Annotated in this window: 61 protein-coding genes (2 of these 61 only partly in view); 31 read left to right on the forward strand and 30 right to left on the reverse strand. The window is 71.3% G+C overall.

Annotated features, from left to right (window positions below):
* Positions 1–495, reverse strand: the 5' portion of a protein-coding gene (locus tag O7629_RS23860; protein ID WP_278171912.1) for a CPBP family intramembrane glutamic endopeptidase. The gene continues 192 nt to the left of window position 1, outside the view; 495 of the gene's 687 nt are visible here — the first part of the coding sequence; it begins with the start codon at positions 493–495; its stop codon lies beyond the left edge, outside the window.
* A 132-nt stretch (positions 496–627) separates the two neighbouring features.
* Between O7629_RS23860 and O7629_RS23865 the strand changes: the two genes are divergently transcribed.
* From O7629_RS23865 to O7629_RS23880, 4 genes are all read left to right on the forward strand, one after another.
* Positions 628–1,263, forward strand: a complete 636-nt coding sequence (locus O7629_RS23865) for a DUF2975 domain-containing protein (protein WP_278171914.1) — start codon at positions 628–630, stop codon at positions 1,261–1,263.
* Positions 1,263–1,550, forward strand: coding sequence for a helix-turn-helix transcriptional regulator (locus O7629_RS23870; protein WP_278171916.1), 288 nt, complete (start codon positions 1,263–1,265; stop codon positions 1,548–1,550). Before O7629_RS23865 ends, O7629_RS23870 begins: the two co-directional genes overlap by 1 nt.
* Positions 1,551–1,642: 92 nt before the next feature.
* A complete protein-coding gene (locus tag O7629_RS23875) occupies positions 1,643–2,182 on the forward strand; it encodes an alpha/beta fold hydrolase (RefSeq protein ID WP_278171917.1) in 540 nt (179 codons plus the stop codon).
* Positions 2,183–2,325: 143 nt separating this feature from the next.
* Positions 2,326–3,786 carry an alkaline phosphatase PhoX gene (locus tag O7629_RS23880; protein ID WP_278171918.1) on the forward strand — a complete coding sequence of 487 codons (1,461 nt, stop codon included), beginning with the start codon at positions 2,326–2,328 and terminating at the stop codon, positions 3,784–3,786.
* Positions 3,787–3,866: 80 nt separating this feature from the next.
* Here O7629_RS23880 and O7629_RS23885 read toward each other — a convergent pair whose 3' ends face one another.
* Positions 3,867–4,154: a HigA family addiction module antitoxin gene (locus tag O7629_RS23885; protein ID WP_278171919.1), complete on the reverse strand. Its 288-nt coding sequence runs from the start codon at positions 4,152–4,154 to the stop codon at positions 3,867–3,869.
* A 431-nt stretch (positions 4,155–4,585) separates the two neighbouring features.
* Between O7629_RS23885 and O7629_RS23890 the strand changes: the two genes are divergently transcribed.
* Positions 4,586–5,701, forward strand: coding sequence for a hypothetical protein (locus O7629_RS23890; RefSeq protein WP_278171920.1), 1,116 nt, complete (start codon positions 4,586–4,588; stop codon positions 5,699–5,701).
* Positions 5,702–5,783: 82 nt separating this feature from the next.
* Here O7629_RS23890 and O7629_RS23895 read toward each other — a convergent pair whose 3' ends face one another.
* Genes O7629_RS23895 through O7629_RS23905 form a run of 3 tightly spaced genes read right to left on the reverse strand, consistent with a single transcriptional unit; the run spans position 5,784 to position 10,235 of the window.
* Positions 5,784–7,466 carry a fumarate hydratase gene (locus O7629_RS23895; protein WP_278171921.1) on the reverse strand — a complete coding sequence of 561 codons (1,683 nt, stop codon included), beginning with the start codon at positions 7,464–7,466 and terminating at the stop codon, positions 5,784–5,786.
* A gap of 51 nt (positions 7,467–7,517) precedes the next feature.
* Positions 7,518–8,936, reverse strand: coding sequence for a hypothetical protein (locus tag O7629_RS23900; RefSeq protein WP_278171922.1), 1,419 nt, complete (start codon positions 8,934–8,936; stop codon positions 7,518–7,520).
* A 57-nt stretch (positions 8,937–8,993) separates the two neighbouring features.
* Positions 8,994–10,235 (reverse strand): MFS transporter, encoded by a 1,242-nt coding sequence (locus O7629_RS23905; RefSeq protein WP_278171924.1) that lies wholly within the window; start codon positions 10,233–10,235, stop codon positions 8,994–8,996.
* Positions 10,236–10,318: 83 nt separating this feature from the next.
* On the opposite strand from O7629_RS23905, the gene O7629_RS23910 reads away from it, so the two are divergent.
* A complete protein-coding gene (locus O7629_RS23910) occupies positions 10,319–11,302 on the forward strand; it encodes a DUF5937 family protein (RefSeq protein ID WP_278171927.1) in 984 nt (327 codons plus the stop codon).
* Here the strand turns inward: O7629_RS23910 and O7629_RS23915 are convergent.
* Positions 11,286–11,786: an Lrp/AsnC family transcriptional regulator gene (locus O7629_RS23915; RefSeq protein WP_278171929.1), complete on the reverse strand. Its 501-nt coding sequence runs from the start codon at positions 11,784–11,786 to the stop codon at positions 11,286–11,288. The genes O7629_RS23910 and O7629_RS23915 overlap by 17 nt on opposite strands.
* A gap of 153 nt (positions 11,787–11,939) precedes the next feature.
* Here O7629_RS23915 and hppD point away from each other — a divergent pair, with 153 nt between their 5' ends.
* The 6 genes from hppD (at position 11,940) to O7629_RS23945 (ending at position 17,614) form a co-directional block, all read left to right on the forward strand.
* Positions 11,940–13,127 (forward strand): 4-hydroxyphenylpyruvate dioxygenase, encoded by a 1,188-nt coding sequence (gene hppD / locus O7629_RS23920; RefSeq protein WP_278171931.1) that lies wholly within the window; start codon positions 11,940–11,942, stop codon positions 13,125–13,127.
* A 165-nt stretch (positions 13,128–13,292) separates the two neighbouring features.
* Complete coding sequence (locus tag O7629_RS23925; protein WP_278171932.1) at positions 13,293–14,306, forward strand: RDD family protein; 1,014 nt, start codon at positions 13,293–13,295, stop codon at positions 14,304–14,306.
* Positions 14,307–14,320: 14 nt separating this feature from the next.
* Positions 14,321–15,406: a histidinol-phosphate transaminase gene (gene hisC, locus O7629_RS23930; RefSeq protein ID WP_278171933.1), complete on the forward strand. Its 1,086-nt coding sequence runs from the start codon at positions 14,321–14,323 to the stop codon at positions 15,404–15,406.
* Positions 15,407–15,476: 70 nt separating this feature from the next.
* Positions 15,477–16,046 carry a hypothetical protein gene (locus tag O7629_RS23935; RefSeq protein ID WP_278171934.1) on the forward strand — a complete coding sequence of 190 codons (570 nt, stop codon included), beginning with the start codon at positions 15,477–15,479 and terminating at the stop codon, positions 16,044–16,046.
* A gap of 58 nt (positions 16,047–16,104) precedes the next feature.
* On the forward strand, positions 16,105–16,644 hold the full coding sequence (locus tag O7629_RS23940) for a hypothetical protein (protein WP_278171935.1): 540 nt from the start codon (positions 16,105–16,107) through the stop codon (positions 16,642–16,644).
* Positions 16,637–17,614 carry a hypothetical protein gene (locus tag O7629_RS23945; RefSeq protein WP_278171937.1) on the forward strand — a complete coding sequence of 326 codons (978 nt, stop codon included), beginning with the start codon at positions 16,637–16,639 and terminating at the stop codon, positions 17,612–17,614. The genes O7629_RS23940 and O7629_RS23945 overlap by 8 nt, the downstream gene beginning before the upstream one ends.
* Positions 17,615–17,659: 45 nt before the next feature.
* Here O7629_RS23945 and O7629_RS23950 read toward each other — a convergent pair whose 3' ends face one another.
* The 6 genes from O7629_RS23950 to O7629_RS23975 all read right to left on the reverse strand — a co-directional run bounded on the left by O7629_RS23950 (position 17,660) and on the right by O7629_RS23975 (position 23,763).
* On the reverse strand, positions 17,660–19,099 hold the full coding sequence (locus O7629_RS23950; protein WP_278171938.1) for a PQQ-binding-like beta-propeller repeat protein: 1,440 nt from the start codon (positions 19,097–19,099) through the stop codon (positions 17,660–17,662).
* Positions 19,100–19,170: 71 nt separating this feature from the next.
* Entirely contained in the window at positions 19,171–19,977 is an 807-nt protein-coding gene (locus tag O7629_RS23955; protein ID WP_278171940.1) for a DUF4143 domain-containing protein, read from the reverse strand.
* A complete protein-coding gene (locus tag O7629_RS23960; RefSeq protein ID WP_278171942.1) occupies positions 19,974–20,444 on the reverse strand; it encodes an AAA family ATPase in 471 nt (156 codons plus the stop codon). Before O7629_RS23960 ends, O7629_RS23955 begins: the two co-directional genes overlap by 4 nt.
* A 108-nt stretch (positions 20,445–20,552) precedes the next feature.
* Positions 20,553–21,797 carry an ABC transporter permease gene (locus O7629_RS23965; protein ID WP_278171944.1) on the reverse strand — a complete coding sequence of 415 codons (1,245 nt, stop codon included), beginning with the start codon at positions 21,795–21,797 and terminating at the stop codon, positions 20,553–20,555.
* Positions 21,794–22,489 (reverse strand): ABC transporter ATP-binding protein, encoded by a 696-nt coding sequence (locus tag O7629_RS23970; protein ID WP_278171945.1) that lies wholly within the window; start codon positions 22,487–22,489, stop codon positions 21,794–21,796. Before O7629_RS23970 ends, O7629_RS23965 begins: the two co-directional genes overlap by 4 nt.
* Entirely contained in the window at positions 22,486–23,763 is a 1,278-nt protein-coding gene (locus O7629_RS23975; protein WP_278171947.1) for a peptidoglycan-binding protein, read from the reverse strand. The genes O7629_RS23970 and O7629_RS23975 overlap by 4 nt, the downstream gene beginning before the upstream one ends.
* 99 nt (positions 23,764–23,862) lie before the next feature.
* On the opposite strand from O7629_RS23975, the gene O7629_RS23980 reads away from it, so the two are divergent.
* The 4 genes from O7629_RS23980 to O7629_RS23995 all read left to right on the forward strand — a co-directional run bounded on the left by O7629_RS23980 (position 23,863) and on the right by O7629_RS23995 (position 27,316).
* Positions 23,863–24,558 (forward strand): response regulator transcription factor, encoded by a 696-nt coding sequence (locus O7629_RS23980; RefSeq protein WP_278171949.1) that lies wholly within the window; start codon positions 23,863–23,865, stop codon positions 24,556–24,558.
* Positions 24,551–26,542 (forward strand): HAMP domain-containing sensor histidine kinase, encoded by a 1,992-nt coding sequence (locus O7629_RS23985; protein ID WP_278171950.1) that lies wholly within the window; start codon positions 24,551–24,553, stop codon positions 26,540–26,542. Before O7629_RS23980 ends, O7629_RS23985 begins: the two co-directional genes overlap by 8 nt.
* Before the next feature lie 62 nt (positions 26,543–26,604).
* Positions 26,605–26,985 carry a type II toxin-antitoxin system RelE/ParE family toxin gene (locus tag O7629_RS23990; RefSeq protein ID WP_278171951.1) on the forward strand — a complete coding sequence of 127 codons (381 nt, stop codon included), beginning with the start codon at positions 26,605–26,607 and terminating at the stop codon, positions 26,983–26,985.
* Positions 26,978–27,316, forward strand: coding sequence for an XRE family transcriptional regulator (locus O7629_RS23995; protein ID WP_278171952.1), 339 nt, complete (start codon positions 26,978–26,980; stop codon positions 27,314–27,316). Before O7629_RS23990 ends, O7629_RS23995 begins: the two co-directional genes overlap by 8 nt.
* 24 nt (positions 27,317–27,340) lie before the next feature.
* On the opposite strand, the gene O7629_RS24000 is transcribed toward O7629_RS23995, so the two are convergent.
* Positions 27,341–28,570: a transposase gene (locus O7629_RS24000; RefSeq protein ID WP_278171954.1), complete on the reverse strand. Its 1,230-nt coding sequence runs from the start codon at positions 28,568–28,570 to the stop codon at positions 27,341–27,343.
* Positions 28,571–28,595: 25 nt separating this feature from the next.
* Here O7629_RS24000 and tnpA point away from each other — a divergent pair, with 25 nt between their 5' ends.
* Positions 28,596–28,922, forward strand: a complete 327-nt coding sequence (tnpA, locus tag O7629_RS24005; protein ID WP_278171955.1) for an IS200/IS605 family transposase — start codon at positions 28,596–28,598, stop codon at positions 28,920–28,922.
* 267 nt (positions 28,923–29,189) lie between these two features.
* Here the strand turns inward: tnpA and O7629_RS24010 are convergent, their stop codons facing one another.
* Positions 29,190–29,828, reverse strand: a complete 639-nt coding sequence (locus O7629_RS24010; RefSeq protein ID WP_278171957.1) for a hypothetical protein — start codon at positions 29,826–29,828, stop codon at positions 29,190–29,192.
* A 55-nt stretch (positions 29,829–29,883) separates the two neighbouring features.
* A complete protein-coding gene (locus O7629_RS24015; RefSeq protein ID WP_278171958.1) occupies positions 29,884–30,795 on the reverse strand; it encodes an oxidoreductase in 912 nt (303 codons plus the stop codon).
* Positions 30,796–30,857: 62 nt separating this feature from the next.
* Here O7629_RS24015 and O7629_RS24020 point away from each other — a divergent pair, with 62 nt between their 5' ends.
* Positions 30,858–31,442 (forward strand): TetR/AcrR family transcriptional regulator, encoded by a 585-nt coding sequence (locus tag O7629_RS24020; RefSeq protein ID WP_278171960.1) that lies wholly within the window; start codon positions 30,858–30,860, stop codon positions 31,440–31,442.
* Between the two features lie 3 nt (positions 31,443–31,445).
* Here the strand turns inward: O7629_RS24020 and O7629_RS24025 are convergent, their stop codons facing one another.
* The gene (locus O7629_RS24025) at positions 31,446–32,408 is read right to left on the reverse strand and encodes an aldo/keto reductase (RefSeq protein ID WP_278171961.1); all 963 of its coding nucleotides are present in this window, start codon (positions 32,406–32,408) and stop codon (positions 31,446–31,448) included.
* 55 nt (positions 32,409–32,463) lie between these two features.
* On the opposite strand from O7629_RS24025, the gene O7629_RS24030 reads away from it, so the two are divergent.
* The 6 genes from O7629_RS24030 to O7629_RS24055 all read left to right on the forward strand — a co-directional run bounded on the left by O7629_RS24030 (position 32,464) and on the right by O7629_RS24055 (position 36,379).
* Positions 32,464–32,844: a MerR family transcriptional regulator gene (locus O7629_RS24030; RefSeq protein ID WP_278171964.1), complete on the forward strand. Its 381-nt coding sequence runs from the start codon at positions 32,464–32,466 to the stop codon at positions 32,842–32,844.
* A 70-nt stretch (positions 32,845–32,914) separates the two neighbouring features.
* Complete coding sequence (locus tag O7629_RS24035) at positions 32,915–33,448, forward strand: DUF6244 family protein (protein ID WP_278171965.1); 534 nt, start codon at positions 32,915–32,917, stop codon at positions 33,446–33,448.
* Positions 33,449–33,623: 175 nt separating this feature from the next.
* Positions 33,624–34,844 carry a hypothetical protein gene (locus tag O7629_RS24040; RefSeq protein ID WP_278171967.1) on the forward strand — a complete coding sequence of 407 codons (1,221 nt, stop codon included), beginning with the start codon at positions 33,624–33,626 and terminating at the stop codon, positions 34,842–34,844.
* Positions 34,841–35,536 carry a hypothetical protein gene (locus tag O7629_RS24045; protein WP_278171969.1) on the forward strand — a complete coding sequence of 232 codons (696 nt, stop codon included), beginning with the start codon at positions 34,841–34,843 and terminating at the stop codon, positions 35,534–35,536. Before O7629_RS24040 ends, O7629_RS24045 begins: the two co-directional genes overlap by 4 nt.
* A gap of 64 nt (positions 35,537–35,600) precedes the next feature.
* Positions 35,601–35,876 (forward strand): type II toxin-antitoxin system Phd/YefM family antitoxin, encoded by a 276-nt coding sequence (locus tag O7629_RS24050; protein WP_278171971.1) that lies wholly within the window; start codon positions 35,601–35,603, stop codon positions 35,874–35,876.
* A gap of 107 nt (positions 35,877–35,983) precedes the next feature.
* Positions 35,984–36,379 carry a DUF805 domain-containing protein gene (locus O7629_RS24055; protein WP_278171972.1) on the forward strand — a complete coding sequence of 132 codons (396 nt, stop codon included), beginning with the start codon at positions 35,984–35,986 and terminating at the stop codon, positions 36,377–36,379.
* Between the two features lie 99 nt (positions 36,380–36,478).
* Here O7629_RS24055 and O7629_RS24060 read toward each other — a convergent pair whose 3' ends face one another.
* The 3 genes from O7629_RS24060 to O7629_RS24070 form a co-directional block, all read right to left on the reverse strand.
* Positions 36,479–36,739, reverse strand: coding sequence for a DUF397 domain-containing protein (locus O7629_RS24060; RefSeq protein WP_278171974.1), 261 nt, complete (start codon positions 36,737–36,739; stop codon positions 36,479–36,481).
* Positions 36,736–37,608 carry a helix-turn-helix transcriptional regulator gene (locus tag O7629_RS24065; protein WP_278171976.1) on the reverse strand — a complete coding sequence of 291 codons (873 nt, stop codon included), beginning with the start codon at positions 37,606–37,608 and terminating at the stop codon, positions 36,736–36,738. Before O7629_RS24065 ends, O7629_RS24060 begins: the two co-directional genes overlap by 4 nt.
* Before the next feature lie 255 nt (positions 37,609–37,863).
* The gene (locus tag O7629_RS24070; RefSeq protein WP_278171978.1) at positions 37,864–38,022 is read right to left on the reverse strand and encodes a hypothetical protein; all 159 of its coding nucleotides are present in this window, start codon (positions 38,020–38,022) and stop codon (positions 37,864–37,866) included.
* 218 nt (positions 38,023–38,240) lie between these two features.
* Between O7629_RS24070 and O7629_RS24075 the strand changes: the two genes are divergently transcribed.
* Positions 38,241–38,711: a hypothetical protein gene (locus tag O7629_RS24075; protein ID WP_278171980.1), complete on the forward strand. Its 471-nt coding sequence runs from the start codon at positions 38,241–38,243 to the stop codon at positions 38,709–38,711.
* Between the two features lie 279 nt (positions 38,712–38,990).
* Here O7629_RS24075 and fahA read toward each other — a convergent pair whose 3' ends face one another.
* Together fahA and O7629_RS24085 are read right to left on the reverse strand one after the other, a co-directional pair.
* Positions 38,991–40,262 (reverse strand): fumarylacetoacetase, encoded by a 1,272-nt coding sequence (gene fahA, locus O7629_RS24080; protein WP_278171983.1) that lies wholly within the window; start codon positions 40,260–40,262, stop codon positions 38,991–38,993.
* On the reverse strand, positions 40,259–41,116 hold the full coding sequence (locus tag O7629_RS24085) for a hypothetical protein (protein WP_278171985.1): 858 nt from the start codon (positions 41,114–41,116) through the stop codon (positions 40,259–40,261). Before O7629_RS24085 ends, fahA begins: the two co-directional genes overlap by 4 nt.
* Positions 41,117–41,210: 94 nt before the next feature.
* On the opposite strand from O7629_RS24085, the gene O7629_RS24090 reads away from it, so the two are divergent.
* Complete coding sequence (locus tag O7629_RS24090) at positions 41,211–42,380, forward strand: homogentisate 1,2-dioxygenase domain-containing protein (protein WP_278171986.1); 1,170 nt, start codon at positions 41,211–41,213, stop codon at positions 42,378–42,380.
* Positions 42,381–42,422: 42 nt separating this feature from the next.
* Here O7629_RS24090 and O7629_RS24095 read toward each other — a convergent pair whose 3' ends face one another.
* From O7629_RS24095 to O7629_RS24110, 4 genes are read right to left on the reverse strand one after another with little or no spacing between them, the layout of a single operon-like run.
* Positions 42,423–43,643, reverse strand: a complete 1,221-nt coding sequence (locus O7629_RS24095; protein WP_278171988.1) for a tetratricopeptide repeat protein — start codon at positions 43,641–43,643, stop codon at positions 42,423–42,425.
* A gap of 9 nt (positions 43,644–43,652) precedes the next feature.
* Positions 43,653–44,138 carry a 2-C-methyl-D-erythritol 2,4-cyclodiphosphate synthase gene (gene ispF, locus O7629_RS24100; protein ID WP_278171990.1) on the reverse strand — a complete coding sequence of 162 codons (486 nt, stop codon included), beginning with the start codon at positions 44,136–44,138 and terminating at the stop codon, positions 43,653–43,655.
* 25 nt (positions 44,139–44,163) lie between these two features.
* Positions 44,164–44,889, reverse strand: coding sequence for a 2-C-methyl-D-erythritol 4-phosphate cytidylyltransferase (gene ispD, locus O7629_RS24105; RefSeq protein WP_278171992.1), 726 nt, complete (start codon positions 44,887–44,889; stop codon positions 44,164–44,166).
* Positions 44,890–44,941: 52 nt separating this feature from the next.
* Positions 44,942–45,427, reverse strand: coding sequence for a CarD family transcriptional regulator (locus O7629_RS24110; RefSeq protein ID WP_123603804.1), 486 nt, complete (start codon positions 45,425–45,427; stop codon positions 44,942–44,944).
* Between the two features lie 328 nt (positions 45,428–45,755).
* Between O7629_RS24110 and O7629_RS24115 the strand changes: the two genes are divergently transcribed.
* The gene (locus O7629_RS24115) at positions 45,756–46,541 is read left to right on the forward strand and encodes a hypothetical protein (RefSeq protein WP_278171994.1); all 786 of its coding nucleotides are present in this window, start codon (positions 45,756–45,758) and stop codon (positions 46,539–46,541) included.
* An 86-nt stretch (positions 46,542–46,627) separates the two neighbouring features.
* On the opposite strand, the gene O7629_RS24120 is transcribed toward O7629_RS24115, so the two are convergent.
* The 3 genes from O7629_RS24120 to O7629_RS24130 are packed head-to-tail and all read right to left on the reverse strand — an operon-like array spanning position 46,628 to position 49,692.
* A complete protein-coding gene (locus tag O7629_RS24120; protein ID WP_278171996.1) occupies positions 46,628–47,725 on the reverse strand; it encodes a type III polyketide synthase in 1,098 nt (365 codons plus the stop codon).
* Positions 47,726–47,742: 17 nt separating this feature from the next.
* Positions 47,743–48,912, reverse strand: a complete 1,170-nt coding sequence (locus O7629_RS24125) for an acyl-CoA dehydrogenase family protein (protein WP_278171998.1) — start codon at positions 48,910–48,912, stop codon at positions 47,743–47,745.
* A gap of 42 nt (positions 48,913–48,954) precedes the next feature.
* Entirely contained in the window at positions 48,955–49,692 is a 738-nt protein-coding gene (locus O7629_RS24130) for a methyltransferase domain-containing protein (RefSeq protein WP_278172000.1), read from the reverse strand.
* A 47-nt stretch (positions 49,693–49,739) separates the two neighbouring features.
* Here O7629_RS24130 and O7629_RS24135 point away from each other — a divergent pair, with 47 nt between their 5' ends.
* The 4 genes from O7629_RS24135 to disA all read left to right on the forward strand — a co-directional run bounded on the left by O7629_RS24135 (position 49,740) and on the right by disA (position 54,099).
* Complete coding sequence (locus tag O7629_RS24135; protein WP_278172002.1) at positions 49,740–50,579, forward strand: UbiA family prenyltransferase; 840 nt, start codon at positions 49,740–49,742, stop codon at positions 50,577–50,579.
* A gap of 111 nt (positions 50,580–50,690) precedes the next feature.
* Positions 50,691–51,344 (forward strand): hypothetical protein, encoded by a 654-nt coding sequence (locus O7629_RS24140; protein WP_278172004.1) that lies wholly within the window; start codon positions 50,691–50,693, stop codon positions 51,342–51,344.
* 11 nt (positions 51,345–51,355) lie between these two features.
* Positions 51,356–52,813, forward strand: a complete 1,458-nt coding sequence (radA, locus tag O7629_RS24145) for a DNA repair protein RadA (RefSeq protein ID WP_278174661.1) — start codon at positions 51,356–51,358, stop codon at positions 52,811–52,813.
* 182 nt (positions 52,814–52,995) lie between these two features.
* Positions 52,996–54,099: a DNA integrity scanning diadenylate cyclase DisA gene (disA, locus tag O7629_RS24150; RefSeq protein ID WP_278174662.1), complete on the forward strand. Its 1,104-nt coding sequence runs from the start codon at positions 52,996–52,998 to the stop codon at positions 54,097–54,099.
* 74 nt (positions 54,100–54,173) lie between these two features.
* Here disA and O7629_RS24155 read toward each other — a convergent pair whose 3' ends face one another.
* Complete coding sequence (locus O7629_RS24155) at positions 54,174–54,944, reverse strand: hypothetical protein (RefSeq protein WP_278172006.1); 771 nt, start codon at positions 54,942–54,944, stop codon at positions 54,174–54,176.
* A 66-nt stretch (positions 54,945–55,010) separates the two neighbouring features.
* A protein-coding gene (locus O7629_RS24160; RefSeq protein ID WP_278172007.1) for a peptide deformylase crosses the window boundary here: on the reverse strand, positions 55,011–55,225 show its 3' end. It continues 346 nt past the right edge of the window; the window shows 215 of its 561 coding nt (coding positions 347–561); the start codon falls outside the window, past its right edge — the gene reads right to left on this strand; its stop codon occupies positions 55,011–55,013.

The following is a 55,225-nucleotide window of genomic DNA, read 5'->3' on the forward strand; positions in this document are numbered from 1 at the left end:
CGCCACCCACAGCGTCACCTGGGGGCGGGCGGACCGTTGCGGGATCGCCCCGAGCAGGAACCCGCGGAAGTACAGCTCCTCGGCGATGCCGCCGCCGCCGATCCCCAGGAAGAGGGTGGCGGCCAACGCGGCCGGTCCGGCGGCGGACATGCGCAGGATCTCCTGGACCTCCGGGTTGGCTTCGCCGCCGGCCGCCGGCATCAGCACCCCGAACTCCAGTAGCAGGCGGGGTGGGACGGTGGCCACCGCGATCAGCATGTCCCGCCGCCAGTGCCGCGAGGTCAGGCCGAGACTTCGGCGGGTCAGCCCGTGGCGGCGTAACCACCAGGCGATGAGGGCGGTGGCCGACACCAGTTCGGCGGCGGCGACCGCGACCAGCACCGCCGGCACCCCGTCGGCCGCGAACACGCCCATGGCCAGCGGTGGGCCGACGAAGCAGATGATCGCGCCGGCGAGGAACACCCCGGCGGAGCGGACGGCAACGGGGATGGTCATGGCTGGTCCAGCCTTCCGGTGGGCGGATGGGGTCGCTCCGACGTGCCGTTGGCGGGCTGACCCGCTGCGACATATCGAGATTCGATATACTAGACCAAGTTCATATCGAATTTCGATAGGGAAGGGCTGCCCATGCGGCACGACATCGAGCGGGGGCGTCGTCCCCGTACCGCTCCGGCCGGTCAGTGGGCCTTCGAGACGGTCACGGCAGGTGCCGTGGCGCTCGGCACCCTGCTGGCCGCCGCCTCGGCAATCGGCGTACTGATCGCCGACAACCTGGTCGTGCCCGTCACGGTGAACCCCACCACCGACCTCGGACCGCAGGCCACCGCCGGCCGCTTCACGCTCACGCCCCAGGACGCCGCCCTGCTGACCGTGACCGAGCCGACCGTCGGCGACCGGCTCTGGATCTTCGGGCCGGCGCTGCTGCTCGCCGCCGTCGTCGCGACGGCCGGCGGACTGCTGTGGCGGGTGGTGCGGTCGCTGCGCTCAGCGGACCCCTTCCACCCGCGCAACGCCCGCCGGGTCGGCGCGGCGGCCGCCGTACTCCTGCTCGGCGGATCGCTGGCCGCCGCGCTGCAGGCCGCCGGGCACCTCGCACTCGTCAGCGCCGCCCGGCACGCCTGGCAGCCGGACCAGACCCTCACGCTGCAAGCCGTCATCGACCCGCCGGTGGCCGTCCTGCTGCTCGGCCTCGGCCTCGGCGCGGCGGCCGAGTTCCTGCGCCGGGGCACGGCGATGCGCGCCGACCTCGACGGACTGGTCTGATGGCCCCGACCGACGACGAACAGTCCGCCGGTCACCGGGTGGTCTGTCACCTCGACCGGCTGCTCGCCGACCGCCGGATGACCCTCACCGAACTCGCCGACCGGGCCGGAGTCACCGTGGTCAACCTGTCGGTGTTGAAGAACGACCGGGCCAGAGCGGTCCGGTTCTCCACTCTGACCGCCATCTGCGACGTGCTGCACTGCCAGCCCGGCGACCTGTTCAGCGTGCGCCCCACCGAGCCGCTGGAAGGGCCGCAGGGAGGCACAGTCAGTAGCGACGGCGGATGACTGGAATCCCACACCGCGAGGGGAGACCGACCGTCGTGGAGAACACCTGTGCCCGGTGCAGTCGGGTCCGGGCCGCCGGGGACAATGCGGGCATGGCAGGTCGCAGCGCGCTCATCTTCCACGGCACCGGTGGCAGCCCGGACGTCTGCTGGTACCGGTGGCTGGCCGGGCGACTGACGGCCCGCGGGTACGCCGTCGAGGTGCCGCACCATCCGGGCCTCAACTTCGAGCCGATCGCCACGTTCCTGCCCAAGGTGCTCGACGCACACAGCTTCGACGAGGAGACGGTCCTCGTCGGCCACTCCGGCGGCGCGGCCCTCCTGCTCGCGATCCTGCAGCACATCGACGTGACGGTGGCCCAGGCGATCCTGGTCGCCGGCTACTGCACGCCGCCGAACATCGAGCAGGAACCGGTCCTGCAGCCGGAATACGACTGGGCCGCGATCCGGTCCCACGTGCGGGACATCTACTTCATCAACTCCCGCATCGATCCGTACGGTTGCGACGATCGGCAGGGGCGAGCCATGTTCGAGCGCCTCGGCGGTACGCAGATCGTGCGCAACGACGGGCACTTCGGCGACCACGACCAGCCGTACGAGCGGTTCGAGCTGGTAGACCGGCTCATCGCCTGACCGCCTGCGCCGGGTCACGGCGACCGGTGACCCCGATTCTTTACATCGATGTCGCCGGATCATCACCGTACGGACGGTTGGCCGTCGGTCCGCGGGGGTTGCGTCACGTCAACACCTTCGAGCCGAACAGGAGCCCGATCGACGTGCCTTCCTCCCGTCGTACCTTCCTCGCCGGTGGCGCCGCTGGCGCGGCCGGCGTCGGCCTCGCCGTCACCGGTGGCCTTCCGTCGCTGGCCCAGGCCCACCCCGGCCGGCACCACCCGCCGAGGACCGGTGGCCACGTACCGTTCCCGCCGCTGGTGGACGACCCCGCCGGCATCCTCGCCCTGCCCGAGGGTTTCCGCTACACCGTGGTGACCCGCACCGGCGTCACCCGCCTCGACCGCGGCCAGGGCCTGACCCCGGCCGAGCACGACGGGATGGCCGTCTTCGACGCCGGACGCGGCCGGTACACATTGATCCAGAACCATGAGCTCGGCCCAGGGGCCGAGTTCGGCGTACCGCACGTCGCGGGCACCGTCTACGACCCGGGCGCGGTCGACGCCGGCGGCTGCACGGTGATCAGGACCGACCGGGCGGGCCGCAACCTCGGCGAGTTCGTCGCCATCTCCGGCACCGTCGACAACTGCGCGGGCGGGCCGACCCCGTGGGGGACCTGGCTGACCTGCGAGGAGACCGATGACCGGGCCGGCGACGAGTGGGACGAGGACGGCCGCACCGGCACGTACCAGAAGGACCACGGCTACGTCTTCGAGGTCTGGGCCGACGGACGCGCCGACCCGACACCGATCAAATGCCTGGGCCGGTACGCCCACGAGGCGCTGGCGATCGACGCCGACCGTACGAAGATCTACCTGTCCGAGGACGCCGACGGGCCGAACGGTCTGTTCTACCGGTGGACCGCGCCGCGCCGCGTCAAGCTCGGCCCCGGCGTGCTGACCCGGCTCGCCCCGGACGCCGGCACCCTCGCCGCGATGCAGATCATCATGGACGACGGCTCGGTGCTGCCGGACGTCGCCTACCTGACCTCCGCCCAGCTGGGCCGGCCGTTCCCCGTACGGTGGATCGAGGTCCCTGAGCGCGACGCCCGGACCACTCCCCTGCGCGAGCAGTTCACCGACGGTCAGGTCACCCGGGGCCGCAAGTTCGAAGGTGTGTGGGGCACCGACCAGGGCGTGTACGTGGTCAACTCGTACGCCTGGGAGGACGGTGACCTGCCGGCGGACGCCGCCCCGCACGACGGCATGGTCTGGTTCTACGACTACCGGGCCGAGACCATCCAGCTGGTCACGTACTTTCCGCACCAGACCTCGTCTGAGGAGGGTACGCCGGCCAAATACAGCGATCTGACCTTCGACGGGCCGGACAACGTGACCGTCACCCCGTGGGGCAGCCTGGTGCTGGCCGAGGACGGCTCGGGCGCGTCCCACGTGCTCAGCTCGGTCCCGGGCGGGCCGACCTACGCGATCGCCCGCAACCAGCTCAACGACTCGGAATTCTGCGGGCCGGTCTTCACCGCCGACGGCAAGGTGCTCTTCGTCAACATGCAGGACCCCGGTCTCACCCTGGCCATCACCGGCCCCTGGGAGAAGTACCTGGGCTGACCCGATCGCACCACGCGGCGGGTGGGACCGACCGGCACCACCCGCCGCTGGTCAGCGACGCCGGGGGCCACCCCTTGAGATCAGGCCGCCGCCGGCAGTTGCGCGACTGCCCGTAACGGCCGGGTCCGCGCCAGGTCGTGAGCGGCCTGCAGGTTGATCCAAAACTCAGGGGTCGTTCCGAAAGCGCCCGCGAGTAGCCATGCGGTCTCCGGCGTGACGCCGCGCTTGCCCCGCACGATCTCGTTGACCCGCTGCACGGAGACGCCGATGTGCTCGGCGAGCGCCACCTGCGTCACGTCCAGTGGGCCGAGGAATTCCTCCCGCAGCACCTCGCCCGGGTGGGTTGGAATGCGGTTCTTCGGCAGCATCTGCCCTCCTCAGTGATAGTCCACGATCGAGAATTCCGTGCCGCAGCAGCCAGAGTGTCGACCGCGACGGCCAGTGACCCACCGGCCGACACGATTGGCAACGGGCCGGCGATCGGGATAGCGCACTGAATCTCCGTCAAGAATTGATACGTGAACGACCCACCTCACCGGGCGTGGAAGTATAGCAGAGCGCAAAGTGAGCGGAATTCACACCAGTCTAATCCGAATGTCTTTCCAGGCCGCAAAACCAATTTGACAGGACAGGCATTCGCGCGCTACAAATAGGGTGACAATATTGGAATGACCGAGTCCTGTCGAGGAGCAGATTGAGCAACCTGGCGGCCCTGGATAAGTGTGATGCCACGACAGACGGATGCTCAGAGCAGGATTCAGAACGCTCCGGGTTGGACTGGAGAGGCAGACTCACCAGCGTGCTTATCGGTACCGCAGGCGGCATGGGGGTTAATGTCCTCAGCAGCGATGTTGGCTACCGGGGCGTTGCTGTCGTTGCAGCCATGGCCGCAGCGCTGACGACGTCCACCTGGCTACGACGGTTGCCTCAGCGAGCTCCAGTTGTGCGTTGCGCGATCTGGGCATTGCTGGCGGCGAGTCTAATCGGAGCGATCGCCGCAGCCTTCGGGTCTCCATCCTGGGCCGGACCCGTCACCTTCGCTGCGGCTACGGCGACCATCACCGCCGCACTCGTCCCAAGTAGTGCGCGAACCGCCACTGTGCTGCTAGCTGGCGCCGCATTCATTGGCGGAGGGGTAGCGGTCATCGGGATTGCTGTGGGCTTTCTAGCCGACGCCCCTTCAGTCGGGATCGCGATCGGCTGCTTCGGAGTGGCATACCTCGGCTACGGCGCCGCCACCCTAATGGGGGACATCCGAACAATATTCGTACTGACTGGACGTTCAGCCTGGGTACCGTTGACCGGTTTCGCGGTCGCTTCCATCTGCGCCGGCGTTTCCCTACTGTTCGGCAATCGCTTCCTTCTTGGAGTGACGTGTCTGGCCGGCGGGGCTACTGGAATCTGCGGCGGGATCGCATTGCTAGTAGGCAACCGCTTCCTTGTCGAGATAATGCGCATCGGTGGCGGAGTAGCGCTGACGGCCGGCGGGACCATCCTACTGATGCAAGGTGAAGATTTGTTCGGGGTGGCGGGCGTCGGCGGTGGAGTAGCTGCCGTCGTAGCCGGAATCGCCAACCTGATTGAAAGCGAGACTTCATACATGACCACGCTTCTTTGCAGCGGGTTAGCGTTTCTCGGGTTAGGGGCCGCATTTTTGACCAGGGGCGATGCGCTACTTGGCGCAGTGTTCGCCAGTGGCGGCGTGGCGAGCATCAGCGGCACGGCCATACTCACTAAAACCAAACCGGGAAAACGGGTGAAATCCTGGCTCACAGCCATGATGCAGGTCCCGGAAAGCCCTCGACACTCAAGCCCTCGGGGAACTCGGGATGCCTCCACAGGCTTGATGCCACAGGTGCATCAAGATGCACCTGTGGCATCAAACTCAACCGGGCACTCCGACCCGAGCCGGTGACGCTGCGTCTACCATCCCGAGCGCACAGTCATTGGCAGGTTCGAGGATCGATGAGGTTCCGTCGTTACCCAGGGCTCGGCGGTCAGCGGCGGCCGACGGTGAGGACAGGCTTGGTGACCTCGGCGTAGAAGTCGTTGCCCTTGTCATCGACGACGATGAACGCCGGGAAGTCCTCCACCTCGATCTTCCAGATGGCTTCCATGCCCAGCTCCGGGTATTCGAGGACCTCGACGTGCCGGATGCAGTCCTGCGCCAGCCGGGCCGCCGGGCCGCCGATCGAGCCGAGGTAGAAGCCGCCGTGCGTACCGCAGGAGCGGGTGACCTGCGCGGACCGGTTGCCCTTGGCCAGCATGACGTGCGAGCCGCCGGCGGCCTGGAACTTCTCCACGTACGCGTCCATCCGCCCGGCCGTGGTCGGGCCGAACGAGCCGGACGCGTACCCCTCGGGGGTCTTCGCCGGGCCGGCGTAGTAGACGGCGTGGTCGCGCAGGTACTGCGGCATCGGCTCGCCGGCATCCAGCCGTTCGGCGATCTTCGCGTGCGCGATGTCCCGGGCGACGACCAGCGGGCCGGTCAGCGACAGCCGGGTCTTCACCGGATACTTCGACAGCTCGGCGCAGATCTCGGCCATCGGCCGATTCAGGTCGACCCGGACCACGTCGGCGTCGACGGACTGATCGGCGGCGAGGGTCTCGTCGGTGACATCGGGCAGGAAGCGGGCCGGGTCGGTCTCCAGCTTCTCCAGCCACACCCCACTCGGGGTGATCTTGGCGACGGCCTGCCGGTCGGCGGAGCAGGAGACGGCGATCGCCACCGGGCAGGAGGCGCCGTGCCGGGGCAGCCGGACCACCCGTACGTCGTGGCAGAAGTACCGGCCGCCGAACTGCGCGCCGATCCCGAACTGCCGGGTCAGTTCGAGCACCTGCGCCTCCAGCTCGACGTCCCGGAAGCCGTGCGCGCCGATGCTGCCGCTGGTCGGCAGGTTGTCCAGGTACTTGGCACTGGCGTACTTGGCGGTCTTGAGCGCGAACTCAGCCGACGTGCCGCCGACGACGATCGCGAGGTGGTACGGCGGGCAGGCGGAGGTGCCGATCAGCCGCAGCTTCTCCTCCAGGAACTGCATCATCCTGGTCGGGTTCAGCAGCGCCTTGGTCTCCTGGTAGAGGTACGACTTGTTGGCCGAGCCGCCGCCCTTGGCCATGAACAGGAACTTGTACGCGTCCGGCTGACCGCCCGGGTCCTCCGCGTACAGCTCGATCTGAGCCGGCAGGTTGGTCCCGGTGTTGCGCTCCTCCCACATGGTGATCGGCGCGAGCTGCGAGTAGCGCAGGTTCAGTTTGGTGTACGCCTCGTACACACCCTGGGCGATGGCCCGCTCGTCGGTGCCGTCGGTGAGCACGTGCCGGCCGCGTTTGCCCATCACGATCGCGGTGCCGGTGTCCTGACACATGGGCAGCACCCCGCCGGCCGCGATGTTGGCGTTGCGCAGCAGGTCGAGGGCGACGAACCGGTCGTTGGGCGACGCTGCCGGGTCGTCGAGGATCGCCCGCAGCTGGGCCAGGTGCGCCGGACGCAGATAGTGAGCGATGTCATGCATCGCCTCGGCGGTCAGCGCGGTCAGCACCGCCGGCTCGATGGTGAGGAACCGTCGCCCGCCCGGCCCGTGCACGACGTCGACGCCTTCGTCGCTGATCAGGCGGTATTCCGTCAGGTCGTCGCCGGTCGGTAGCAGCGGGGTGTGGGAGAACGGGGCGGCACTGCTCATGACCGGCAAGCCTAGGCCAGAGGTGGCCGCAGCTCCCAACCCCCGGGTGGGTCAGCCCTTGGCCGGGCAGTCCTCCTGCTTGGGGCCGCCGCAGGTGGGGCCGGGGTCGGGGCCGCCGGGATCGGCGGGGTCGTCCGGGCCGCCGACCGGCGGGGTCGCGGCGGCGCCGGCGAACCGGACGTAGCCGATCTCCCGGCCATCACCGATGACCATGCCGCGCGGTCCGACGGCCAGCACCTCCGCCGAGGTACGCAGGTTGACCAGCTCGGTGCCGGTGGCCGGGTCGAGAGCGACGACCCGGTCCGGCTTGCGGTCGACGACCAGGGCCGCGTGCCGGGTGAGGGCCAGCTGCGCGTCCGGGTGCATCGGGCGGGTCCACCGGGGTGTCGGGGTGGGCAGCACGTACGCCTGGAGGGTCTCGCCATCGGCGGAGCGGGTCAGCGCGTACCGGTCGTCGACTGCGCGTAGCTCCTGCCCGGCGGCGCCGGTCCACAGCACCCGCCCGTCGTAGGCGTCGATGACGGTTTCCCGCATGTCGGGGGCGATGCCGGCGAGGACGTTGGCGCCGCCGGTCGGGTTGTCCCGCTGGGCGCAGCCGATCCGGTCGGCGGTGCGCAGGTTGATCCCGGTCCGCTGCCACACGGGCAGGTCGGTCACCGGGTCGACGCCCTTCGCCGTGTAGTAGCAGGCACCGTCGCGTGGGGTGGCGACCAGGCTGAACACCCGGCCGGCGAAGACCACGATCCGTTCGTGCCGGTCCTCTTCCAGCTCCTGCAGGACCTGGCCGGTGCGGGTCTCGACGACGTGGATCTTGCCGTCGATCGGGAAGCCGAGCACGGTCGGCATGGTCTGCGGGCCGCCGGCGTCGTCGGCGACGTCGTCGGCGGTCAACGGTCGGCTGGTGACCAGTTTCGGGTTGTCGGCGAACAGCACGAACCCCATCCCGGGCAGCTGAGCGGTCCACCGTGGAGCCTTGCCGCGCGGGTCCCAGGCGGTCAGCGTGCAGTCGCGTGGGCCGGCGCAGCGTACGTCGAGCAGCGCGTCGCGGTAGGTCCAGACGGCGATGGCGGCGTCGTCGGCGCGCAGCACGGCACCGGTGGCCGGGTTGAGCACCTGGTAGCCGTCGGTGAGCAGTTCGCCGGTGGCGACCACCTGGTCGGAGCCGTCACCGGCGACCGCCGCCCAGTCGGCCTTGTGTTCCCACACCTGGTTGCCGGAGGTGATGCTGCGCCCTTCGACGGTGAGCCGGTGCTCGACGATGACGGCGCGCTCGGTGATGGTGACGCTCTGCGGAGTTCCGCCGATCCGCTGTTGCCAGGTGACGTCCGGGTCGGCCAGTGGCTGGCTGCGGTTGACCCAGTCCCACAGGCCGGGGAACGGATTCCAGACGCCGGTGGCGGCGAGCACGATGACCACGACGAGCGCGAAGGCCAGGTAGCACTTCACGCACGGCGCGCTCCCCTTCGCCATCGGGCCACCGTAGCCGGGCCTGACCAACAGAACAGCCGGCCGACCGAAATGCGGCTTTTAGGCGTGTCGGGGGACATTCATGGGTGGTACCCGGAGTTGTCGCCACAGCAGCAGCGTGGCGACCAGCGACAGCGCCCCGAATCCGGCCATCACCAGCCCCGGCGCGACCCACTCGGCGACCAGCCCGGCCGCCCCGGCGGCCAACCCCTGCCCGGTCATCATCCCCATGTGGGACAGCCCGAAAGCCTGACCGCGCCGGTCCGCCGGCACCGCGTCCAGGAACCGCCGGGCCAACCCGAGATGGTACGAGAACCCGAACGTCGCCGCCCCGAACAGCAACGCCGCCACCAGCAGCCCGAGATCGGCCACGAAGGCCAGCATCGGCACCCCGAGCAGCAACGCCAGCCACGGCGTCAACGCCTCCCGCCGGGCCGGCACCACCCCACGGCCCACCACCAGGTCCCCGAGCAGCATCCCGCCGGCCGCGGCCATGAACAGCACCCCGGCGGCACCCTCGCCACCGGCGTACGGCACCACCACCCCCTCCGCGCCGACCAGCAGCGAGCTGGGCAGCCAGGTGGCCAGCAGCAGACCGCGTACCGGCGGGTCGGCGATCAGCCGCCGGTTCACCCGCCACGTCTCGCGAACCGCGCCACCGGTCGCGGCGGACCCCACCACCCGGGCCGGCCGGTCGGACAGCCCGAACCGGATCAGCACCGCCGAGGTCAGGCAGGTCACCGCCGTGGCCCAGAGCGCGCCGTACGGCCCGAGCAGGCCGATCAGCGCGCCACCGACGGCGAACCCGAGGACCTGGGTGGCCCCCGCGGTGATGGTGAACAGCGCCCGGCCCAGCACGTACCGGTCGCCGGCCAGCAGGTCCGGCAGCAGCGCGGTACGGGCCGCCGCCGCCACCGGCGACACCAGCCCGACGGTGAACACCAGCGCCAGCGCACCGACCGGCGGCAGCACCCCGAGCGCCAGCACCGCCACCGTGGCCACCCGGATCAGGTCGTAGCCGACCATCACCGCGCGGGGCCGCCAGCGGTCGGCGTACGCCAGCAGAAACATCCCACCGACCACGCTGGGCAGGAAGCCGGCGACGTAGGCCAGCGCGGCCAGCAGCGGCGAGTTCGTCCGCTGGTAGACCAGCACGGACAGGGCGAGCATCTTCACCGTCTCGCCGATCATGTAGATGCCGAAGCTGGCGAAGAGCGCCCGGAACTCGCCGACCGCGAACAGGTCCCGGAAGGTGGCCCGGTCGGCCGGCGGCGCATTGCTGCTAGTGGTGGGGGTGGTCACCGTCGAAGCATGCCGCCGGCCCGCCGACCAGCGGTAACCTTTCGGCGCAGGGCGAAAAGTCAGGATAGGTGGACAGCGGCCGGATGCGGATCGAGGTGAGCCCGGGTGACATCGCGGCCAGCCGGTTCGCGATCTCCCCGCTGGGCGAGACGATGGCCGCACTGCGGCTGTTCGCTGGTGTCCAGACCGCCGGACCACTGCTGCCCTGGGTGCGCCGACACCGTGACCGCTACCAGGCACTGCGCCGCGTGCAGCCCGGCATCGCCGCGCTCCGGGCGCTCGATCGCCAGCATGGCTATCACGCCGACTTCATCCAACCGCCGCCCGACGGGGTCAGGCTGACCTTCGCCGACCAGCTCGCCGTGGTCCGGCGTACCCCGGTCGACCGGGCCCGCGACGAGATCGGCCGCAACCTCCACGGCCTACCGCCACCGACCGGGGCAGCCGGGCGTTTCCTCGCCGCCGACGACGTGGTCGACCGGTTCGCCGACACCATCGACGCCGCCTGGCGGGCGCTGATCGCCCCGGACTGGCCACGGCTACGGGCCATCCTGGAACGCGACGTGATCTACCGGGCCGGGCGGCTGACCACGTACGGGTGGTCTTCGGCGCTGGCCGGTCTCGACGCCCGACTGCACTGGGATCCGGAGCCGGGCGCGATCACCGTCGACGGGTTCAGCCCAGAGCGGCACCGGCTCGGCGGGCGCGGCCTGCTGCTCGTCCCCTCGGTCTTCGGCGCGCTGAGCCTGCACCTCGATCCACCATGGCCGTACGCGATCGGCTACCGGGCGCGCGGCGTCGCCGGCCTGTTCGGCCCGCCGGAGGACGACCGGGTCGCCGACGGGCTGGACCGGCTGATCGGGTCGGGCCGGGCCGCCGTGCTGCGGGCGCTCGCCGTGCCGGCCACCACCAGCCAGCTGGCCGTGCAGCTCGGCGCGGCGGTGGGCACCGTCGGCGGGCAGCTCGCGGTGCTGCGCGACGCCGGTCTGGTCCACCGGACCCGGATCGGCCGCGAGGTCCGCTACGAGCGGACTGCGCTCGGCGACGCGCTCAGCGCCGACCCGTGACGTCGGCCGCCGCCTGCACCAACGGCAGGACGCGGTACGGGATCTGCTCGGCCAGGGCAATGATCGTCGACGCCCGGCGAATCCCGTCGTACGCCAGGATCTGGTCCAGCACCCGCTGCAGGTCGGCGTTGGATCTGGCCACGATCCGGCACATCAGATCACCGGAGCCGCTGATGGTGTGCGCCTCCAGCACCTCCGGGATGGCGTGCAGATGCGCGGCAACCGGCCCGTGCCCGTGCCGCTGGCCGATCTCCAGCGTGACGAACGACGTCACCACGAAACCGATCGCGGCCGGTGACACCTGCGGGGCGAAGCCGTTGATCACCCCTCGATCGATCAGCTTGTCGAGCCTGGCCTGCACGGTGCCACGGGCCACCCGCAGCCGCCGGGAGCATTCCAGCACCCCGATCCGCGGCTCGGTGGTCAGTAGTGCGATCAGCTCAGCGTCCAGCTGATCGAGCTGGACATTCTGTTCAGTGTCCATGGACCTCGACCCTACCGAGTGGTCAGCCTGCCCAGCCGTCAACGAGGCGGTTGCCCAGTCGGGATGAATCGCCCATCCTGCCGTTACCGGCCTCGGCCATCCGATGGCGATTCGATGGCGGTCCGATCGGCCGGCTCCGAAGGGAGGACGATCATGGCCTATCTGACCGAATCCCGCGACGTCGACGTCACCGAGGCCGGCGGCACTGCCGGCGAGGTCCGTGACCCGTTCCCGGTTCAGGGCGTCGACCACCTGACCTTCCTGGTCGGCAACGCCAAGCAGGCGGCGCACTTCTACTCCACCGCGTTCGGCATGACCTGCGTCGCCTATCGGGGCCCGGAGCAGGGTTTCCGCGACCACGCCGAGTACGTGCTGACCAGCGGCGCCGCCCGGTTCGTGCTGCGTGGGGCGGTGCACGCCGACGCGTCGGCCGCCGTGCACGTCGCCCGGCACAGCGACGGGGTGGCCGACATCGCGCTCGCCGTACCGGACGTGGACGCCGCGTACGCGCACGCCCTGGCGCAGGGCGCGACCGGGCTGGCCGCCCCGGCCGACCTCACCGACGGCGCCGGCACCGTACGGGTGGCCAGCATCGCCGCGTACGGCGACACCCGGCACACCCTGGTCGACCGGTCCGGCTACGACGGCCCGTTCCTGCCCGGCTTCGTGGCCCGGCCACCGATCGTCGACCGTACGCCGTTGGTCGACGCCGGCCTGCAGCCGAAGCGGTTCTTTCAGGCGGTCGACCACGTGGTCGGCAACGTCGAACTGGGCCGGATGGACGAGTGGGTGGCGTTCTACCAGCGGGTGATGGGCTTCACCAACATGGCCGAGTTCATCGGCGACGACATCGCCACCGACTACTCGGCGTTGATGAGCAAGGTCGTCGCCAACGGCAGCCGCAAGGTCAAGTTCCCGCTCAACGAGCCGGCGGTGGCCCGCCGTCGCTCGCAGATCGACGAGTACCTGGAGTTCTACGGCGGGCCGGGGGTGCAGCACATCGCGTTGGCCACCAACGACATCCTGGCGTCGGTGGACGCGATGCGGGCCGCCGGGGTGGAGTTTCTGGACACCCCGGACTCGTACTACGACGACCCGGCACTGCGGGCCCGCATCGGGGAGGTCCGCGCCCCGATCGAGCAGTTGAAGGCGCGCCGGATCCTGGTCGACCGGGACGAGGACGGCTACCTGCTGCAGATCTTCACCAAGCCGGTGCAGGACCGGCCGACGGTCTTCTTCGAACTCATCGAGCGACACGGATCGCTCGGCTTCGGCAAGGGCAACTTCAAGGCGCTGTTCGAGGCGATCGAACGGGAGCAGGAGAGCCGGGGCAATCTCTGAACCCGGGTCGGCGGCCTCGGAACCCGGGTGGGCGGCCTCGGAACCCGGGTGGGCGGCCGGTGAACCGTCGACAGGCTGCGGTGCCGGCCGGGCCGGTCGTTAAGGTGCCAGGGTGAGCATGCACAGTCCGCCCCGGCCGGCCGGCCGCACCGCGGGGTCCGCCCGGTGACGTCGATCTCGCCCGGCTGGTACAAGGACCCCGCAGATCCGACCACCCAGCGTTACTGGGACGGCGGCGGGTGGATCGGTGCGCCGTTGCCGGCCGACGCCACCCCGCCGGACGGGCCACCGCCGGCCGAGGAGCCGCCGGCACCCGCCGGGCCGACGTCACCGGCCGGGGGGCGGGCCACGACGTCGGCCATGCCGGAGGCCGAACCGCCCGGCAACCCGTCGCCGCCGGCCCAGCCGGTCGCCCCGGGTCAACCGGCACCACATCCCGGCTGGCCGGCACCACCGCCGGGCTACCCGACACAGAGCTACCCGCCTGCGCCGCCGGGCTACCCGGCAGCGCCGCCGCCCGGTTGGGCGGGCTACCGGTTGCCGCCGCCGGAACCCCGGCCGCAGGGGATGGCGTTGGCGCCGCTCGGTGCGCGGCTGGCCGCCCGGCTGATCGACATCGGCGCGGTGCTGCTGCTCAACATCTTCATCAACGGCTGGTTCGTCTGGCAGTACGTGGTGGAGGTCTGGCCGACGTTCAGCGAAATCTGGCGGCGGTCGCTGGCCGACGACCGGTCGACCGAAGGGCTGCCGCAGGTCACCGAGCGGGCCTCCGGACTGCAGATGGTGATCATCCTGCTGGCGGCGGCGATCTGGTGGGCGTACGAGGTGCCGGCGGTGGCCAACACCGGTCAGACCCTCGGCAAGCGGCTGGCCCGGCTCAAGGTGGTGCCGGTCGAGCCGGGCGGGCAGCTCGGTTTCGCCCGGTCGTTCCGCCGGTGGAACACGCTCGGCCTGCCCACCCTGTTGTGGATCTGCTGCGTCGGCTTCATCCTTCAGCTGATCGACTGCGTCTACCTGCTGTTCGACCGCCCGCTGCGGCAGGCGCTGCACGACAAGTCGGCGCAGACCGTCGTGGTGCAGCTGCCGCCCGGCGTACCGGCGACCGTCGCCGGCCCCGGCGGTGGCCGCACCGGCGGTCCGGGCGCGGACCGCGACGACACCCCCGGAAGCTCCGCATGACAGGAGGCCCCCCGATGCCCCCCTCGCTCGGTCTGACCCGCGCCGACCTCGACGCGCTGCCCAGCTACGTGCCGGGGCGCAGCCCGGTGGACCTGGCCCGGGAGCTCGGCCTGCCGGAGGCGATCAAGCTGGCCAGCAACGAGGTGCCGTACGGGCCGCTACCCGGCGTCGTCGAGGCGGTGGCGCAGGCGGCCGCGTCGACGCACCGCTACCCGGACATGGGGGTGCTGGCGCTGCGGGCCGCGCTCGCCGAACGGCTCGGGGTGGCGGCGGAGCGGATCGTCACCGGCTGCGGGTCGGTGGCGCTCTGCGAGCATCTGGTCCGGGCCACCTGCCTGCCCGGTGACGAGGTCGTCTACTCGTGGCGGTCGTTCGAGGCGTACCCGATCATCGCGGCGACCACGGCGGCGAGCAGCCGGCGGGTGCCGAACACCGCGACCCACGGCCACGACCTGCCGGCGATGGCGGCGGCGGTGACCGGGCAGACCCGGCTGGTGCTGGTCTGCAACCCGAACAACCCGACCGGCACCAGCGTGCGCCGGGCCGAGCTGGACCGGTTCCTCGACGCGGTGCCGGACGACGTGCTGGTGGTGCTGGACGAGGCGTACCGGGAGTTCGTCACCGACGCCGAGGTGTCCGACGGCCTGGCCGCCTACGGCGACCGGCCGAACGTGGTGGTGCTGCGCACGTTGTCCAAGGCGTGGGGCCTGGCCGGGCTGCGGGTCGGCTACCTGGTCGCGCATCCCGAGGTGGCGTCGGCGGTACGCAAGGTGGCCACCCCGTTCGGCACCAACGCCCTGGCGCAGGCGGCGGCGCTGGCCGCGCTCGACCAGGCCGACGAGGTACGCCGCCGGTGCGATCTGGTGATCGCCGAGCGGAGCAGGGTCACCGACGCGGTGCGCAAGCTGGTGCCGGACGTGCCGGAGAGTCAGGCCAACTTCGTCTGGCTGCCGCTGGGTGAGCGGGCGGTGCCGTTCGGGGCGGCCTGCGAGGCACGCGGGGTGATCGTGCGCCCGTTCGCCGGCGACGGAGTCCGGGTGACCATCGGTACGCCGGCCGAGAACGACGCGTTCCTGGCGGCTGCCGAGGCGGCGCTCTGACCAGCGGTCGATCCGTCACACTAGCCGACTTCAGCCACAAATCGGGCATCATGCTCGTATAGTGACTTCCGTGCGTATCACCGCGATACTGCTCGGCGTGACCCTGATCGTGGCCGGCCAGACCCACGGGCCGGCCGACGCGGCTCTCGCCGCGTATCCCGTCACCCGGCCGGCCGCCGTGCCAGCGGCCCTCGGGATGCTGCGGCAGACCGGCCTGACCATCACCGTCCCCGGCACCCGCAGTTACGGTGCCGCGCCGGTGGGGTCGACCATCGGCGGGACACTCGGCCCGGTGTCGGTCAGCGACTTCCGGGGCTCGCTCAACCCCAACGCATGGGTAGCCACCGTCGCCTCGACCGCCTACACCACGGGGGCGGCCGGACCGAACCAGACCATCGCGAACAGCCGGGTCTCCTACTGGTCCGGGTCGGCGACCAGTTCCACCGGGGGCGGGACACTCGTGCCCGGTCAGCCGACCGCCGCACAGGCGGTCGTGCTGAACGCGCCGCGGGTCGCGTTCAGCAAGACCTCGGGTAGCGGCAACAACCGGGTCACCTGGAACCCCACCCTGTCGATCATGGTGCCGACCGGGGTGACCGGCGGCACCTACACCGGTCGGATCACCCACTCTGTGGCGTGACTGACCGAATTGCTGGTTATGCCAGTTATCGGCGGGATTCATGACTACATTGGGTCACATGCGGAAGATGTTTCTGATGGTCACCGCTGCGGTGACCGTGGCTGCGGTGGCGACGCCGGCAGCCGCCCAGCCTTCGGGTGACACCATCGTCACCTTCACCGTCTCCACCTCGGACCTGATCATCCAGGTGCCGGCGGCGGTCAACCTCGGCGCGGCGTTCCCCAGCCAGACCCTGAGCGGAAGCCTCGGCAACGTCACCGTCAGCGACCAGCGAGCAGCGCTCACCGCCACCTGGACCGCCTCGGTGGTCTCCACCGCGTTCACCACCGGCACCGGGACACCCGACGAGATCATCCAGCCGAACGTGGTGGACTACTGGTCCGGTCCGGCGGTGGCCACCACCGGCGACGGCACCTTCGTGCCGGGCCAGCCGACCGCCGCCGGCGCCGTGTCGCTGAACCTGCCGAGGACCGCCTTCTCCAAGACCTCCGGCTCCGGCGTCAACACGGCGACCTGGAACCCGACCCTGGCGATCGCCATCCCGGGCGACTCGGTCGCCGGCCTCTACACGGGCACGGTGACCCACTCCGTTGCGTAACCGTCTCGCCGCGCTCGCCCTGGTGTCGCTACTGGTCGGCACCGGGGCGGCCGCACACGCCAAGCCGCACCACAATGCCGATCCGACCAGCGTCGGGGTGCGGCTGGTCGACGCGCCGTTGGAACGCCGCGACGACTACCGGGCGCACATCTACATCGTCGACCATCTCAACCCCGGTGACACGATCGAGCGACGCATCGAGGTCACCAACTACTCGCCGAGCGCCCGTGACATCGCGTTGTACCCGGGAGCGGCGATCGTCGACAAGGAAGGCTTTCTCTTCGGCGACGGCCGAGCGGACAACGAACTGACCGGCTGGGTCACGCTCGACGAGACCGAGGTACGCCTCGACGCGGAGAGCCGCACCCGGGTGCTGGCCCGGATCACCGTTCCCGACGACGCCACCAGTGGCGAGCACTACGGGGTGATCTGGGCCGAGGCCGGCGACCGACACGACCCGCACGCCAACGTCTACAACGTCGCCCGGTCCGGCATCCGGGTCTACCTGTCCATCGGCGCCGGCGGCGAACCGCCGTCGGACTTCGAGCTCGACGATCTCGGCGCGGAACGGACCAAGGACGGCCAACCGGTGATCAGCGCACGGGTACGCAACACCGGCAAACGCGCCCTCGACCTGCGCGGCGAGTTGACGTTGACCAACGGGCCGGGCGGTCTGTCCGCCGGGCCGTTCCCGGTGGAGATCGCCACCCTGGCTGTCGGCGACGACCGGGTGGTCGAGTTGCCGCTCGACGCGGTCGTCCCGGACGGCCGGTGGACCGCGAAGCTGGCCCTGACCAGCGGCAAGGTCGATCGGGAAACAACTGCCACGGTCGCGTTCGGCCCGGCGCTGGTGGAGTCCTCCGTCACCATGAGCCCGGGGACCGTACTCGGCCTCAGCGGCCTGGTCGCGCTGCTCGCCGTCGGAGCGCTCGGCATGGTCGCCTACCGGCGGCGGGACCGGACCGGCTGACCTGACGTCGGGTCCGGGCTGGTGGTCCCGCCCGGACCGGCCGGGTCAGGTGCGGGCGACGATCACCGCCTCCTGCAGCCGGTAGTAGCGGCCGTCGTCGGCGTCCGGGTCGACCGGCAGCCGTAGCCGCTCGACCGCTACGAAGCCGTCCTGTGCGTAGACGTAGCCGGGTGCCCAGTCGGTCGACAACTCACTCAGCAAAATCAAGACAAAGCTGGACAATTCAGCACCGGTCGCCGCGTCCAGGGTGATCAACTCTCGGGTAGCGGTCAGCAGGTGCGCCCGACCCGGCTGCACCGCGAGCAACCGGTCACCGGTGCCGCCCGGACCGGGTGCCGCCGCCGACGGAATCGGCCGCCGCCACACCTGCTCACCGGTCCGTACCGCCTCAGCCACCACCGCCGGAGTGTCCCCGGTGGTGTCCAACCGGATCGCCATCCCGTCGACCAGCATCGCGTCGACCGGGTCGAGCGGCGGCGCCGGCACCGGCTCCGGGCCGTCGACCAGCCAGCCCCGGGACTGTCCCGCCCCGGTGGTACGCAGCGCCCCGCAGGTCGAGCGGGCGGCCGCGCAGCCGATCGGCTCCACGGCCAACCCCGGGCCGGCGCCCTCCGGCTGCCAGGTCGCGGTCAACTGCCCGGCGGCGACGTCGTAGAACTCCACGGTCGGCGGGGCAGCGCAGCTGTTGACCAGGGCGAACCGGCCGCCAGTGGTGCTGAAGCCGGCGTCGCGGCAGGCGTCGCCCTGGCCGGGCAGCATGGTCCGCCACAGTTGCCGACCGGTCGCGGTGTCGAACCCGGCCAGCTGAGACTCACCGTGCGCCACCACCACCGACCGGCCGTCGGTGCCGCTGACCGCGGTGTGCAGCCCGGACGGCGCGTAGACGGTCTGCGCCCCGGTACGCCGACCGGCGTACCCGGAGTCGGCCGGCTGTGGGCCGGCGGACCGCCAGGCCACCTTGCCGCTGTCCGCGTCGATCGCAACGAGTTCGCCGTCCGTCCAGCGGCTCACCACGGTGGCGCCGGTCGCGACCACGCCGGTCAGCTGCTCCGGCCAGCGCCGGAACGACCAGGCCGGGGTGACCTGGGTACGCATGTCGATCGGGCCGTCGGCGCGCACCTGACGGGTGGTGGCGTACACCCGGAACCGTCCGTCGACCAGCAGCGGCGCGGCGGAGAGCTCGGCCACCGGGCCAGGCTCGGCGGTCGGCGGGGACGGCTGGTAGCCGGCCGGGGTGACCACCTCGGCCGGGGCCAGCACCCGCCACGCGATGACCGTCACGGCGGCGAGGACGACCACCCCGGCCAGCACCCCGGCGGTGATCAGCTGCCAGCGTGGGCGGGACCGCCACCAGGGGCGTCGCCCGCCGGGCTGCGTCTCGTCGGAGTACGGCTGCCCGTCGGGGTTCGCCGGCCCGTCGGCGGGATGCGCCGAAGGGTCCGCTGCGTCCGCTGGGTGCTGGGTGTTGCTCGCCGGCTCGGCCATCGGGCACCTCCCCCCGCACCCTACCTAACCGGACAACCGCGTCGGGTCAGCCGCAGACGTTGGACCACCGGTCACGGACCAAGCAGCGCCAGTGGGACGACGGCGATTCCGTCCGCGCGGCGGTACGCCGCTGGGCCGGTGGTGACCACCGCTGCGTCCAACAGGTCTTCACCCAACCGGTCCCGAAGCCACCGCAGGTGCCCGACGTCGTCGTCACCGACGGTCGGGGCAAGTTTGACTTCCAGCGCGACAACCCGCTGATCGGCACGCTGCACGATCAGGTCGACCTCGTGACGGCCGTCCCAGGTCCGCAAATGGTGGATCGAGGATTCAGCGGCCTGTGCGTAGACCCGGATGCACAGTGTCACCAGAGACTCGAAGAGCGCGCCCAGCAACGGTCCCATCCGGGGGGTGGCCCCAGCCGGGGTCGACTCGTTGAGCAGCGCTTCCCGGCTGGCTCCGAGCAGCCGAGCGGCAAGCGCGGGATCGGCCAGGTGGTGTTTGACGGCGCTGCCGAGCCGGGTGAAGGTGCTACGGCTCGGTGACCAGCCCGGCACGGGATCCAACAGCCAGAGCTGGGAAAGCACGTCACGATAGGCGACGGTGGTGGTTTTGGCGGGCTTGTTGCTCTCGCCCGGCGTCGCCGCGTCGAGGATTGCCGTGTAGGAACTGGTGGTCGCGGTGGCGCTCGCGTACGCCGCCAACCATCCCCGGAGCGTCTCGGGTCTGCGTACCAGATGCCCCTGCTCTGGGAAGTCACGCTCCACGATCCGGGCGAGGTAGCCGTCGAGTTGCGCGCGACGCGCTCTCGACGGCAGTTGTCGGATGGCGGGAAAACCTGACCGGACGATCTCCTCGGCGTAGTCGGCAAGGCTCACCGGTGATTCGCGACGACCTCCGGTCGTTGACCGGAAAGCAGGTCACGCAGACTGACCGTGGGTTCGGCGATGGCCCGCTCGACGAGAGTCATCGGCCGCATCCGCAGTTGCACGATCCGACCCGCTCCGGAGTGGGTGGGTGCCGAGGTGGGGGTGGCGCTGCCGGTCAGCAGATACCTGCTCGGCGACGAGTCCCGATCGACGCTGCGTCGCACCAGATCCCAGACCGTCGGTTCCCGCTGCCACTCGTCGATGAGTACCGGGCCCGGGAGACGGTCGAGGCGCTGCGGGTCGGCCCGCAACAACTCGCGCTGCACGGGATCGTCCAATGCGATGAGGGTGGCTGCCCGACGTTGCCCCGTCGCCGTCTTGCCCACCCCCTTCGGTCCCTCAATGCTGATGGCAGGTAGGCCAGGGAGGAGTTCATCCAGCTCCTGATCGACGATCCTAGTCTGATAGTCACTCACCAGCCAAAACTACCTCCCACACGCGTTACACACTACTTTTCACACGCCCTTCACGCTACCTCACACACATCTTTTGGGCTACCCTTACGCCTGTCGACATGTGGTCGGTCAGGCGGCGGCCAGGGCCCGGGTCGGTGGCAGCCGGGCGGCCTGCAGCGCCGGATAGCCGCCCGCGACGACACCGACCAGCAGCGCCCCACCCAGCCCGGCGAGGGTCGCCCCCGGCGGCACCACCACCGGCCAGCCGTTGGCGATCGCGTAGCCGGCGGTGACGGCGACGCCGAGCGCCGTACCGGCGAGGCCGCCGAGCAGCGACAACGCCACCGACTCAGTGAGGAACTGGGCCCGGATCTGGCCCCGGCTCGCGCCCAGCGCCCGGCGCAGCCCGATCTCCGACCGACGTTCCAGCACCGAGATCACCATCGTGTTCGCCACCCCGATCCCGCCGACCAGCAGCGCCACCCCGGCCAGCGCCAGGAACAGCGACGCGAAACTGCTCTCGGTGGCACGTTTGGCGGTCAACGCGTCCGACGGCCGGGTCACCCGCACCGAGCTGGGTCGCTGCGGATCGATGGTGGCCGGCAGCACCGCCCGGACCGCTTCGATCGCCGGCTCGTGCGCCCGCAGGTAGATCACCGTCGGATGACCACCGAAACCCAGCTCTGACTCGGCGGCCGGCCAGCCGACCAGCGCCGACCGGTCGATCTCCGGGGCCAACGGCAGCGGCTCCAGGATGCCGATCACGGTGAACCACTCGTCGCCGACGAGTACCTGTGTCGGGGAGTCCGCCGGCCCCAGGTCGACGATGCCCAGCCGGGTCGCGGCGACCGAGCCGAGCACCACCGTCGGCAGGCGTTCGGTGCCGGCGTCGAGGTAACGGCCGGTGCGCAGCCGCGCGTCGAGCGTCGCCGGCAGGCTCGCCTCGGTGGCCAGCACGGTCAACCCGGAACCGTCGCGCGGGTCGATCCAGTCGGAGCGGCGGATCACCGTGTTGGTGTTGGCGACCGCGCTGGTCGCGGTCACCGGCCCGATCCGCGCCACCATCGCCGGCGATTCGACCGGCAGCCGGGTGATCCCGTCCTCGTCGGGCTGGGCCGTCGCCTGCAGCAGGTTCACGCCGAGGGCGGACAGCTCGGCCAGCAACGCCCGTTCGCTGGCCGCCGGGATGCCGGTCACCACGATCATCGTGGCGATGCCGATCGAGATGCCGAGCGCGGACAGCGCCGCCCGCAGCCGGCGGGTCCGGATGCCGACCAGGCCGAGCCGGAGCAGGTCCAGTGGGGCCAGCCGCACCGGACGCGGCAGCTCCACCGGGGCGCGCCCGACCCGGTAGGGCTGATCCACCCGGCTCATGACGCCGCCACCGGCTGCTGGCGGACGTCGCCGACCAGGCGGCCGTCGCGGATCTCCACCCGGCGCGGCAGCCGCGCCGCGATGTCGCGGTCGTGGGTGATCACCGCGATCGTGGTGCCGTCGGCGTTGAGCGCGGTGAGCAGGTCCAGCACGGCGCGGCCGGTGGCGGTGTCCAATGCGCCGGTCGGCTCGTCGGCCAGCACCAGCGCCGGGTCGTTGACCAGCGCGCGGGCGATCGCCACCCGCTGGCGTTCCCCGCCGGACAGTTGCCGGGGCAGGTGCCCGATCCGGTGGGCGAGGCCAACCCGGGCCAGCGCCTCGGCGGCCAACGGCCGACGGCGGCGGCGCGGTACGCCCGCGTACAGCAGGCCGGTGGCGACGTTCTCGGCGGCGGTCAGCCCGTCGGTGAGATGAAACTGCTGGAAGACGAAACCGAGCCAGCGCCCGCGCAGCGCCGACAGCTGCCGGTCGGACAGGGCGGTCACGTCGTGGCCGCCGAGCCGGACCGTACCGCTGGTCGGGCGGTCCAGGGTGCCCATGATGTTGAGCAGAGTGGACTTGCCGGAGCCGGACGGGCCGACGATGGCGACCAGCTCACCGGCGTGGATGTCGAGGTCGACGTCGGTCAACGCCGCGACACCGCCGGGGTAACGCATTCCGGCCCGCACGACCGACAGCACCGGGATGCTCACGACGTGGTCACCACCGTCATGCCCTCGTCGAGACCGTCCCCGGTGACCTCGACCATGCCCTTGGTGAACAGCCCGGTCTCGACGGCGATCAGCGCACCGTCGGTCAGCTGCACCGCGTACCCGCCCTCGGCGAGCGCGAGCAGCGCGCCGACCGGTACGGCGAGGACCTGTTCGCGTACCTCGGTGCGGAACTGCACCCGGACCGGCGCGGACTCCAGTTCGCCGAGCACCGCCGGATCGTCTGGCACGACGGTGAGGCTGAGCTGCGGCCCCTGCCCCGGCTGGCCCTCGGGATCGGTGACGACGGTGCCGACCGCGGCGATCCGGCCGGGGACGGTGGCGCCGTCGGGCAGGGTGATCGTCACCGGCGCGTCGGGCAGCATCCCGCTCGTCTCGCCGGCTCCCACCCGTACCGTGATGATCTTGTCGGTGGGGGTGACCGACATGATGTCCGTCGCGGCGCTGTCCCCGGCCAGCGCGGCGACCGCGTCGACCCGGACCTTTCCCGGCAGTACGGCCACCTCGCCGGGCCGCAGGATGCCGGTGGCCGGCGCGTCGCGGTCGCGCTGCCAGCGTTCGATGGCCGAGATCAGCTCCGGGGTGAGGACCGCGTCGCCGGTACGGACGGTGACCTTGCCGCCGGCGGAGGCCGGCTGCCGACCGGAGTCAACGGCCTGGGCCGGGTCCGCTGACTGCGCCGGGTCCGGTGACTGGGCCGGGTCCGGTGACTGGGCCGCGTCCTGGTCGGCGGTAGTGGTCGCCGCCGGCACCGCGACGGTGGCGCCGACCGGCGGCTGCCAGCCGATCCGGTAGCCCAACGCCTCCAGGTTGTCAGCGACCACCCGCACGTCGCGGCCGACCAGGTTCGGCTTATCGAGGGTACGGAACAACGGCGTGCCACCGTAGAACAGCAGCACCGGCTGATCGTCCACCCGGTACAACTGCTGGCCACGCTCGATCACGGCGCCCTGCTCCGGCAGCCAGGTCAGCACCCCGTCACCGGAGCCCCGCACCGGCCGGGCCGCGCCGTAGCCGAGGGTGCCGGGCAGCTCCCGGGCGTCGGAGATGTCCATCCGGACCACCTCGGTGGTCGCCACCCAGACCGGCTCCGGCGACGCGGCGTCCGCGTCAGCCGTCGCGCCCCCACCCGGCCAGCCCCAGCCGACCATCGTCCCGGTCACCGTCAACCCGGCCACCACCATCGCGGCCGGCAGGCCGTACGCCAGCGGTCGCCACCACCGGCGACCGGTGGACGTTCGCAGGAAGAACACCATGCCGGCCAGCGTCGCCGCCGATTGTGAGGAACATGTCAGGCCGGTACGGTGCGATTTCCCACCGCCCTGCCGACGCCGACGCGCAGTATGGTTCGCCCCGTGGTTGCCCATGTGCTGATCGCCGAGGACGACCGACGGCAGGCCGAGGTGCTGCGCCGCTACGTCGAGTCCGACGGACACCGGACCACAGTGGTCCACGACGGGCGCGACGCGCTCGACCAGGCCCGCCGGCACCGCCCGCAACTGCTGGTGCTCGACGTGATGATGCCCGGCCTGGACGGGCTGAACGTGTGCCGGATCCTGCGCCGCGAGTCGGACCTGCTGGTGCTGATGCTCACCGCCCGCGCCGACGAGGACGACATGCTGCGCGGGCTGGACCTGGGCGCCGACGACTACCTGACGAAGCCGTACTCGCCCCGGGAGCTGATGGCCCGGGTCCGGACGTTGCTGCGCCGGGTCGACCGGGTGCCGCGCACCATCGACGGGGTACGGCGGGTCGGTGCGCTCACCGTCGACCCGGTCCGCCGCGAGGTCACCGTCGACGGGCGGCCGGTCGTCTGCACCCCGGGCGAGTTCGCGATCCTGGCCGCCATGGCCGAGCAGCCGGAACGGGCCTTCACCCGGGCCCAGCTGCTGGAGCACACCCGGGGCGTGGACCGGGACTCGACCGAGCGGGCCATCGACACCCACATGGTCAACCTGCGCCGCAAGATCGAACCGGACGTACGCCGGCCCGCGTACCTGGTGACGGTGTACGGCATCGGCTACAAACTCCGCGACCCGGCCAATGGCTGAGCCGACCGGGGCCGGGTCGGCGGCTGGCGCTGAGCCGACGGCCACCGGCGGTGCGTCAGCGACCGGCGGTGCCCGGGTGCCGCTGCGGCACAGCCTGGTGCTGCGGCTGCTCGGCGCGTCGGTGCTGGTGACGGTCTGCGCGGTCGTCGCCACCGCCTGGCTGACCGTGGAGTCGACCACCCGGGCGATCGAACAGGAACAGGGCCGGTCCCTCGCCGACGACGTCAGCATCTACGACACGTTGATCACGTACGCGATCGAGCACCGCGACTGGTCCGGGGTCGCGCCGACCGTCGACGAGTTGGCGGCGCGGACCGGCCGGCGGATCGTGCTGCTCGACCCGGTGACCCGCGCCCCGGTCGCCGAGTCGGCACCCGGCCCGTCGCTGCGCGACGCCCGGCCGTCGGCCACCGTCGACCCGCTCGACCTCGATCCGGCGCTGGCCGGTGCCACCGCGACGGTCACCGGGCCGGAGTCGAGCATCGCCACTGCGGCCACCGGGCAGGCGTCGAGCATTGACGCCCGGGTGGTCGGGCCGTACCGGCTCACCGAGGACGAACAGGCGATGCTGCGCGAGGTCGCCGAGGAGTACCGCGACTGCCTCGACCAGGCCGGCGAGACCGCCGAGATCGTCGAGCTGCCCAGCGGCCGGCCGACCGTCCAGATCGTCTCCCCGGCAAGCGCCGAGTCGCCTGCCGAGGTGTTCGAACCAGTCCCCAGTGACCCGCGAATCTGCGCCAAACCGGAAGTGCTGGATGAGCCGACCCGCGGCGAGATCGCTCCCCTCGATGAGCTGCTCGACCTGACCAAGAGCTGTCTGGGTCCGGCCGCCGACCAACTCGACCTCACCATCTCGGCGGTACGCTCCGTCGAGGTGCTCCGCGCCCTGCCCGGCGCGCCGTCCGACGCGGAGGTGCGGACCTGCGTCGAGGAGAGCCGCCGCAGCCAACTGCGGCCGTACGTCGCCCCGCCGGTCCTGCTGTTCGTCACCGACCCGGCGGCCGCCGGACCGGAGCCGACGACGGTCAACCTGTCCACCGGCAACCTGCTGCGGATCGCCGGCGTCGCCGGCCTGGTCCTGCTGCTCACCGTCGCGGTGACCGTCGGCGTCGGGATGCGCCTGGTCCGGCCGCTGCGGGCGCTGACCGAGGCGGCCCGCGCGCCGGTCGACCGGCAGCACCGGGTTCCGGTCACCACCCGCGACGAGATCGGCTACCTCGCCACCGCTCTCAACGACCTGGCGCAGCGGCGCGACCAACTGGAACAGCAACGCCGGGCGATGGTCAGCGATGTCGCGCACGAGCTGCGCACCCCGTTGACGAACATCCGGGCCTGGTTGGAGGCCGCTCAGGACGGCCTGGCCCCGGTGGATCCGCGTACCCTCGCGCTGCTGACCGAGGAAGCCACCCTGTTGCAGCACGTCATCGACGACCTGCGGGATCTGGCCGCAGCCGACGCCGGGACCTTCACGCTGCACCCGGAGCCGACGTTCGTCGGTGACGTCCTCACCCAGGTCGTCGAGGCCAACCAGGGTGCCGCGACCGCCGCCGGGGTCGCCCTGCGGTTGGCGGTGCACGGCGATCCGGAGGTCACCGTCGATCCGGTACGGCTGCGTCAGCTCGTCGGCAACCTGGTCGGCAACGCGGTGCGGCACACCCCGGCCGGCGGGTCGGTCACCGTCGACTGTGCGGTACACGGCGACGGCTGGCTGACCGTCGAGGTGGTCGACACCGGGGTCGGGATCGGCGCCGACGACCTGCCGAAACTGTTCGACCGGTTCTGGCGGACGGACGCCTCCCGGAGCCGCTCCACCGGCGGCAGCGGGCTGGGCCTGCCGATCGCCCGGCAGCTGGCCCGCGCCCACGGCGGGGACATCACCGTGGCCAGCGAGCCGGGCCGGGGCACGCACGTCACGGTACGCATCCCAGCCCAGCCAACCAGCACACGCCACACCTCACGGCTGCTCGATGCCCGGACACGGTGAGACCGATATAACACTGCTAGCATATGTTGTGTGCGTTATGTTGGTCTCGAAGGAGCGACTTGATGACCTGGAAGATCGTGGTCGTGGAGCCAGCACTGTCATGGCTACACGAGCTACGTCGGACAGATCGGCGTACGTTGATGCAGGTCAGCCAGGCGATCGAAGCGCTCAGCAGGGAAGGGCCAGCACTTGGCCGACCACTGGTCGACACAGTCAAAGGGTCTGCCCTGCCGAATCTTAAGGAACTTCGGCCGGGCTCGACCGGATCCAGCGAGGTCCGACTACTCTTCGTTTTTGACCCACAGCGACAAGCTGTGATCCTCATCGGTGGCGACAAGGCCGGCAACTGGCGCGGGTGGTACCAAACTGCGATCCCCTTCGCTGAAACGGCATATGCAGACCATTTGAAGCGGATGGCACCGGAAGGAGGAGCCGATGACTGACCATCTGACTGACCCTGAGGCCCGCTCATGGGATGACCTGAAGCGCGACCTGGGCTTCTCTACGGCTGAGCACGAGGAGATCGAAGTCGGCGCCGAGCGTCTGATCGCTGAAGCTCGCGCCTTCCGGCTTTCCGAGATCCGGCGACGTCAGCACACCACGCAGAACGAGGTGGCGAAGGCTATGGGGGTGACTCAGGCCCGCGTCTCTCGCATCGAGAAAGGACAGTTGGAGCGGAGCGAGGTCGATACCCTTGCAGCATATGTACAGGCTCTCGGTGGCAAGCTAAAAATCGTCGCCGATTTCGGGGATGAAAGCTACGTGCTGGGATAGCCCTGTCTTGACATCCTCGCCGCCCTAAACGGCGGCGATTCCAGCCACGCTGCGCGTGTCACGCGCAGTGTTCTGGTGGGTTACCGTTTCACCGCGCGGTGCCGGGACGGGTCCCGGTCCTACCCGCGCTCCACGGTCGTTGAAGTCCGCCTGCCCGGCGGCCTTGATGTTGATCGCCGCGTTGACGTCCCGATCGTGGAGACCGCCGCACGGACAGACCCACGACCGGACGTTCAACGCCATCCGCTCGTTGATCCGGCCGCAGTCCGAGCACATCCGGGTGGACGGGAGCCACCGGTCCACCCGGGCGAACGTGCGTCCGTATCTCGCCGCCTTGTACTCCAGCATGGCGACGAACGACGACCATCCGGCGTCGTGGACGGACTTGGCGAGCCTCGTGCGGCCGAGACCGACGACACACAGGTCCTCGACGTACACCGCTTGATTCTCGCGGATGATCGTCGTGGACAGCTTGTGCTGCCAGTCCCGCCGGGTGTCGGCCACCCGGGCGTGTGCCCTGGCGACCTTCACGACGGCCTTCCTACGGCGGTTGCTGCCCCGCTGTTTGCGGGACAGGGCCTGTTGCAGCCGTTTGAGCTTGCGGGCCGCGCGGCGCAGGAACCTGGGTGCGGCGACCTTCGTGCCGTCCGACATGACCGCGAAATGCGTCAGCCCCAGGTCAATGCCGACCTCCGAGTCCACCTCCGGCAGCGGCTCGTCCGTGGCCGAGACGACGAACGAGGCGAAGTACCGCCCGGCCGCGTCCCGGATGACCGTCACGGACGACGGGTCCGACGGCAGTATCCGGGACCAGCGGACCGTGAGATCGCCGATCCTCGGCAGCCGCAGACGACCGTTGTCCAGGACCGTGAACCGGGAATTACGGGTGAAACGGATGGCCTGCCGGTTGTCCTTACGGGACCGGAACCTCGGCGGGGCCACCATGCGGCCCTTGCGTCTGCCGGTGATCGAGGCGAAGAAGTTGCGGTAGGCGGTGTTGAGGTCCGCGAGTGCCTGCTGCAACACCACCGCCGACACCTCGCCGAGCCACGCCCGTTCCGGGGTCGTCTTGGCCCGCGTGATGACCCGCTTCGACAGCTCGGCGTCCGAGATGTACGGCAGGCCCTGCTCGTGGGCGGTCTGCCGTGCGCGCAGCCCGTCGTTGAACACCACCCGGGCGCATCCGAACGCCCGGGCCAGCGCGATCTGCTGGCCGGGTGTCGGGTAGACCCGGAACTGGTACCGGAGCTGCACGAACCACACGATATCATGTTGGTCTATGGCAAAATTTGAGGCTATCCGTACCGGCAGGCACTGCGTCTTCGCGATGCATGTTCATTTCGAGGCCGAACTGGTCGAGTTCAACGGCGGCCACAACCACGTCCACCTGCTGGTCGACCACCCACCCAAAGTCGCCGTCGCCCGCTTGGTCAACTCACTCAAGGGCGTCTCGTCGCGCCGCCCGCGGCAGGAGTTCCCCAACCTCGCACGCCACTACCACCGGACCAACAAGCTCTGGTCGGGCTCGTACTTCGCCGGCTCCGTCGGCGGCGCACCACCAAGCATCGTGCAGCAGTACATCGAGCGGCAGAACCGGCCAGGTTAGAGCACTGCTCGGACCCCAGCGCGGGCCTTCACCCCCGGCCTGAAGGCCGGAGCACTGGCCCGCATTCCGGTAGCCCGCGTGGCAAGCGAGCCGGGCCGGGGCACGCACGTCACGGTACGCATCCCAGCCCAGCCACCCGGCACACTCCCACACGCAGCGTCACCTCTCTGGGTAGGGGTACCGGTTCAGTCTTGATGCCACAGGTGCATCAAGATGCACCTGTGGCATCAGAGCGTGAGAGGCACCATGGGGTACCCGGGTCACCGGTCAGCCCTCGATGAACGCCTCCGCTTCACATTCCTCGATCTCGTTACCGGGCGGCAGCCCGTCGTTGAGCATCAGACTGTCACCCTCGGCGTAGGCGTCGACCCCTCGGTCCTGCAGGCACTTCACCCAGACCTGCAGCTTGTCGCGGTACGTCGGGTCGAGCCGCATGGACCGTTCCCACAGCTCTTCGGGCTCCAGCGAGGCGCACGCCTCGGCGGCCTTGCGCGCCGCGGCCTGTTCCTCTGCGGACTCGGGACCAGCGGCCGCCATCGGCGAATCGCCACCGCCCTCCGGCACCCTGGCCGGCTTGGGTAGCCCGTTGTCCTCCAGACACCGCTGGTAGACGTCGTACAGGCGTTGCTCCTCCTCCGGCGACGTGTCGGGGCGGATCAAGGGGCGTTCGGCCGGCGGCGACGGCGACGCGTCCGGTGCGGTGCTGCCCACGATCGACGCGACGCCACTGTCTCCGGTCGAGCCGGAGGCACCGGTCGCCGTACCGCCGGCGGCAGCCGGGTCCTGGCCGTCGCCGCCGCACGCGGTCAGCAGCCCGATCACCGTCACGGCCAGCGCGACCGCCAGCGGGGCGGACCGGCGGCCTGATCGGATGCCGGACCGGCGGGGGTGTCGAAATGTCGTCATGCGAGCGAGGTTGCCGAGCAACCGTCAGGATCCTGTCAGCACCGTCTGGGCCACATCAGCGGAGATGCTGCCCACCGCCGGCCGCGCTAGGGGCGAGCGGGAAGGCCACGCCGGTCAGCTCCTCGGAAGCCGTCCAGAGTCGGCGGGCCAGCGCTTCGTCGCGGGCGGCCGACGATCGGCCGACGAGTTTGGGCGCGCCACGGATCTCCCCAAGGCCACCCGGTCCGGCGTAGCTGCCGCCGGGGACATCCGCCACCGCCGCGTAGAGCGTGGGCAGCGCGCCGCCGTCGTCGCTCTGCCCGAGCGCCTTGAAGAACGCCGTACGCAACCGCTGAAGTGGGCGGCGTTGGTGCTCGAGGAGGTTGGTGGTCGCCATGCCAGGGTGCGCGGCGGTGGCCAGTACCGGCGAGCCCACCTCGGTCAGGCGACGGTGCAGTTCTGCGGTGAACAGCAGGTTCGCCAGCTTCGACTGGGCGTACGCCGGAAAGGCCCGGTAGCGGCGACGGTGCCAGTTGGGGTCGTCGAAGTCGATCCTGCCCGCGCGGTGGCCGCTCGAGGAGACGGTGACGACCCGTTGGCGGATCCGGGGCAGCAGCAGGTTGGTGAGCGCGAAGTGTCCCAGATGGTTGATGCCGAACTGCAGCTCGAATCCGTCGGCCGTGCGGCCCAGCGGCGGGATCATCACCCCGGCGTTGTTGATCAGCACGTCGACTGGCTCGGTGGACTTCTCGGCGAAGGCGCGGACCGAGGCGAGGTCGGCGAGGTCGAGGCGGCGCACGACCACGTCACCGGTCATCGTCGCGGCGGCGGCGCGGCCCTTGGCGGGGTCGCGGACGGCGAGCACGACCCGCGCGCCCCGGGCGGCGAGTACGCGGGCGGCGGCGCGACCGATGCCGCTGTTGCCCCCGGTGACGACGACGGTTCGGCCGGCCTGGTCGGGGATCCCGGCAGCGGTGAATGTTGTCATGGGAAACAATGTAGTCAGCGACAACAATGCTGTCAACGACAACATTGGGTTAGGGTGGGCCTGTGCCTGCGTACCACCACGGAAACCTGCGGACGACGCTGCTCGCCGCCGCCGAACGCAGCCTGCGCCAGCACGGCGCGGGCCAGCTCTCACTGCGCGAGCTGGCCCGCGAGGCCGGCGTCAGCCACGCCGCCCCACGCCGGCACTTCGCTGACCGGCAGGCGCTGCTCGACGCGCTGGCCGAGGCCGGATTCGTCCGGCTGGGTGCCGAGCTACGCGCGGCGATCGACGCCGCCGGGGAGCAGTTCAGGCCGCGCCTGCAGGCCATGGCCGCCGCCCACCTGCGGTTCGCCACCGAGGACGCCGCGCTGCTGGAGCTGATGTTCGCCACCAAGCACCGGCCCGGCGCCGACCTGCCCGGCGAAGTCGCCGCCGCGCCGATCGAGCTGATGCAGAGCCTCATCGAGGAGGGGCAGGCACAGGGCCACCTGGCGCCGGACGATCCGGAGCGGGTGGGCGTCGTGCTGTTCGCGACCCTGCAGGGCATCGCCGCCCTGATCAACGGGAACCTGATCCCGGCCGAATCGCTCGACGGGATTCTGGAGACGGCCGTCGACCAGTTCATCCGAGGAGCACGGCCCAGCTGACCGTCAGTTGGCGACGTTCAACCGGGCGAGGTGCTCGTCGGTGAGGTCGAGCGAGACACCGTCGAGCGCCGACTCCAACTGGTACGGCTTGCTGCCGCCGAGGATCGGGCGGATGCCCTGCGCCACCAGCCAGGCCAGCACCACCTGGCCACGGGTCGCGCCGGTGTCCCGGGCGACGTCGTCGAGTGCCGCGAGCCGCCGCGCGCTGCCCGGATGGTCGTACACCGGCGGGACCGGCTTGGCCGGGTCGTCGTAGGCACCGGACAGCAGCGGCGTGTACGCCCACACCTCCATCCGGTACGCCTGCGCGATGTCCCGCTGCTCGTCGCTGAGCAGGCCGAACGGATGGACCACCCCCTCGGGCAGCGTGCCGGGGCGGGCCCGCAGATAGGTGGCGTTAAGCTGCAGGGCGTCGATCGGCCGGGCACCGGTGGCGGCGGCGTGGGCGCGGGCCCGCTCGATCCGCCAGGCCGGGTGGTTGGACGCACCGACCCGGCGTACGGCACCGGACGCGGCCAGCCCGGCGACCGCGTCGACGGTCTCCTCGATCGCGGTGGACCGGTCCTCCTGGTGCAGCCAGAGCAGGTCGACGGTGTCCACGCCGAGCCGGTCCAGGCTGCCGGCGAAGGCGTCCTCGACGGCGCGGCGGCTCAGCCCGGCCCGCACGCGCGGCCACGACCCGGCCCACAGCGGCTCGGCACCGACCTTGGTCGCGATGCGCACCCGCTGCCGTACGCCGGGGCGGGCGGCGAGCCACCGCCCGATGACCCGTTCGCTGTCGCCGCCCCGGCCGTCCTGGCTGGCCCAGAAGGCATAGCAGTCGGCGGTGTCGATCCACTCGCCGCCTCGCTCGACGAAGCGGTCGAGCAGGGCGAACGAGGTTTCCTCATCGATCCGGGTGCCGAACATCATCGCGCCCAGCACCAGCGGCGAGGCCGGTGCTGGTGTGCTGTTCTCGTACGTCATGCGTCCCACCCTGCGACTTGGAGCGCGCTCCAGGTCAAGCGGTACCGTCGGCGGTATGACGGCCTATTCACCCGCCGAGGCGGCGGCCCGGTCCGGCTTCTCGATCGACACCCTGCGCTACTACGAACGGGAGGGCATCCTGTCGCCGATCGCCCGCAACGCCAGCGGGCGCCGCGTCTACAGCGACAACGACCTGGGCATGCTCGACTTCCTGCGCTGCCTGCGGGACACCGGGATGCCGATCGAACGGCTACGCCGCTACGGCGAACTGTGCCGTGACCCGCAAACCATCCCGGAGCGGATCGCGCTGCTGCGCGAGCACGCGGACGCGGTCGAGCAGCAGATCGAACAGCTGCACCGCTGGCGGGCCCGCCTCGGCGACAAGCTCGCCTGGTACCAGGGCCAGGCGGCGGACACGACCGCAGCCGAGGGCTAGTCTGCCGGCTTTTCCGCCGACCACCCCGCACCATTGGAACAGCAGGTCAAACGGGGTGAGGAGAGCGATTGTGGCAGCACCGGTGGACAGCGTCGGCAAGGATCTGCAGGCGATGCGGGCGGGCGTCGAACGGGCCCGGACGGCCGCAGCGGCGGCCCAGCACGAGGCCGAGCGGGTCGCCGGTCAGGCGGCGGCCGGCGGCTTCAGCGGCATCGTGGCCGGCATGATCCAGGTACGCAACACGCTGAAGGAACTGCAGGCCGGGCTGACCGGGGTCACCGGCAGGCTCGACGAAGCGGCGGCCACGGTGGTGCCGGTGCCGAGGGAGCCGTCACCGGCGGAGGTGCTGGCCACGCTGGGTCGGGCCGGCGACAAGCTGCGCGCCGTCCAGGACGGGATCGGCGCGGCCACCGCCAAGGCCGACGAGGCGGCGACGCTGGTGGCGCGGGTGCTGGCCGGCGGCGACCCGGCCCAGCTGCTCGGGGCGCTCGGCACCGTCAAGGAGACCTTGGCGGCGGTACGGCAGCGGGCCGGCACCGTCGACGAGTCGCTGACCGCTGCCGCCGCCACCGCCCGCCGGGTCGGCGCGAACCCGGGCAGCTGACGGTCGGCCGCCGTCGATACTCGGCCGCCGTTGACGTTCAGCCGCCGCCATCCGGCCGTTCCGCTGCACACAGCTCGCGGGAAATGGTGTGATTTGTGCGGGTCGGCAGCCTTCGTTGGTTGCCGGCGCGGCAGGCAGCCGGCGACGTGCCGGACGGCCCCGAGAAGGAGAGGCGATGCGTTTCAACCCGCTCGAAGAAACCGGCATCCCGCTGGAAAAACAGCTACGGAGCTGGTCCGAACTGAACGTCGAGCCGTACGAACCGCACGGGGTCGATCCGTACACCCGGTGCCGGGTGATCGTGATGAACGGGATCGAGGTGGAGGCGATCACGTTCAGCCACCAGATGAACCGGCACGTCGACGACATCGAGTTACGGCAGAAGCTCGCCTACCTGCGCTACATCGAGCAACAGCAGCAGAAGGCCATCAACTGGATGATCCCCGGCCAGGAGTCGGTGCTGGAGGTCGTACTCGGGTACGAGCAGGTGGCGACCGACATCACCGCCTGGGTCGCCCGTAACGAGCCCGACCCGTACCTGCGGCAGAACTACAAGTTCGGCCTGCTGGAGGACTTCGACCACCTCTACCGCTACTCCAACCTGTACGAGCTGACCCAGGGCAAGAAGGCGGAGGCGATCGTCGACTACCTGACCGAGGTCATGCCGGGGCGGCCGACGTCGCACCACCACCGCCACCCCGAGGACAACGTCCGCAAGCACTACGACAAGCACACCGTCGATCCGCTGTCGCGGATGCACGCCATCACCATCACGGCCGCCGAGCAGCAGACGATGAACTACTACATGAACGTGGGTCCGGAGTTCGTCGAGCCGATCGCCCGGGGTCTCTACCTGGAGATCGCGATGGTGGAAGAGGAACACGTCACGCAGTACGAGTCGATGCTCGACCCGGCGGAGAGCTGGCTGGAGCAGCTCGTCCACCACGAGTACAACGAGTGCTACATGTACTGGTCGTTCGCCCAGGACGAGGACGACCGCCGGATCAAGCAGGTCTGGGAGCTGAACCTGGCGATGGAGATCGAGCAGCTCAAGGTGGCGGCCGACCTGCTGCGCCGGTACGACGGCCGAGAGCCGGAGCAGATCCTCCCCGCCGAGATGCCCCAGCCGACGAAGTTCCAGCCGAACAAGGACTTCATCCGCGAGGTGATCGCCGAACAGGTGGACATCACCACGTTCGGCACCGGTTTCGTCGCCGAGTGGCCGGAGCGCTACATCAAGCACATGGCGACGGTCAACGCCGGTGGCGCACCCAGTGAGCAGGTCATCGACGAGAACGCGCAGCGCAACGGCCGCGAGTACCGCAATATCACCGACGGCCCGTACCCGGCCGAGCAGTACGCCCGCGAAAAGGTCCGAGAGGAGGTCGTGCGATGACGCGCAGTGCCGTACGTACCGAGACCGGCGCGATGATCAAACCCGGCCCGATGGTGACGGTCACGCCGGAGCGGGCGGTGGACGACGACCGACTCGCCACCTTCGCCACTGGCAGTGGTCTGAACGGCCCGTTCCTGGCCGACCAGCTCTCCGCGTGGACGACCCACGACCTGATGGGGGTCCACCTGTTCGCCATGCTGACCCGGCGCACCCCCAACCCGATCCTGGCCGGACTGTACGGCCGGCTCAGGACATCGGCCAGCGAGCGGGTGCAGACCTGGGAGGCGCTGATCGGCGAGCTGGGCGGCATGCCCAAGTACGTCAGTCCGACCGCCCGGATGACCGGCGGCATGGACGAGAAGATCATCTCGTCGTTCCTGCTGAGCGGCTCCGGTGACGAGCTGACCTTCGAGACGGCCGGGCTCAATGCCGCGTTCGCCGCCCTGTCACTCGGCGTGCTCAACGCGCAGTCGCTGACGAACTGCGCGGAGAAGGCCGACGACGGCCAGGCCAAACAGGTGATGCAGGCCGCCGCCACCCGGCTCGACGGGTCGGCGCAGGAGGGCCTGTCCGAGGTCGAGAAGGCGTTGAGCGCCAGCATGCTCCTACAGCTCAGCAGCGGTACGGCTCAGAAGGTGATGCACGGCGTGGACAAGGCCGCCAGCAAGATCAAGAACGCGCTGCGCTCGTAGCCCGGACCCGTGGCGGGTTCGTAGCTGATAGTCAAAACTCTCACCGGCCACCAGAAAGGCTGCCGTGGAGACCATCTCGATCGCTGAGGCCAAGGCTCGAATCGCTGAACTCGCCGATCGGGTCTCCCGGCAGCACGACCGCTCCACGATCACCCACAACGGCCACGCGGACGTCATGTTGATCGCGGTAGCCGAGTACGAGTCGATGCGGGAAACGCTGGACCTGCACTGCGACAACGAAGCCCTCGCGGATCTCTGCCGGTCCAGGCAGGACTTCGCCTCGGGCGACACGTTCTCGATGGCCGAGGTCCTCGGCGAACTGGAGCGCCGTAGTTCGTAGTAACCCGGATCTCGAGTGCGTCGTGCGCTCAGGCAGGCAAGATCCACTTGTGACAGCCTCCTACCCTGAGTGTCACGGATCGCTCCGCTTGAGACGCTGGAGGCGTCATGTCGTTTACCGCTGCAGTTCGCTCGGTCCTCACCCAGTACGTCGGGTTCAGCGGACGTGCCCGCCGCTCCGAGTACTGGTGGTTCGCCCTCTTCTCTCTCCTCGTCAGCATCGTGACCTCGATCCTCGACACCGCGCTGGGCACCAACTTCGAGGACTCCACCAACGGCGTCATCGGCCTGCTCGTCAGCCTGGCGCTGTTGCTGCCGTCGTTGGCGGTCGCCGTACGCCGGCTGCACGACACCGACCGGTCCGGCTGGTGGATCCTGATCGGGCTGATCCCGATCATCGGCTGGATCGTCCTGCTGGTGTTCTACGTGCAGAACGGCACGGCCGGCTCGAACCGTTTCGGCCCCGACCCCAAGGACGTCGCCGGGTTCGGCTCAGCCGTCTGACGCCTGCGACATCGTCGACGATGTGAGGCTGAGATACCTATCAACGAGCTGGTTAGGTATCTCAGCCTCACATCGTGACGTCAACGCAGTGCCGCACGGTCAGACGGTGAGGGTGCCGGTACGGGTGGCGGTGATGAAGGCGGACCAGCTCGCCGGGGCGATCACCAGCACCGGGCCGGCCGGGTCCTTGGAGTCCCGCACGCCGACCACCCCGCCCAACTCGTCGGCCACCTCGACGCACTGGCCCTGGTCGTTGGAGCGGCTGCTCTTGCGCCAAGTGGCGTCGGCCACCTCGACGCAGTGGCCCTGGGCATTGGAACGGGTGCTCTTCCGCCAGGTGGCGGTGGACAGGTCGATCATGACTCGTACTCCTTTGCGGTCCGGGCGAGGAGGTCACGTGTCGCGGCCTGACCGAGCGCGGCGGCCGTCAGGTCACCGAAGGCCATCGTATAAGAATCGGCTTCATTAGGGCGGTCCAAATAGAGCGCGCCGGTGAGGCCCTCGACGTAGATGGTGGTCGGCTCCAGCTCGGCGGGGAAGTCGAGCATCACAAAGCTGCCGGTCAGAGATCCGCTGTGGACACCGGCGCTGAACGGGATCAGTCGGATCGAGACGTTCGGCAGTTCGTCGACCTGGATTAGCCGGCGCAGCTGGGCGGCCATCACCGCCCCGGAGCCGACCGGGCGACGGATTGCTGCCTCGTCCAGCAGGATGTCGAACCGGGGTAGATGCGGCTCCATCCGGGTGAGCAGCTTTGCACGCTGCAGCCGTGCCGCCACCCGCTGCTCGATGACCTCGGGCGACAGGCGCAGCGGGTTGCGCGTGAACACCTCGGTCGCGTACTCGCGGGTCTGCAATGGGCCGGAGATGAGGTCGACGTGGTACTCGCGGAGGTGGGAGGCGGCCTCCTCCAGGCCGATGAACAGCTCGAACCATGACGGGATGCTGGCGTAGTCGTGCCACCAGCCCTTCTCCTTGGTCTTCGGGGCCAGCGCGGCCAGCGCCTCGATGGTCTGCAGGTCCGCGCCGTACAGCTCGCAGAGCAGCACCACATCCTCGGCGCGGATCGGCACCTCGCCCCGCTCCATCCGCAGCAGCTTGGTCGCCGACCAGTCCAGCTCCCGGGCAGCCGTGGTCTGCGGGACCCGGGCCAGCCGCTCACGCAGCCGACGCAGCTCCCGACCGAGCTGGCGTCGCGGGACCGACGAGTTCAACAGAGCCGAGGACATTGGTGCCACCTCCTGGAATTGATCACCTGCGGATTGATCATGCACGTCTGGCAGGTCAACTCTCGGTCGACCGAGGTCTATTCGACTGACTGGCCATATCTCTACCACATGGCCCCGACACTGTTGCGTTGGCGCAGATTGACCGACAGACTCTTCTTCGTTCGGGAACGGGATCGAAGCGCCGCAAATCGGCGCTGACCTTTCGTCGACGAATACGGCATGACCGATCGGTGGGCCGGCAAACCATCCGAACGGTCAGCGCCGTTCTCCCCAATCAGGCGTGGCGGCCGGCACGGCACCCCCGAGCCGTCCGGCCGCCACGCCGCCGGAGAAACCCCAGCTCACCACGCTTACGCGAGAGGGTGAAGCGATGTCGTCGATCGGCTTCGGGATCGCCATGACGAGCTCCGCCATGATCGGATTTCTCGCCGGTCTGCTGAGCTTCAAGGTGAAGAGTCGCTGGTGTCCGGACTGCGGAGCGATGACCTACCCGCAGCCGCCACCCCCGCCGACGTAGACCCCAACGCCGCAGCACCGCCGACCTGCGTGCAATTTCCACGGCGGCCGGTGAAACAACAGACCAGCAATCTCGGACGACTATCTCGGACGGCAATACTGACGCGAGGAGAATCATGGCGTACCGAAATGACAAGCCCGACCGGTTCACCCGCCGGCCGCAGCCGTCGGAACAGATCAATCGACGGCCCACAGCGGGCCGCCCGCCGCTGCCGAGCCGGGTGCCCGGCGAGACCGACATCGACGCCGACCCGCGCTTCAACCTGGTCGGGGCGCGCGGTGTCGCCCCGGCACCCCGCGACGGCGGGCACGACCGGATCGACAGCGAGCCCGACCGGGCCGACGACGGGCCCGGTCACGCCGCTGACGACGGGCCGCCGCCGGACGGCGACCTGGCGCTGGTCGCCAAGATCGCCAAGCGGATGGCCGAGCGGCACATGCCGGACCGGACCGGCGGCTGCCGGCACTGCGGAGGCACGTACTGCGAACTGTTCCTGGAGGCGCTCGCGGTGCTGGACCGACGCGACCCGGCCGCCGCCCGACGGATCCGGGCCGTCCTGCAGTACGCCGGCCTCACCCCACCCTGACCGGCACCGCCCTGACCCGCACCGCCCTGACCCGCACCATCCTGGCCGAGCACCGCCCTGGCCACGCCCGGCGAACACCGCCGGCGCTGGCTCACGCCTCGGTGTCCTCCGTGATCCGCCCGTCGCGGACCTGGACGACGCGGCCACAGCGAGCGGCCAGCCTGGATCGTGGGTCGCGATGTGAGGCTGAGATACCTATCGGCGAGTGGGATAGGTATCTCAGCCTCACATCGTGACGTCTGCCGGGATGGTGACAGAGGCGGCGGTGGCTCGACCGGATCAGGCGGCGGGCGCGACGGTGCCGGTGACCTCGCCGAAGCCGATCGTCGTGCCGGCCGGGCCGGGGGCGGTGGCGGTGATGACGACGGTGTCGCCGTCTTCGAGGAAGGTCCGCTCGGACCCGTCGTCCAGTTTGATCGGCTCGGTGCCACCCCAGGTCAACTCCAGGAACGAGCCGACCTGGTCACGCCGGGCCCCGGAGACGGTGCCGGAGGCGTAGAGGTCGCCGGTGCGCAGCGACGCGCCGTTGACGGTCAGGTGCGCCAACTGCTGCGCCGGGGTCCAGTACATGCCGGCGAACGGCGGCTCGCTGACCCGGGTGCCGTTCCACTCGACGACGATCGACAGGTCCAGGCCGCGCCGTGACGACTCAGCGAGGTACGGCAACACCGGCGGGTCCTGCGCCGGGGCCGGCACCCAGGCGTGGTCGAGGGCTTCCAGCGGCACCACCCACGGGCCGACCGAGGTGGCGAACGACTTACCCAGGAACGGGCCGAGCGGCTGGTACTCCCAGGCCTGGATGTCGCGGGCCGACCAGTCGTTGACCAGGGTCACCCCGAACACGTGGTCGGCGAACCGGTCGGTCGGCACCGGGTCGCCGAGCGCGGTCGGCACCCCGACGACGAAGCCGACCTCGGCTTCGATGTCGAGCCGGCGGGACGGGCCGAAGACCGGGCCGTCGGAGCTGCGCCGCTGCCCGCTGGGGCGCACGATCGGCGTACCGGAGACGACGACGGTGCCGGCCCGGCCGTGGTAGCCGATCGGCAGGTGCCGCCAGTTGGGGGTGAGCAGCGGCTGGCCTGGGCGGAAGATCTGTCCGACGTTGCTGGCGTGCTGCTCGGACGAGTAGAAGTCGACGTAGTCGCCGACCGCGAACGGCAGCACCAGGTCCACCTCGGACAGCGGGATCAGCAGCGGCTCGACGGCGGCCCGGTGCTCGGTCTCGGTGAGCAGCTCGACGATCCGCCGCCGCACCGTCGTCCACTGTGCCCGACCAAGGGCCAGGAAGGCGTTGAGGTTCGGCTCGCACAGGGCGCCGCCGGCGAGGATCAGGTCGGCATCCTCCGCGCCGCGCAGGTCGAGCACGAAATCGGCGATCCGTACGCCGAGCCGCCGCTCACCGCCGCCGGACGCGCCGCTGCCGGACGCGCCGCTGCCGGACGCGCCGCCGTCGGGCGAGCCGGCCGCACCCCGGCGGCGGAAGGCACCGTACGGCAGGGTCTGCACCCCGTACGGTGAGCCGTCGGCACCAGGCACCCAGCAGGTCGTCACGCGAATCCTCCGTTGATCAGCCCCAGCCGGACCAGGTCGGTCAGCGGGTCGGTGATGCTGCACGACCCGAAACCTACCCAGAGCGGCCGGTCGGCACCGCCGCGCGTGCGGGCCGGCTCGATCAGCCGGGCGGCGTCGGTGGTGGCGAGCAGTTCGGCGACCTCGGCGACCTCCGCGCCCTCGGCGGCGATGATCGTGGCGGCGAGCACGTTGAGGAAGCCGTGGTGGGTGAAGCCGGTCTCCGGGTCGGTGTCGCGGATGGCGTGGTGCAGGCCGGCGGTCAGTTTGAACGGCAGCGCCCGGTCCCGGCAGGCGCAGATGACGGCGGCCAGCTCGACCGGGGTAGGGAACAGTTCGGCGGCCAGCCCGCCGGTGCGGAACTTGGCGGCGACGTCGACGCCGCCGGCCCGCGCCTCGGCGAGGCTGTCCAGGGCGGCGAGCAGCCCCCAGGTGAGCGGCACCTCCGCGTACCCGCTGATCTTGGGCCAGCCGGCCAGGGCGGTGAGCAGCGCGCGCAGGCCGGGCTGCGGGTCCTCGCCGCGCTTGGCGACGGCGACCTCGACCTGCCGGGGCCGGATCCGGTCGGTCGGCAGCGCTTCGACGGCGGCCGGCAGCGCGGCCACGCCGGTGTCGCCGATCAGGCCGATCTCCAGCTCGTCGCCGGGCCCGACCAGTCGCCGCGCCGCGCCGATCTCGGACGCGGGCAGCAGGAACGGGCCGACCAGGTCGGTGTACCAGGCGGTGCGGTGGCCGCGGTGCGCGGTGATCGCGTCGGGCAGGTCGGCGTTGCCCGGCGGGAAGACCGCGGCGTCGTCGACAAGGCCGGTGAAGATCCTGGGTACCTGCATTGACACGCCTTCGAACCTAGTGGATTCTACGATTAACGGACAACAGCGTCCGATTATCGGACGCTTTCGCCCGGTCAACGGGGAGATACGGAGGGTAATGATGCCCTACTACCGCAGCGTTGGCGAGATCCCCCGCAAGCGCCACACCCAGTTCCGCCAGCCCGACGGCACCCTGTACGCCGAGGAGCTGATGGGCCAGGAGGGCTTCTCCGCCGACTCGTCCCTGCTCTACCACCGGCACCTGCCGACCGCCATCGTCGCCGCCGAGTCGTACGACCCGCCGCCGACGCGCCGGCTGCCGAACCGCCCGCTCACCCCACGGCACCTGCGCACCCACAAGCTGGACACCGGCCACACCGACGCCGTCCTCGGCCGGCAACCGCTGCTCGCCAACGACGACGTGCGCATCTCGTACGTCGTCGCCGACCGGCCGTCCCCGCTGTACCGCAACGCCACCGGCGACGAGTGCCTGTACGTCGAGTCCGGTGCCGCCCGCGTCGAGTCCAGCTTCGGGGTGCTCGGCGTCACCTCCGGCGACTACGTGATCATCCCGACGTCGGTGGTGCACCGGATCGTGCCCGTCGACGACGTGCCGCTGCGGCTGCTCACCGTCGAAGCCACCGGCCACATCGGACCACCCAAGCGCTACCTGTCGGTGCGCGGCCAGTTCCTGGAACACGCGCCGTACTGCGAGCGGGACATCCGTGGGCCGGGCAAACCGCTGCTGGTCGACGGCACCGACGTCGAGGTCTACGTGCGGCACCGGCAGGGCTGGACCCGGCACGTGTACGCCCACCACCCGTTCGACGTGGTCGGCTGGGACGGGCACCTCTACCCGTGGGCGTTCAGCATCTACGACTTCGAGCCGATCACCGGCCGGCTGCACCAGCCGCCGCCGGTGCACCAGACGTTCGCCGGCCCCAACTTCGTGATCTGCTCGTTCGTGCCGCGCAAGGTCGACTACCACCCGCAGGCGGTCCCGGTGCCGTACAACCACCACAACGTCGACTCCGACGAAATGCTGTTCTACACCGGCGGCAACTACGAGGCGCGGCGCGGCTCGGGCATCGAACAGGGCTCGATCTCGCTGCACCCGGCCGGGTTCACCCACGGCCCGCAGCCCGGCGCGGTCGAACGGGCGCTCGGCGCCGAGCACTTCGACGAGCTCGCCGTCATGGTCGACACCTTCCGACCGCTGGACCTCTGCGACCCGGCACTGTCCGTCGAGGACACCGGGTACGCGTGGACCTGGGCCGGAAACGCCCGCTGACCGCTGACCGGGCACGGCCTGCCCGGCTGCTGATCCGGCGCGCTACCGCTGGTCCGGTGGTCGGGCGGTGGCCTGGCGCAGCACCATGAACTGGGCGACGGCGGCCGCGACGATCGCCGACACCAGCAGCCACGGGGTGGCGATCGCCGCGTAGCAGAAGATCAGCACCGGGGCGGCGGCGGCCGCGTACACCGCCGTCGCCAGCCGGCGGTCCACCAACTGCGACACCACCTCGAGGATCCGGCCACCCGGCACCCGCCGGGCCAGCACCCAGATCAGCACGAACCCGCCGAGCGCGGCGACCACAGCCCAGCCGCGCGACGCCGCGCTGCCGGCCAGGCAGGCCACCGTCACCGCCGCGATCATGCTGTAGCCGGCCCCGATCAGCACCAGCCGGCGCAGCTCCTCCTCGGGCGTCGGCGGCCGCTCCAGCCGGGGGTCCATCGGCACCGACCCGGGCGGTGCCGGTGCCCACCGGGATGACCGGGCCGGTGCGGGCGGTGGGGGCGGTGCCATCGCGGTGGCCCGCTCGGCGAGCACCGCCAGCTCGGCGGCGTACCGCCGCTGTTCCAGGTGGATCACCCCGACGTCGTGCTGCGCCTCACCGATCAACGGGTCCAGCCGCAGCGCCTCCCCGTAGGCCCGGTGCGCCAGGTCGAACAGCTCCAGCCGGGCCCCGACCAGCCCCAGCACCAGATGTGCCTGGGCGTCCTGCGGGGCCAGCTCCACCCCGCGCCAGGCGGCGTTGAGCGCCGGCTGGCCGTTGCGCGAGCCGGCCAGGATCGCCGCCCCGCTGCGCTGGGCGTACGCGTCGTCCGGGTACGTCGCCAGCAGGTCGGTGGCGAGCCGGGCGGCGTCGGCGTACCGCCGCAGGTCGACCAGCGCCAGCCCGCGTACCACCAGCAGGGCGACCCGGTCAGGTGGGCCGGGTCGGGCAGCGGTGCCGGCACCGGCGGCCCCGTCGGCTGGTGCGGTCGGTGCTGCCTCTGCCGGTGTGGCCGTCGCTGCGGCCTCGGCCGACCACGGGTTCGGCGGCTCGTCCGCCCAGGCGTCGATCGCGGCGAGGGCCTGCTCCGGGCGGTCGGCGGCGAGATGCACCCGGGCCAGCATGATCCGGGCGGCGACGCTGTCCGGGTCGAGGGACACCGCGAAGCCGATCTCACCGGCGGCCTCGTCGTAGCGGCCCAGGTCGGCCAGCAGCCCGGCGCGCTGCAGGTAGCCGTCAACGTCGGTGGGCGGCTCGGGGGAAGACTCGCTCGACACCTGTCGAGCCTATCCGGGCGGCCCGGACGGATAGACGAGCGCGACCGCCAGGCCGGCGAGGCCTTCGCCCCGGCCGGTCAGCCCGAGCCCGTCGGTGGTGGTGCCGGAAACGGTCACCGGCGCACCGGCGGCGGCGCTGAGCAGTTGCTGTGCTTCGGCGCGCCGGGGACCGATCTTCGGCCGTACGCCGATCACCTGGATCGAGACGTTGCCGATCACGAAGCCGGCGGCGACCACCCGGCGGGCCGCCTCGGCCAGCAGGTCGACCCCGGCGGCCCCGGCCCAGCGAGGTTCGGCGACACCGAAGTTGGCGCCGAGATCACCGAGGCCGGCGGCGGAGAACAGCGCGTCGCAGGCGGCGTGCGCGGCGACGTCGCCGTCGGAGTGCCCGGCCAGCCCGGTCTCGCCCGGCCAGTGCAGGCCGGCGACCCAGCAGGCCCGGTCGGCGGCGAAGGCGTGCACGTCGGTGCCGACACCCACCCGGGGAACGATCATCGCGCTGGCTCGGTCTGCAGGACGATCATGAAGGCAGGGTACGGGTCGCCGGCTCGGTGGCGAGCAGGTGCTCGGCGATCACCAGATCGAACGGTCGGGTGATCTTCAGCGCCCGTTCCGAGCCGGGCACGCAGAGCACCGGTACGCCGAGCTTCTCCACCAGACCGGCGTCGTCGGTGTGCGGATCGACGGCGTCGGCATGCGCGGCGGCCAGCACGTCGCGCCGGAACCCCTGCGGGGTCTGCACGGCCCGCAGCGTCGACCGGTCGACGGTGGCCAGGACGGTCTCGTCGGCGTCCACCGACTTGATGGTGTCGACGACCGGGAGCACCGGGATGACGGCGTCAGCGCCGGCCCGGACCGCGGCGGCGACCGAGTCGACCAGGTCGGGTGGAGTGAGGGCGCGGGCCGCGTCGTGCACCAGGACGATCTGCGGGCCGGCGGGGACGGCGGCGAGCGCGGCGGCCACCGAGGCCTGTCGGTGTGCGCCGCCCGGCACCACGATCAGCGGCAGCCCGGCCGTGGCGGGGGCGAGCAGGTCGCGGACGGCGGCGACGTCGGCGGGTGGGGCGGCGACCACGATCACCGCGACCGAGGAGGCGGCGGCCAGTCGACGCACCGCGTGCACCAGCAGCGGTACGCCGCCGAGTGGCCGGAGTGCTTTGGGGGCGCCGGGTCCGAGCCGTACCCCGGAACCCGCCGCAGGAACGAGGACCGCGACGTCACCGCGTTGCTGGAAGTGCGCGGTCACGTCGCGGTCCTCGGTGCAGGTGGCAACAGACTATCTATGGGTGGAGAGTTGCCTACGCGTCGGTGAGCACCTTGTCGAGCAAGGTCTCTGCCTCGTCCTTGGTGCTCTTCTCCGCAAGCGCGACCTCACCGACCAGGATGTCCCTGGCCTTGGCGAGCATGCGCTTCTCGCCTGCGGACAGCCCCCGCTCCCGCTCCCGACGCCACAGGTCACGAACGACCTCGGCGACCTTGAGCGGGTTTCCGGATGCCAACTTCTCGAGGTTGGCCTTGTATCGCCGCGACCAGTTGGTCGGCTCCTCGGTGTGCGGGGCGCGGAGGACATCGAAGACCTTGCCGAGGCCTTCTTCGCCAACCACTTCGCGCACGCCGACGATCTCGGCGTTCTCGGCGGGAACTCGCACCGTCAGGTCACCCTGCGCAACCCTGAGGACGAGGTACTGCTTCTCCTCGCCCTTGATGACACGAGTCTCGATTGCCTCGATGAGTGCGGCCCCGTGGTGGGGGTAAACAACGGTCTCGCCGACACTGAAAACCATAGGTTCGAAGCCCCTTTCGCTGTGTCTAGGGTAACACGCTCAGGCACCGATGTCCCGTCACAGTCTGAGCCGTAAGCGCAGGTCAGAGGGGCTGTGAGAGGTCTTTCTCGAGCTTGACACGCAACCGCCAGTAGGTTTTGAACACGCTAAGTAACAACCAGATCAGCAGTCAGCTAACTGGTCGGACGTGCCAGATGGGACGCGTTTCGGCACTTCCAGCATATCGTCCGGCCGCTTCCCGCGCCCCGGCACTGGCGGAACCAGGTTCGTTGCGAGACCCTGATACCTAGACCCCGATCGACCCGGTGGGCGAGCGGCTGGGGGTGCTGTGGGCAGGACAGGCAACAACGGTGATGGGTGGTCGGACGGCGCCGGGGCGCCCGACGACCTGCCCGAGATCCCGCCCGAGTGGGGCCCGATCGTCATCCCGGACGATCCCGGGGCACTCGCCGAAGAAGCGGCGCAGGTCCGCCGGGAGCTGCACCGCACCCGCCGGCGGGACCACTGGCACCGGCGGTTCGGCATCCACCCCGGCGACACCGGCCGGGCCGGCGGCAGCGGGCACCGGCCACACGAGATCGCCGCCCTCCGACTGCCGTTGATCATCATGCTGGTGGCCGTCCTCGCCGCGATGATCAGCATGTTCACCGTCGCCTGGTCCGACCGGCCCCAGCCCACCGCCAGCCCGACACCGTCGACCCCCGCTCCCCTGCCCGACCGCCCGCTGCCCGCACTCGACCTGATCGACGACTCCGGCGCCTCGGTCCCGGTCCGGTCGTTGCTGCCGGCGGCGATCCTGCTCGTCGAGGGCTGTGAGTGCGCCGACCAGATCACCGCGGCGGCCGCCGCCGCCCCGGCCGGGGTCTCGGTCGTCGCGGTCACCAGCGGCGCCACCTCCCCCGGCACCCTGCCGCCGGTGCTCGCCGACAGCCTCGGCACCCACCTGCTGGCCGACCCGGCCGCCGGGATCCGCAACTTCGTCGACGTCCCGGCAACCGCCGGCACCGCCACCGCGCTGCTGGTCACCGAGACCGGCGAGGTCATCCGGCTGGTGCCGCAGGCCGACTCGGTCGAGACGTACCGCGCCGACTTAGCCCTGCTGGTCGGCCCCTGAACCCGCCCGCCGCAGCCGCTGCCCCGTCGGGGAGCGGGACCACCGCCGGGAGCGGGACCACCGCCGGATCGGGCGCGCGCGGCAGGTCAGCGGCCGAGCAGCGCGGCGTAGAGCGTCAGGCCCGGACCGAACGCCAGCATCACCACCTGACGCGGCGGCGGCCCCGCCCGCCGCAACCGGTCCAGGATCAGCAGTACGGTCGGCGACGAGCAGTTGCCGTACGCCGCCAACGTCTCCCGGGACGCCGACATCGCCGCGTCGGACAACCCCAGCTCCCGCTGCACCACGTTGAGGATCCGCGGCCCACCCGGGTGCACCGCCCAACCGTCCACCTGCGACACGGTCAGCCCGTGCCGGGCCAGCAGATCGCCGACCAGCGCCCGTACGTGCACCGACAACACCTGCGGCACCCGGGGCGACAGACCCATCCGGAAACCGAGGTCGGTCACCTCCCAGGTCATGTGGTCGGCGGTGGAGGCGTCGGTGGCCGACACGACCTCCCGTACGGCGTAGCCGCCGGGCGGCGGCGGGCCGCCGGCCCCGTCGGTCGGCGTCAGCACCACCGCCGCCGCCGCGTCGGAGAACAACGCGTGCGCCACGATCTGCTGAGTGTCCACCCGACGGGCCGGCGGCTGGATGTGCAGGCTGGTCAGCTCGGCGCAGAGCAGCAGCGCCGGCCGGCCCCGGGCGGTGACGAAATCGGCCGCCGCGCCCAACCCGGGCAGCGCCGCGTAGCAGCCCATGTGCCCGACGAACAACCGCTGGGTGTCGGCGGCCATGCCGACGTCCCGGGCCAGGATGATGTCCAGGCCGGGCGTGGCGTACCCGGTGCACGAGCAGACCACGAACAGACCGATCTCCCCGGCGGTCAGGCCGGCCTGGGTCAGCGCCCGGTCCACCGCCTCCTTACCCAGCGGCAACGCCTCGACCTGGTAGCGGCGCATCCGCCGCTCGGTCGGCCAGTCCGCGACGTCCTCCAGCAACGGGCTCACCGCCGCCTGCCGGGTGCGTACCCCGGAATTGGCGAAGATCCGCTCCGCGAGCGCCCGGGTGCCGCCGTCGTACCGCGCCGCGAAGAAGTCCCGCCACAGCTCGTCCTGGCTGGCCGACGGCGGCAACGCCACCCCGAGCCCGACCACGGCGGCCGACGACCGGCCCGCCACCGGCTCAGACCGGCCCGCCACCGGCTCCGGCGACCGGCTCACCACCGGGGTGCCGATCCGTCGCGGTCCGGGTCCCCGCCGATCGTCGCCACGCCCAGCCAGTCGGCGCAGACGTCCGACGTCGGCGGGTGCAGCGCACCGCAGCGGGCGTCCCGGTAGAGCCGTTCCAGCGGATGCCCCCGGCGGGTCGCCGAGGTCCCGGCCGCCTCCAGCATCGACGACGCCACCTCGGCCGCCGTGCCGCCGGCGACCAGTTTGGCCCGCCACACCCACTGGTTGGTCGCCGGGTCGCCCGGTTCGGCGTCCACTCGACGGGCCGCCTCCCGTACCGTCAGCAGGGCCGCGGCGGCGGCCGCGTCCGCCCGGCCGATCCGGGCCCGGACCGCCGGCAGGTGGGTCAACCCCCGCTCGGTGAGATGCTGCACCGCCGCGTCCACCGCCGCCCGGGCCACCCCGGCGTAGACCGCCGCGTAGCTGGCCACCATCCAGTGCGGCATCAGCTGGGCCACCACCAGGGCCAGCCCTTCCACCCCGCCGAGCAGGGTCCGCTGGCCGACGGTCACGTCCAGATGCAGGTCGTGCGAGCAGGTGGCCCGCATCCCGAGCGAATCCCAGCTCTGCTCCACCCGCAGGCCGGGCGTGTCCGCCGGGACCAGGAACTGCGACACCACCGACTGGTCGTCGGCGTGCCGGGCGGCGACCAGGTACCCGGAGGCATGGCCGGCCCCGGAACAGAACGCCTTGGCACCCTTGATCTGGTATCCGCCGTCCACCCGGTGGTAGACGGTGGACAGCTGGGAGAGCCGGGAGCCGGCACCCCGCTCGCTCATCGCCACCGCGTACCAGGATCCGGCTGCCGCGTCGGCGAGCAACTGGTCCCGGGCCGCCAACGCCTCGTCCGGCAGCCCCATCGCCTCGGCGAGGTTGTCGTCGACCGCGCCCAGCGCGCCGGTCACCGAGGCATGCATGTTGAACACCAGCGCGGTGGCGCCGTTGCCCCGGGACAGCTCGTACGCCACCTCGGCATAGTCGGCGAAGCCGGCACCCCGCCCGCCCAGCCGCTGCGGGACCATCAACCCGAACAGCTGCTCCTGCCGCAGGTCGGCGAAGTCCGCCACCGGGAAGGTGCCGGCCCGGTCGTGTTCACCCGCCCGCGCCGCCAACCGTGGCACCACCCGCCGCGCCGCCGCCAGTGCATCCGCAACCATTGCCGCCCCTTCCGCCGTCGACCTGCCCACCTGCTCGTCCGCTCAGCCCGCCTTGACCCCCCTGCCTTGGTAGAGCACCGAGGTGGACCAGGTCGGCACCATCCGCCGCCGGGGTTTCCAGAGTGCCCGGTCCGGAGCCGATCGGCGCAACGGCGCGCGCACCAGCCAATCGATCAGGCTGAAAACGCTCGGCCGGAGGCCGCGCACCGCCAGCCGTACGCCGTGCCGGGCGCACTCGGCGACCAGCCGCTGCGGACGGACGAACAGCGCGGGGTCGTGAATGCCGCGCGGCGCGACCGGCAGGCGTTCGCCCAACTCGACCGCGATCAGCCGGCTGGCCAATGTGGCGTTCAGGGTGTCCAGCACCAGCAGCCCGCCGGGCCGCAGCACCCGGCACGCCTCGGCGACCGCCGCCGACAGATCCGGTACGTGCTCCAGCAGCTCCCCGGCGGAGACCACGTCGGCCACCCGGTCGGCCAGCGGCAGCCGGGTCGCGTCACCGCGTACCGGCTCGACACCGTGCCGGGCCGCCTGCCGCAGCGCCGACCCGACCAGGTCGACCCCGACATGCCGGTAGCCCTTGCCGCGCAGATGAGGGGCGAGCAGACCGGCCCCGCAGCCGATGTCGACCAGCACCGCCCCGGGCCGGGCCGCAGGTGGAATCAGCCGGGCCCGCGCCTCGGCGATCCAGTGCAACATCTCGAACGCGCCGGCCGGCCGCCACCACTCGTCGGCCAGCACGTCGTACTGGCGGGGATCGTTCGGCGGCAGATCCGGCATTGACTGAGCGTGGCATGACCAGCCGGTAACGGCCACACTTGGCGGATATGTCGCGCCGCGTGTCCGCATTGATCAAGGCCAGCCACCCCGAACCGGCGGTCGCGGTCACCACCGTGACCGCCCTGCTGGCCTGGGGCGTCGGTCACCGTCCGGGCGGGATCGTGCTGGTCGCCGCCACCGTCGCGGCCACCCAGCTCGCCGTCGGCTGGACCAACGACTGGCTGGACGCCGGTCGCGACCGGCAGACCGGACGGGCCGACAAGCCGGTCGCGACCGGCGTGGTCAGTCGGCGCACGGTGGGCGTCGCCGGTCTGGCCGCCGCGCTGGCCACCCCGTTGCTGGCCGCGCCGACCGGGCTGGCGGCAACGTTGTGCATCACCGCCGCGCTGCTCAGCGCGCTGGCCTACAACTGGCCGTTGAAGTCCACCGCCGTGTCGGTGCTGCCGTACGCGTTCTCCTTCGGAGCGCTGCCAGCCTTCATCGTGCTTGCCCTGCCGGGCGCGCCCGCGCCACCGGCCTGGCTGGTCACCGCCGCCGGGCTGCTCGGCGCCGGCGCGCACTTCGCCAACGTACTGCCGGATCTGGCCGACGACGCCCGCACCGGCGTGCGGGGTCTGCCGCACCGGCTCGGGGCCACCGGTTCGGGGGTCGCGGCGGCCGGGCTGCTCTTCGCCGCCACCGTGACGCTGGTCGTCGGCCCGCCCGGGCCGCCGTCGTGGGCCGGGCTCGCCGCGGTCGCCGGCACCGCGGTCATTCTGCCGACCGGCTGGTACGCGGCCCGGCGAACCGCCCGGCGGGCCGGCCGGTCGGACGGCGTCTTCCGGGCGGTGCTGGTGGTCGCCGTGATCGACGTGGTGCTGCTGGTGGCCAGCGGCCCCGTCGGGTGAGCGCCGCCGGTCACGGATTATCGGGTCCGTGGCGGGGCGCGGATCACCGCCAACTACCCTGGAGCCGGCCTGCGCGGGGCTCGTCGCCGCGCCGTGACAAGGAGGACCGACGTGACGCCCTCGACCAGGGGACACCGCCGAGTCGCGGTGCTGTTCGCCGGCGCTGCCGTGGCCAGCGGTCTGCTGCTCAGCGGCTGCGGCACCGGCCAGATCGCGGAGACCGCGACCAAGGCGACGGCGATCAACGGAGTCAACCTCGAGTCGCCGGACGGCGCGGTGTCGGTGCGCGACCTCTCGGTGCCCTACCCCGGGGTGGAGGGCTATCCGGCCGGCGGTAGCGCGCCGGTCGAGGTCGGGCTGTTCAACAACACCAACGATCCGGTCACCGTACGGGTCAGCGCCGCCCCGGTCACCGACGAGGACTGGGCGACGGTGGTCGGGGCCGAGACGGTGGTGATCGGTGGCTCCGAGCAGACCGGGCCGACCCCGTCGCCGGAGCCGGGCACCGTCGAGGTGCCGCAGCCGGACCCGGGCCGGGACGCGATCGTGCAGCTGCCGGCCAACGGGTGGGCGCTGTTCAGCACCGACGACACCGAACCGCTGCGGGTGACCGGGCTGGCCGACCCGCTCGCCGCCGGATACTCGGTGAACCTGGCCTTCGAGTTCAGCACCGGCGGCGCGCCGCTGGTGGTCGCCGCGCCGGTGGACATGCCGCTCACCCCGGCCCCCCGGGCGCCCGCCGAGCACGACGAGGAAGAGCACTGAGCTCGCGGTCGATCCCCCGGGGCGCCGGCGGCACCGGCACGGGACGCGGTGGCACCGCGCCGCGCAGCCGGGCCGCGTCGCGTGAGCCCCGGCCCGCGTACGAATGCGACGCGTGCGGGCACCAGCCGCCCAAATGGGTGGGCCGGTGCCCGGAATGCGGCGAATGGGGATCGGTGATCGAATCGGTGGTCAGCGGCCCGGTGGTCTCCGGCCGGGTGGTCAGCACCCGGATGCCGACCGAACCGGCCCGGCCGATCGCCACCATCAGCGCCGCACCCGCCAAGGCCCGGCCGACCGGCGTCGGCGAACTCGACCGGGTGCTCGGCGGCGGCCTGGTGCCCGGCGCGGTGGTGCTGCTGGCCGGTGAGCCCGGGGTCGGCAAGTCGACCCTGCTGCTCGACGTCGCCCAGCAGTGGGCGGCCACCGCCGGCAGTCCGTCGCTGGTGGTCAGCGGCGAAGAGTCGACCAGCCAGGTACGGCTACGCGCCGAGCGGATCGGCGCACTGCACGAACGGCTCTACCTGGCGGCGGAGAGCGACCTCGGGGTGGTCCTCGGCCACCTCGACGCGGTCCGGCCGGGTCTGCTGGTGCTCGACTCGGTGCAGACCATCTCGATGCCCGGCTCGGACGGTATCCCCGGCGGCGTCACCCAGGTCCGGGCGGTCACCGCCGCGCTGGTCGCGGCGGCCAAGGAACGCAACATCGCCACCGTGCTGGTCGGCCACGTCACCAAGGACGGCCAGGTCGCCGGCCCTCGGGTGCTGGAGCACCTGGTCGACGTGGTGCTGCACTTCGAAGGCGACAAGCACTCGTCGCTGCGGATGGTACGCGGCATGAAGAACCGGTTCGGCGCGGCCGACGAGGTCGGCTGCTTCGAGATGCACGAAGGCGGCATCAGCAGTCTGCCCGACCCGTCCGGGCTGTTCCTCACCCGCTACACCGAGCCGGTCCCCGGCACCTGCGCCACGGTGGCGATGGAGGGCCGGCGGGCCCTGGTCACCGAGGTCCAGGCGCTGATCGGGGCGACCGTCGCCGGCTCGCCCCGGCGTACCGTGTCCGGGCTCGACGGTGCCCGACTGGCGATGGTGCTGGCGGTGCTGCAACGGCGTACCGAACGGCTCACCCTGCACGACCGGGAGGTGTTCGCGGCGACGGTCGGCGGCATCCGGGTGGTGGAGCCGGCCGCCGACCTCGCGGTGGCGCTGGCGGTCGCCTCCGGCGGGCTCAACCTGGCCGTCTCCCCGCAGCTGGTGGCGATCGGCGAGGTCGGGCTCACCGGTGAGGTGCGCCGGGTCGGTGCGGTCGCCCGGCGGCTGGCCGAAGCCGCCCGGCTCGGCTTCCGGTACGCACTGGTACCCCCTGGTACGGCCGGTTCCGGCAGCGACCCGATGCCGCCGAACATGCAGGTCACCGAGGTCAACGACGTACGGGCCGCGTTGCAGGCCGCAGCGCGCGCCTCAGCCGGCTGATCTGGCGCGGCAGTAACCGCGGGAGCACCCACCGCACGGCGGTCCGTAGACTGTTGCCCGTGGCGATCGACCGCGATGCGAACAAGACTGCCAGCGCCGGCACCGGTGCCGGCGCGGCCGGCCGGGTCGGTGCCGTCGGTACGCCGGCGCGCACCGGTGCCGTCGGCACCCCGGCACGCACCATCAGCGCCGGCACCTCGGCGCTGACCAGCCCGGCGGCCACCGGAGATCCGCTGCGGGCCAACCTGGCGCTGATGGCGCCCGGCACCGCGCTGCGCGACGGGCTGGAACGGATCCTGCGCGGCCGGACCGGCGCGCTGATCGTGCTCGGCTACGACAAGCAGGTCGATTCGCTGTGCACCGGGGGCTTCCCGCTCGACGTCGAGTTCTCCTCCACCCGCGTCCGCGAGCTGTGCAAGATGGACGGCGCGGTGGTGCTGTCCAGCGACGGCACCCGGATCGTCCGGGCCGCCGTGCATCTGATGCCGGACCCGTCCATTCCGACCGATGAGTCGGGCACCCGGCACCGCACCGCGGAACGGGTCGCCCGACAGACCGGCTACCCGGTGATCTCGGTCAGCCAGTCGATGCGGATCATCAGCCTCTACGTCAACGGTCAGCGGCACGTGCTGGACGACTCGGCCGCCATCCTGTCCCGGGCCAACCAGGCGTTGGCCACCCTGGAGCGGTACAAGCTGCGGCTGGACGAGGTGTCCGGCACGCTCTCCGCCCTGGAGATCGAGGACCTGGTCACCGTCCGCGACGCGGTCGCGGTGGTGCAGCGGCTGGAGATGGTCCGACGGATCGCCGACGAGATCGCCGGGTACGTGGTCGAGCTGGGCACCGACGGCCGGCTGCTGGCGCTGCAGCTCGACGAGCTGATGGCCGGCGTGGACGCCGACCGGACCCTGGTGATCCGCGACTACCTGCCCACCGTACGCAAGGCGCGAACCCTCGACGAGGCCCTGGTCGAGTTGGACCTGCTGACCGCCACCGAGCTGATCGACCTGGTCGCGGTGGCCAAGGCGATCGGGTACGCCGCCTCCACCGAGGCGCTCGACGCGGCGGTGAGCCCGCGCGGTTTCCGGCTGCTGGCAAAGGTGCCCCGGCTGCCGGTGTCGGTGGTGGACCGGCTGGTCAACCACTTCGGCAGTCTGCAACGGCTGCTCGGGGCGACGGTGGAGGACCTGCAGGCCGTCGACGGCGTCGGCGATGCTCGGGCGCGCAGCGTACGGGAAGGTCTGTCCCGGCTGGCCGAAGCGTCGATTCTGGAGCGCTACGTCTGAAGCGCCACGTCTGAAGCGCTACGTCCACGTCGTGCCGGAATCGGGGTAACTGCGCGAGGGACGTACCCCGGACGTCAGCCGGTGATGGTGATCACAAACGGCTCGCTGACCTTCGAGCCGAGTCGGGCGAAGAGCTGGTACTCGCCGGCAGCCGGATGGTCACCGGCCGCGACGTTGTTGGCGCACTCGCTCGCCGCCCTACCGTTCCAGGCCACCTGGTAGTCGCGGGCGGTGCCGGGCCCGAAGGTGCGCACGTCGGTGCCCCGGGCGGCTCCGCAGGTATCCGACGACCAGATCAGCTCCGCGCCCCGCTTGAGGTACAGCTCCTGCGGGTCGGCGCCCACATCCCGGTCGCAGGTACGGCTGGACACGTTCTGCACCCGCAACTGCAAGGCCAGGGTGACGCCCTTCTGGGCAGTGGCCTGCGAGGCTGCCGCAGTCAGCAGGATCTCGTCGTCGGTGCAGGTGCCGGCGGCCGGACCGGCCGGGCCGCCAGGGAGGTTCTGGTCGCCGGCGCCGGGCTGCCCGCCGCCGGTCGTGCCGTCGTCGCCCGTACCGCCGCCGGTGCTGCCACCACCTGCGTCGCCAGCGTCGCCGTTGCCGAGGGTGTCGGGGTCGTCGCCGTCGTTGGTGCCGACACCGTCCTCCGGCTCCGGGGACGAGGTGGTCGGGGTGAGCAGCTCACCGGACGGGGTCGGGGTGGGATCGGCCTGCGACCGGCCAGTCTGGTCGGAGCCGATGCACGAGTAGGCCACGATGAACAGCAGGAGCAGCAGCGCCCCGAGCACGACGGCACGCCGCCGCCAGTAGATGGCGGGTGGCAGCGGGCCAACCGTCAGTCGCATGATGGCACACCGTATCGGCAAGACCGGACCGATCGGCCGCGACGCGCCGAGGCCCGGGGCACCCGGTCAGAGATATGTCTTACGCGGGAAGACGGCGTGCGCCCCAGCCACCCGGTCCAAGAACAGCAGACCGGCACAGTGGTCGATCTCGTGCTGGGCGGCCCGCGCCTCGAACCCGTCGGTGACCAGGCGTACCAGCTCGCCGGTGCCGGGCAGTTGCGCCTCCACCACGACCCGGGTGGCCCGTTTGACGTCACCGGTGAGGTCCGGCACCGACATGC

Origin of the sequence: Solwaraspora sp. WMMD792 (assembly GCF_029626105.1) — a bacterium.
In the GTDB taxonomy this organism is placed as follows: domain Bacteria; phylum Actinomycetota; class Actinomycetes; order Mycobacteriales; family Micromonosporaceae; genus Micromonospora_E.

Coding starts and splice junctions, on each gene's coding strand:
- O7629_RS23865 (WP_278171914.1), top strand. CDS start 628: ATGCGGCACGACATCGAGCGGGGGCGTCGTCCCCGTACCGCTCCGGCC.
- O7629_RS23870 (WP_278171916.1), top strand. CDS start 1,263: ATGGCCCCGACCGACGACGAACAGTCCGCCGGTCACCGGGTGGTCTGT.
- O7629_RS23875 (WP_278171917.1), top strand. CDS start 1,643: ATGGCAGGTCGCAGCGCGCTCATCTTCCACGGCACCGGTGGCAGCCCG.
- O7629_RS23885 (WP_278171919.1), bottom strand. CDS start 4,154: ATGCTGCCGAAGAACCGCATTCCAACCCACCCGGGCGAGGTGCTGCGG.
- O7629_RS23895 (WP_278171921.1), bottom strand. CDS start 7,466: ATGAGCAGTGCCGCCCCGTTCTCCCACACCCCGCTGCTACCGACCGGC.
- O7629_RS23900 (WP_278171922.1), bottom strand. CDS start 8,936: ATGGCGAAGGGGAGCGCGCCGTGCGTGAAGTGCTACCTGGCCTTCGCG.
- O7629_RS23910 (WP_278171927.1), top strand. CDS start 10,319: ATGCGGATCGAGGTGAGCCCGGGTGACATCGCGGCCAGCCGGTTCGCG.
- O7629_RS23915 (WP_278171929.1), bottom strand. CDS start 11,786: ATGGACACTGAACAGAATGTCCAGCTCGATCAGCTGGACGCTGAGCTG.
- hppD (WP_278171931.1), top strand. CDS start 11,940: ATGGCCTATCTGACCGAATCCCGCGACGTCGACGTCACCGAGGCCGGC.
- hisC (WP_278171933.1), top strand. CDS start 14,321: ATGCCCCCCTCGCTCGGTCTGACCCGCGCCGACCTCGACGCGCTGCCC.
- O7629_RS23940 (WP_278171935.1), top strand. CDS start 16,105: ATGCGGAAGATGTTTCTGATGGTCACCGCTGCGGTGACCGTGGCTGCG.
- O7629_RS23950 (WP_278171938.1), bottom strand. CDS start 19,099: ATGGCCGAGCCGGCGAGCAACACCCAGCACCCAGCGGACGCAGCGGAC.
- O7629_RS23965 (WP_278171944.1), bottom strand. CDS start 21,797: ATGAGCCGGGTGGATCAGCCCTACCGGGTCGGGCGCGCCCCGGTGGAG.
- O7629_RS23975 (WP_278171947.1), bottom strand. CDS start 23,763: ATGGTGTTCTTCCTGCGAACGTCCACCGGTCGCCGGTGGTGGCGACCG.
- O7629_RS23985 (WP_278171950.1), top strand. CDS start 24,551: ATGGCTGAGCCGACCGGGGCCGGGTCGGCGGCTGGCGCTGAGCCGACG.
- O7629_RS23990 (WP_278171951.1), top strand. CDS start 26,605: ATGACCTGGAAGATCGTGGTCGTGGAGCCAGCACTGTCATGGCTACAC.
- O7629_RS23995 (WP_278171952.1), top strand. CDS start 26,978: ATGACTGACCATCTGACTGACCCTGAGGCCCGCTCATGGGATGACCTG.
- tnpA (WP_278171955.1), top strand. CDS start 28,596: ATGGCAAAATTTGAGGCTATCCGTACCGGCAGGCACTGCGTCTTCGCG.
- O7629_RS24010 (WP_278171957.1), bottom strand. CDS start 29,828: ATGACGACATTTCGACACCCCCGCCGGTCCGGCATCCGATCAGGCCGC.
- O7629_RS24015 (WP_278171958.1), bottom strand. CDS start 30,795: ATGACAACATTCACCGCTGCCGGGATCCCCGACCAGGCCGGCCGAACC.
- O7629_RS24025 (WP_278171961.1), bottom strand. CDS start 32,408: ATGACGTACGAGAACAGCACACCAGCACCGGCCTCGCCGCTGGTGCTG.
- O7629_RS24030 (WP_278171964.1), top strand. CDS start 32,464: ATGACGGCCTATTCACCCGCCGAGGCGGCGGCCCGGTCCGGCTTCTCG.
- O7629_RS24040 (WP_278171967.1), top strand. CDS start 33,624: ATGCGTTTCAACCCGCTCGAAGAAACCGGCATCCCGCTGGAAAAACAG.
- O7629_RS24045 (WP_278171969.1), top strand. CDS start 34,841: ATGACGCGCAGTGCCGTACGTACCGAGACCGGCGCGATGATCAAACCC.
- O7629_RS24055 (WP_278171972.1), top strand. CDS start 35,984: ATGTCGTTTACCGCTGCAGTTCGCTCGGTCCTCACCCAGTACGTCGGG.
- O7629_RS24060 (WP_278171974.1), bottom strand. CDS start 36,739: ATGATCGACCTGTCCACCGCCACCTGGCGGAAGAGCACCCGTTCCAAT.
- O7629_RS24065 (WP_278171976.1), bottom strand. CDS start 37,608: ATGTCCTCGGCTCTGTTGAACTCGTCGGTCCCGCGACGCCAGCTCGGT.
- O7629_RS24070 (WP_278171978.1), bottom strand. CDS start 38,022: ATGGCGGAGCTCGTCATGGCGATCCCGAAGCCGATCGACGACATCGCT.
- O7629_RS24075 (WP_278171980.1), top strand. CDS start 38,241: ATGGCGTACCGAAATGACAAGCCCGACCGGTTCACCCGCCGGCCGCAG.
- O7629_RS24090 (WP_278171986.1), top strand. CDS start 41,211: ATGCCCTACTACCGCAGCGTTGGCGAGATCCCCCGCAAGCGCCACACC.
- ispF (WP_278171990.1), bottom strand. CDS start 44,138: ATGATCGTTCCCCGGGTGGGTGTCGGCACCGACGTGCACGCCTTCGCC.
- O7629_RS24110 (WP_123603804.1), bottom strand. CDS start 45,427: ATGGTTTTCAGTGTCGGCGAGACCGTTGTTTACCCCCACCACGGGGCC.
- O7629_RS24125 (WP_278171998.1), bottom strand. CDS start 48,912: ATGGTTGCGGATGCACTGGCGGCGGCGCGGCGGGTGGTGCCACGGTTG.
- O7629_RS24130 (WP_278172000.1), bottom strand. CDS start 49,692: ATGCCGGATCTGCCGCCGAACGATCCCCGCCAGTACGACGTGCTGGCC.
- O7629_RS24135 (WP_278172002.1), top strand. CDS start 49,740: ATGTCGCGCCGCGTGTCCGCATTGATCAAGGCCAGCCACCCCGAACCG.
- O7629_RS24155 (WP_278172006.1), bottom strand. CDS start 54,944: ATGCGACTGACGGTTGGCCCGCTGCCACCCGCCATCTACTGGCGGCGG.